Source organism: Corallococcus terminator (assembly GCF_049194865.1).
GTDB lineage: Bacteria > Myxococcota > Myxococcia > Myxococcales > Myxococcaceae > Myxococcus > Myxococcus terminator_A.
Genome location: NZ_JBLZWL010000011.1, coordinates 1 through 55,564, shown reverse-complemented (window position 1 = coordinate 55,564; position 55,564 = coordinate 1). Strand labels below are relative to the sequence as shown.

At 69.1% G+C, this 55,564-nt stretch carries 45 protein-coding genes; 23 read left to right on the top strand and 22 right to left on the bottom strand.

Annotated elements, in window-relative coordinates; translation table 11 throughout:
* The first annotated feature begins 66 nt into the window (after positions 1-66).
* From ACN469_RS07355 to ACN469_RS07345, 3 genes are read left to right on the top strand one after another with little or no spacing between them, the layout of a single operon-like run.
* Positions 67-759 (top strand): response regulator, encoded by a 693-nt coding sequence (locus tag ACN469_RS07355; RefSeq protein WP_498765540.1) that lies wholly within the window; start codon positions 67-69, stop codon positions 757-759.
* Complete coding sequence (locus ACN469_RS07350; protein WP_498765538.1) at positions 756-2,093, top strand: sensor histidine kinase; 1,338 nt, start codon at positions 756-758, stop codon at positions 2,091-2,093. The genes ACN469_RS07355 and ACN469_RS07350 overlap by 4 nt, the downstream gene beginning before the upstream one ends.
* A gap of 30 nt (positions 2,094-2,123) precedes the next feature.
* The gene (locus tag ACN469_RS07345) at positions 2,124-3,359 is read left to right on the top strand and encodes a cytochrome P450 (RefSeq protein WP_498765536.1); all 1,236 of its coding nucleotides are present in this window, start codon (positions 2,124-2,126) and stop codon (positions 3,357-3,359) included.
* Between the two features lie 33 nt (positions 3,360-3,392).
* On the opposite strand, the gene ACN469_RS07340 is transcribed toward ACN469_RS07345, so the two are convergent.
* Positions 3,393-4,040: a DsbA family protein gene (locus ACN469_RS07340; protein ID WP_498765534.1), complete on the bottom strand. Its 648-nt coding sequence runs from the start codon at positions 4,038-4,040 to the stop codon at positions 3,393-3,395.
* Positions 4,041-4,183: 143 nt separating this feature from the next.
* On the opposite strand from ACN469_RS07340, the gene ACN469_RS07335 reads away from it, so the two are divergent.
* From ACN469_RS07335 to ACN469_RS07320, 4 genes are all read left to right on the top strand, one after another.
* Complete coding sequence (locus ACN469_RS07335) at positions 4,184-5,380, top strand: alanyl-tRNA editing protein (protein ID WP_498765532.1); 1,197 nt, start codon at positions 4,184-4,186, stop codon at positions 5,378-5,380.
* A gap of 107 nt (positions 5,381-5,487) precedes the next feature.
* Positions 5,488-6,081 carry an RNA polymerase sigma factor gene (locus ACN469_RS07330; protein ID WP_498765530.1) on the top strand — a complete coding sequence of 198 codons (594 nt, stop codon included), beginning with the start codon at positions 5,488-5,490 and terminating at the stop codon, positions 6,079-6,081.
* Entirely contained in the window at positions 6,078-9,020 is a 2,943-nt protein-coding gene (locus tag ACN469_RS07325) for a CHAT domain-containing protein (RefSeq protein ID WP_498765528.1), read from the top strand. Before ACN469_RS07330 ends, ACN469_RS07325 begins: the two co-directional genes overlap by 4 nt.
* Positions 9,021-9,053: 33 nt before the next feature.
* Positions 9,054-9,617 (top strand): hypothetical protein, encoded by a 564-nt coding sequence (locus tag ACN469_RS07320; protein ID WP_498765526.1) that lies wholly within the window; start codon positions 9,054-9,056, stop codon positions 9,615-9,617.
* Positions 9,618-9,683: 66 nt separating this feature from the next.
* Here the strand turns inward: ACN469_RS07320 and ACN469_RS07315 are convergent, their stop codons facing one another.
* The 3 genes from ACN469_RS07315 to ACN469_RS07305 form a co-directional block, all read right to left on the bottom strand.
* Positions 9,684-13,277, bottom strand: coding sequence for an AAA family ATPase (locus ACN469_RS07315; RefSeq protein WP_498765524.1), 3,594 nt, complete (start codon positions 13,275-13,277; stop codon positions 9,684-9,686).
* A gap of 101 nt (positions 13,278-13,378) precedes the next feature.
* Positions 13,379-14,074, bottom strand: a complete 696-nt coding sequence (locus ACN469_RS07310; RefSeq protein ID WP_498765522.1) for a type VI immunity family protein — start codon at positions 14,072-14,074, stop codon at positions 13,379-13,381.
* Between the two features lie 310 nt (positions 14,075-14,384).
* On the bottom strand, positions 14,385-14,897 hold the full coding sequence (locus tag ACN469_RS07305) for a hypothetical protein (protein WP_498765520.1): 513 nt from the start codon (positions 14,895-14,897) through the stop codon (positions 14,385-14,387).
* A 483-nt stretch (positions 14,898-15,380) separates the two neighbouring features.
* Between ACN469_RS07305 and ACN469_RS07300 the strand changes: the two genes are divergently transcribed.
* Both ACN469_RS07300 and ACN469_RS07295 read left to right on the top strand, forming a co-directional pair.
* Positions 15,381-17,384 carry a YgiQ family radical SAM protein gene (locus ACN469_RS07300; RefSeq protein ID WP_498765518.1) on the top strand — a complete coding sequence of 668 codons (2,004 nt, stop codon included), beginning with the start codon at positions 15,381-15,383 and terminating at the stop codon, positions 17,382-17,384.
* 27 nt (positions 17,385-17,411) lie between these two features.
* Entirely contained in the window at positions 17,412-18,083 is a 672-nt protein-coding gene (locus ACN469_RS07295) for a hypothetical protein (RefSeq protein ID WP_498765516.1), read from the top strand.
* 6 nt (positions 18,084-18,089) lie between these two features.
* Here the strand turns inward: ACN469_RS07295 and ACN469_RS07290 are convergent, their stop codons facing one another.
* Entirely contained in the window at positions 18,090-18,620 is a 531-nt protein-coding gene (locus ACN469_RS07290; RefSeq protein ID WP_498765514.1) for a hypothetical protein, read from the bottom strand.
* A 147-nt stretch (positions 18,621-18,767) separates the two neighbouring features.
* Between ACN469_RS07290 and ACN469_RS07285 the strand changes: the two genes are divergently transcribed.
* Complete coding sequence (locus ACN469_RS07285) at positions 18,768-19,889, top strand: DUF3142 domain-containing protein (RefSeq protein WP_498765512.1); 1,122 nt, start codon at positions 18,768-18,770, stop codon at positions 19,887-19,889.
* The gene (locus ACN469_RS07280; protein ID WP_498765510.1) at positions 19,876-21,897 is read left to right on the top strand and encodes a hypothetical protein; all 2,022 of its coding nucleotides are present in this window, start codon (positions 19,876-19,878) and stop codon (positions 21,895-21,897) included. The genes ACN469_RS07285 and ACN469_RS07280 overlap by 14 nt, the downstream gene beginning before the upstream one ends.
* 17 nt (positions 21,898-21,914) lie before the next feature.
* On the opposite strand, the gene ACN469_RS07275 is transcribed toward ACN469_RS07280, so the two are convergent.
* On the bottom strand, positions 21,915-22,571 hold the full coding sequence (locus tag ACN469_RS07275; protein ID WP_498765508.1) for a cyclase family protein: 657 nt from the start codon (positions 22,569-22,571) through the stop codon (positions 21,915-21,917).
* Positions 22,572-22,756: 185 nt separating this feature from the next.
* On the opposite strand from ACN469_RS07275, the gene ACN469_RS07270 reads away from it, so the two are divergent.
* Complete coding sequence (locus tag ACN469_RS07270; RefSeq protein WP_498765506.1) at positions 22,757-23,242, top strand: hypothetical protein; 486 nt, start codon at positions 22,757-22,759, stop codon at positions 23,240-23,242.
* A 51-nt stretch (positions 23,243-23,293) separates the two neighbouring features.
* Here the strand turns inward: ACN469_RS07270 and ACN469_RS07265 are convergent, their stop codons facing one another.
* A complete protein-coding gene (locus ACN469_RS07265) occupies positions 23,294-24,211 on the bottom strand; it encodes an RluA family pseudouridine synthase (RefSeq protein WP_498765504.1) in 918 nt (305 codons plus the stop codon).
* 233 nt (positions 24,212-24,444) lie between these two features.
* Here ACN469_RS07265 and ACN469_RS07260 point away from each other — a divergent pair, with 233 nt between their 5' ends.
* Positions 24,445-26,346, top strand: coding sequence for a Hint domain-containing protein (locus tag ACN469_RS07260; protein ID WP_498765502.1), 1,902 nt, complete (start codon positions 24,445-24,447; stop codon positions 26,344-26,346).
* Between the two features lie 55 nt (positions 26,347-26,401).
* Here the strand turns inward: ACN469_RS07260 and ACN469_RS07255 are convergent, their stop codons facing one another.
* Entirely contained in the window at positions 26,402-30,040 is a 3,639-nt protein-coding gene (locus tag ACN469_RS07255; RefSeq protein WP_498765500.1) for a hypothetical protein, read from the bottom strand.
* 234 nt (positions 30,041-30,274) lie between these two features.
* Between ACN469_RS07255 and ACN469_RS07250 the strand changes: the two genes are divergently transcribed.
* Both ACN469_RS07250 and ACN469_RS07245 read left to right on the top strand, forming a co-directional pair.
* Positions 30,275-31,015, top strand: coding sequence for a hypothetical protein (locus tag ACN469_RS07250; RefSeq protein ID WP_498765499.1), 741 nt, complete (start codon positions 30,275-30,277; stop codon positions 31,013-31,015).
* A gap of 126 nt (positions 31,016-31,141) precedes the next feature.
* Complete coding sequence (locus ACN469_RS07245) at positions 31,142-31,882, top strand: hypothetical protein (protein WP_498765497.1); 741 nt, start codon at positions 31,142-31,144, stop codon at positions 31,880-31,882.
* Positions 31,883-31,974: 92 nt separating this feature from the next.
* Here the strand turns inward: ACN469_RS07245 and ACN469_RS07240 are convergent, their stop codons facing one another.
* The 4 genes from ACN469_RS07240 to ACN469_RS07225 form a co-directional block, all read right to left on the bottom strand.
* Positions 31,975-33,588, bottom strand: a complete 1,614-nt coding sequence (locus tag ACN469_RS07240; protein ID WP_498765495.1) for a flavin monoamine oxidase family protein — start codon at positions 33,586-33,588, stop codon at positions 31,975-31,977.
* A gap of 120 nt (positions 33,589-33,708) precedes the next feature.
* Positions 33,709-34,098 carry a hypothetical protein gene (locus ACN469_RS07235; protein ID WP_498765493.1) on the bottom strand — a complete coding sequence of 130 codons (390 nt, stop codon included), beginning with the start codon at positions 34,096-34,098 and terminating at the stop codon, positions 33,709-33,711.
* Positions 34,099-34,252: 154 nt separating this feature from the next.
* Positions 34,253-35,152, bottom strand: coding sequence for a phosphatase PAP2 family protein (locus tag ACN469_RS07230; protein ID WP_498765491.1), 900 nt, complete (start codon positions 35,150-35,152; stop codon positions 34,253-34,255).
* Entirely contained in the window at positions 35,145-36,083 is a 939-nt protein-coding gene (locus ACN469_RS07225) for a fatty acid desaturase family protein (protein ID WP_498765489.1), read from the bottom strand. Before ACN469_RS07225 ends, ACN469_RS07230 begins: the two co-directional genes overlap by 8 nt.
* A gap of 75 nt (positions 36,084-36,158) precedes the next feature.
* Here ACN469_RS07225 and ACN469_RS07220 point away from each other — a divergent pair, with 75 nt between their 5' ends.
* Genes ACN469_RS07220 through ACN469_RS07210 form a run of 3 tightly spaced genes read left to right on the top strand, consistent with a single transcriptional unit; the run spans position 36,159 to position 38,709 of the window.
* Positions 36,159-37,109: a DUF3419 family protein gene (locus tag ACN469_RS07220; RefSeq protein WP_498765487.1), complete on the top strand. Its 951-nt coding sequence runs from the start codon at positions 36,159-36,161 to the stop codon at positions 37,107-37,109.
* Entirely contained in the window at positions 37,106-38,026 is a 921-nt protein-coding gene (locus tag ACN469_RS07215) for a GNAT family N-acetyltransferase (protein ID WP_498765485.1), read from the top strand. Before ACN469_RS07220 ends, ACN469_RS07215 begins: the two co-directional genes overlap by 4 nt.
* On the top strand, positions 37,996-38,709 hold the full coding sequence (locus tag ACN469_RS07210; protein WP_498765483.1) for an iron-containing redox enzyme family protein: 714 nt from the start codon (positions 37,996-37,998) through the stop codon (positions 38,707-38,709). Before ACN469_RS07215 ends, ACN469_RS07210 begins: the two co-directional genes overlap by 31 nt.
* A 20-nt stretch (positions 38,710-38,729) precedes the next feature.
* Here the strand turns inward: ACN469_RS07210 and ACN469_RS07205 are convergent, their stop codons facing one another.
* On the bottom strand, positions 38,730-39,614 hold the full coding sequence (locus ACN469_RS07205; protein WP_498765481.1) for an MBL fold metallo-hydrolase: 885 nt from the start codon (positions 39,612-39,614) through the stop codon (positions 38,730-38,732).
* Positions 39,615-39,697: 83 nt separating this feature from the next.
* On the opposite strand from ACN469_RS07205, the gene ACN469_RS07200 reads away from it, so the two are divergent.
* The 3 genes from ACN469_RS07200 (at position 39,698) to ACN469_RS07190 (ending at position 41,979) form a co-directional block, all read left to right on the top strand.
* Positions 39,698-40,534 carry a helix-turn-helix domain-containing protein gene (locus tag ACN469_RS07200; RefSeq protein ID WP_498765479.1) on the top strand — a complete coding sequence of 279 codons (837 nt, stop codon included), beginning with the start codon at positions 39,698-39,700 and terminating at the stop codon, positions 40,532-40,534.
* Positions 40,535-40,561: 27 nt separating this feature from the next.
* The gene (locus ACN469_RS07195) at positions 40,562-41,170 is read left to right on the top strand and encodes a 2,3-bisphosphoglycerate-dependent phosphoglycerate mutase (protein WP_498765477.1); all 609 of its coding nucleotides are present in this window, start codon (positions 40,562-40,564) and stop codon (positions 41,168-41,170) included.
* Positions 41,171-41,259: 89 nt separating this feature from the next.
* Entirely contained in the window at positions 41,260-41,979 is a 720-nt protein-coding gene (locus ACN469_RS07190; protein WP_498765476.1) for a proline and serine-rich protein 1 family protein, read from the top strand.
* An 82-nt stretch (positions 41,980-42,061) separates the two neighbouring features.
* On the opposite strand, the gene ACN469_RS07185 is transcribed toward ACN469_RS07190, so the two are convergent.
* The 8 genes from ACN469_RS07185 to ACN469_RS07150 form a co-directional block, all read right to left on the bottom strand.
* Entirely contained in the window at positions 42,062-42,604 is a 543-nt protein-coding gene (locus ACN469_RS07185) for a hypothetical protein (RefSeq protein ID WP_498765474.1), read from the bottom strand.
* 107 nt (positions 42,605-42,711) lie between these two features.
* Positions 42,712-44,082, bottom strand: coding sequence for an oxygen-independent coproporphyrinogen III oxidase (gene hemN, locus ACN469_RS07180; RefSeq protein ID WP_498765472.1), 1,371 nt, complete (start codon positions 44,080-44,082; stop codon positions 42,712-42,714).
* 116 nt (positions 44,083-44,198) lie between these two features.
* Positions 44,199-45,617 carry a cytochrome c oxidase accessory protein CcoG gene (gene ccoG / locus ACN469_RS07175; RefSeq protein ID WP_498765470.1) on the bottom strand — a complete coding sequence of 473 codons (1,419 nt, stop codon included), beginning with the start codon at positions 45,615-45,617 and terminating at the stop codon, positions 44,199-44,201.
* Between the two features lie 24 nt (positions 45,618-45,641).
* Complete coding sequence (locus ACN469_RS07170) at positions 45,642-46,190, bottom strand: cbb3-type cytochrome c oxidase N-terminal domain-containing protein (protein WP_498765468.1); 549 nt, start codon at positions 46,188-46,190, stop codon at positions 45,642-45,644.
* Positions 46,183-46,362, bottom strand: coding sequence for a cbb3-type cytochrome oxidase subunit 3 (locus ACN469_RS07165; protein ID WP_498765466.1), 180 nt, complete (start codon positions 46,360-46,362; stop codon positions 46,183-46,185). The genes ACN469_RS07170 and ACN469_RS07165 overlap by 8 nt, the downstream gene beginning before the upstream one ends.
* Positions 46,362-48,731 (bottom strand): cytochrome-c oxidase, cbb3-type subunit I, encoded by a 2,370-nt coding sequence (gene ccoN, locus ACN469_RS07160; RefSeq protein WP_498765464.1) that lies wholly within the window; start codon positions 48,729-48,731, stop codon positions 46,362-46,364. The genes ACN469_RS07165 and ccoN overlap by 1 nt, the downstream gene beginning before the upstream one ends.
* Before the next feature lie 4 nt (positions 48,732-48,735).
* Positions 48,736-48,930, bottom strand: a complete 195-nt coding sequence (locus ACN469_RS07155; protein ID WP_498765462.1) for a cytochrome oxidase — start codon at positions 48,928-48,930, stop codon at positions 48,736-48,738.
* Positions 48,927-51,386 (bottom strand): heavy metal translocating P-type ATPase, encoded by a 2,460-nt coding sequence (locus tag ACN469_RS07150; protein WP_498765460.1) that lies wholly within the window; start codon positions 51,384-51,386, stop codon positions 48,927-48,929. The genes ACN469_RS07155 and ACN469_RS07150 overlap by 4 nt, the downstream gene beginning before the upstream one ends.
* Positions 51,387-51,410: 24 nt before the next feature.
* Here ACN469_RS07150 and ACN469_RS07145 point away from each other — a divergent pair, with 24 nt between their 5' ends.
* A complete protein-coding gene (locus ACN469_RS07145) occupies positions 51,411-52,136 on the top strand; it encodes a sulfite exporter TauE/SafE family protein (RefSeq protein ID WP_498765458.1) in 726 nt (241 codons plus the stop codon).
* An 896-nt stretch (positions 52,137-53,032) separates the two neighbouring features.
* Here ACN469_RS07145 and ACN469_RS07140 read toward each other — a convergent pair.
* Positions 53,033-53,317, bottom strand: a complete 285-nt coding sequence (locus tag ACN469_RS07140) for a hypothetical protein (RefSeq protein ID WP_498765456.1) — start codon at positions 53,315-53,317, stop codon at positions 53,033-53,035.
* Positions 53,318-54,176: 859 nt separating this feature from the next.
* Here ACN469_RS07140 and ACN469_RS07135 point away from each other — a divergent pair.
* Positions 54,177-55,564 (top strand): DUF885 domain-containing protein (locus tag ACN469_RS07135; RefSeq protein ID WP_498765454.1); only part of this gene is annotated, 1,388 nt, incomplete at its 3' end.

Genomic DNA, 55,564 nt, shown 5'->3' with positions numbered 1-55,564 from the left:
TATTCAGGTCCTGACACTTTCTCCGGGACCCCGTACTAGAGTGCCGCGTCAGAGGAGCAAGGCGTCATGGAAGCATACAAGGTGCTGGTGGTGGACGACGAGCCGCAGGTGGCGCACGCCTTGAGGCGGCTGCTGCGGCGAGAGGGCTTCGACGTCCAGCTCGCGTTCAACGGAGAAGAAGCGCTCGAGCGGCTCAAGACCTTCAGCCCGGACATCGTCCTGACGGACTTCCGGATGCCGGGGATGACGGGCAGCGAGCTGTTGCAGCGAATCAAGCGCAGCCACCCGCTCGCGCTGCGGCTCATCATCTCCGGCTACGCCGACTTCAAGTCGGTGGTGGCCTCGGTGAACGAAGGCGAAATCTGTCGCTTCATCAGCAAGCCGTGGGACGACGCGGAGCTGGTGACGTACCTGTCCGGCCTGTTGCGCCACCGCGAGACGCTCGCCCAGCTCTACGCTCCGTTCCGCGCCGCGCACCAGGGCGTCAGCGCGGAGGTGAGCCCGACGGACGCGGCGCTCGTGCTGAAGGTGCAGGTGGCGGACCCGGCGTTCCCCGCGGAGCAGGCCGTCTCCATCATCGAGCGCTTCGCGGGCCTGCTGGCCGATGACAGCCTGAAGGTCGTCGGGGGCCTGCTGGAGCGCTTCGGAGGACGGCTGTCCTTCGTGGCGGAGGTGGGCGGGCCCCAGCGCCTGCGGCTGGAGCTGCCCGTGCGCGCGGAGCCGACGCCCGTCGTCAGACAGGGGCTGGGCGAGGCATGACTCCGGAGGCGGAGATCGACGCGGACTGGGTGAACAGCCGACTCAAGCGCTTCACCCTCCTCGCATGTCTCCTCATCCACGGCCTGCTGGTCTCCAGCCTCTGGGGACAGTGGGGCACCATCGCCATGGTGACGGTCGGCTTCGTCGCGGTGACGTCGGCCAACCAGGTGCTCGCGGGGAGCTTCTTCTCGCGCCACACCCGCCTCGTGGAGTCCTCGCGCTTCACGATGAACATGCTGGCCACCGTCTTCTACGGCATGGCGAGCGACTGGGCCCTGCCCGTGTGGCTGTACCTGCCGCTCAACGCGCTGTGGGTGGACTACTTCGCGGACTCGAAGGCGCGACTGCGGCTGGGGTTGCTGCTGGTGCTCGTGGCGGGCGCGGCGCTCCTGGACGGGTGTCCGCCGTTCCTCCCCGCCTGCTTCGTGCTGTTGTCGCTGCTCACGTACTTCATCTCCGAGGGCCGGGTGTTCCTCACGCACCACGCCCTGCGGGGACTGGCGCGTCAGCACGAGCAGCTGGAGCAGGCCCACGCGCAGCTGGAGCTGGCCCACCGCCGCGCGCGCGAGCAGGAGCGCCTGTCCAGCCTGGGCATGCTGGCGGCGGGCGTGGCGCACGAAATCAACAACCCCATGAGCTACGTGAAGAGCAACGTGAACGCGCTGCTCATGGACCTGCGCGCCTTGCATCAATTGCCGCCGGAGCTGCGGGAGTACGTGGACGACGTGCTGCCCGCCACCGCGGATGGCATCCGCCGCGTCGTCGCCATCGTCGCGGACCTGCGGCGCTTCGCGCGCGGAGACCCGGGGGCGCTGGAGGAGTACGACCTCAACGAGGAGATCGCCGTCGCGCTGCGCATCACCCGCACCCAGGTGCAGTCACGCTGCGAGGTGGAGGTGGCCCTGGCGGACCTGCCGCGCCTCCTGGGGCGCCCCGGCCAGCTCGCACAGGTGGTGGTGAACCTGCTCATGAACGCGGCGCAGGCCATGCCCGAAGGGGGCCGCATCCACCTGTCCACGCGCATGGAGGCCGACGATGCGGTGCTGTGCGTGCGCGACTCGGGCATCGGCATGACGCCCGAGGTGCAGGCCAAGCTGTTCGAGCCCTTCTTCACCACCAAGCCCGCGGGAGAAGGCACGGGCATGGGGCTGGCCGTGGTGCACGGCATCATCACCTCGCACCAGGGCCGCATCGACGTGGAGAGCTCTCCTTCGGGCGGCACCTGCTTCACCGTCCGCCTGCCGCGAATCCCGCCGCTGGGCCTGGACATCCCCAACCTCTCCGGGGGCCCGCTGACGCCCCCCTCGACGAAGTCCCGTCCGGACGCGGCCTGAAGCGCCACGCCGGAGAATCGAGTCCGCCGCATGTCCTCGTCCTCGCCGCCCACGTTCGTCAGCCGCTTCGAGCCGCACCACGTGGAGGACCCGTACCCGCTCTACGCCCGGCTGCGCCAGGAGGCGCCCGTCCACTTCAGCCAGGAGATGCACCTGTGGGTCGTCTCCCGGCATGAGGACGTGAAGGCGGTGGTGCTCAACCCGGAGGACTTCCTCTCCGCCAACGCCTTCAAGAACCCCGTGCCGCCCGCGCCCGAGGTCCTCGCCGCGCTGGCGGAGGGCTACCCCCAGGTCCCCGCGCTGGTGGACGACGACCCGCCCAACCACACGCGCATGCGCGTCATCGTCACCAAGGCGCTGGCCCCGCACCGCCTCAGCGCGATGGAGCCCCGGATTCGCGCCATCGCCACGGAGCTGCTGGACGGCTTCGCGCGCGACGGCCGCGCGGACCTGGTGGAGAAGCTGGGCTATCCGCTCCCCGCGCGCGTCATCGGCGCCATCCTCGGCCTGCCGGACTCCGACTTGGAGCGGCTGAAGCGGTGGACGGAGGACCTGTCGCTGTTGTCCGCGGGCAACGCGCCCGTGGCCCGGCAGGTGGAGTGCGCGCACGGGCTCGTCTCCATCCAGAAGTACCTGGCGGGCCACATCGCCGAGCGACGGCTCGCGCCGAGGGACGACCTCATCAGCGCGCTCATCGAGGCGCGCCACGAGGACACTCCGCCCCTGAGCGACGTGGAGCTCATCAGCCTGCTCGCCATGCTGCACTTCGCCGGCCACGAGACGACGGCGAACTGGCTGGGCAACCTGCTGGCGTGGGTGCTGCGGGAGCCGGAGCGGCTCGCCGAGCTGCAAGCGGACCCCAGCCGCATCCCCCGGGCCATGGAAGAGACGCTGCGCCTGGACGCGCCGGTGCAGGGGATGATGCGCACCACGCGGCGCGCGGTGACGCTGGGCGGCGTGGAGCTGCCCGAGGGCGCGCGCGTGCTCGTCCTCTACGCCTCCGCCAACCGCGACGGCGCCGCGTTCCATGCGCCCGAGCGGGGAGACCCGCTGCGCTCCGACCTGGGCAAGCACCTGGGCTTCGGCCTGGGCATCCACTACTGCATTGGCGCGCCCCTGGCCCGGCTGGAGGTGCGCCTGGCCATGGAGCTGCTCCTGAAGCGGTTGCCCGGCCTGCGGCTGGCACCGGGCAACGCCATCACCTACGTGCCCAACTTCCTGCACCGGGGCCCGCGACAGCTCCTCGTCGAGTGGGACCCGGCCTGAGCCGACGTTGAAGCCCGGAAGGCTCCGCCGGGCTCAGCGCTTCAGCGCGGCGTCGATGTGCCCGGCGAAGACGTCCAGCGACTGGGCGCCCGTCACGCCGGTGCCGTTGATGAAGAAGGTGGGCGTGCCGGCGATGCGTCGGCGCTGCGCCTCCACGAGGTCCGCCTCCACGTAGTTGTCCCAAGCCTTCGTGTCGAGCGCCTTGCGGAAGCGCGCCACGTCGAGCCCCAGCCCCTGGGCGTACTTCTCCAGCGAGGCCCGGTCCAACGCGCCCTGGTTGTCGAAGAGCACGTCGTGCATCTCCCAGAACTTGCCCTGCTCGTGCGCCGCCATGGTGGCGACCGCCGCCAGCTTCGCGCCCGAGTGGGTGGGCAGCGGCATATGCCGGAAGACGATGCGAATCTTGTCGCCGTACCGCTCGCGCAGGCCCTCCACGACGGACGCGCCCCGCGCACAGAAGGGGCACTCGAAGTCGGACCACACCTCCACCGTCACGGAGGCCTTCTGGGGCCCCAGCGCGGGGGCCTCCGCGCGCGGCGTGGCGGCGATGGGCTTGTGTGTGACTTGGGAGACCTTCGGCTCCTTGTCGCAGTCGGGCGTGGGCTCGTCACCGGCGAGGGCGGGATGGAACGAAGACAACGCGACAGCGGCCGCCAGGATGGCGGAGACCCGGAACTTCATGGGAGGACCTCGTTGTGTGTGGATGGATGGGAACGCCGGGCCTCCTGCTCGGAGACCGGGCGTCGCGGGGCTCGTCACCCTCGCGAACGGGTAGTGACGGCGGCGCCGCGCGAGTTTCAGCGGCGTGTTATTTCCCGCCCATCATGTCCACCGAGCGCCTCTACTTCGACGACCCGTTCCTCCACCGCTTCACCGCTCGTGTCGTGGCCCACGGCACGTGGAACGGGGCGCCCTCCGTGGTGCTGGACCGCACCGCCTTCTATCCGGAGGCCGGCGGGCAGATGGCCGACCATGGCGTGCTCGGAGGCCGGGCCGTGAGCGACGTGCAGGTGGACGACGCGGGCACGGTGCACCACCTGCTGGACGCCACGGACACACGCCCCCTACCCACCCCGGGCGAGGAGCTCGCGGGCCTGGTGGACGCGGAGCGGCGCCGCGCTCACATGTCGCTGCACACCGGCCAGCACATGCTGTCGCGCGCGCTGCTGGATATCGCGGGCGCGGCCACCGTGTCCTCGCGACTGGGCGCCATGTGCACCATCGACACGGACCAGGACACGCTGGACGAGCAGCGCGTGGCCCAGGCCGAGGCACACGTCAACGCCATCATCGACGCCGACCTCCCCATCCGCGCCTTCTTCCCCACGCCCGAGGAGCTGGCCGCGCTGCCCCTGCGCCGCGCGCCCAAGGTGACGGACAACATCCGCGTCATCCAGATGGGCGACTTCGACGTGTCCCCCTGCGGTGGCACCCACTGCACGCGCACCGGACAGGTGGGGATGGTGCGGGTGCTGGGCGTGGAGCGCTACAAGGGCAAGGGCCGCGTCCTCTTCTCCGCGGGCCCGCGCGCGCGGCGCGAGCTGTGGGAAGAAGCGGGCACGCTGCGCGCCATGGGACGGGCCTTCACGTGCGGCCCCTCGGAAGTGCCCACCGTGGTGGAGAAGCTGCGCCGCGAGCTGACCGAAGCCCGCGAGGCCCTGGGCGTCGCCCGCGCGCGCCTGGCCGAGCACACCGCCGTGGAGCTCGCCGCGCAGCTCGACGCCTCCACCGACAAACACGTCGTCGCCGTGCTGGACGGCGCCGGCCCCGAGCAGCTGCGCGCCGTGGCCACCCGCCTCACCTCCCGCCCCGACGCGGTGGTGTTCCTCGCCGGCCGCATGGCCGACGGCCTCTCCGTGCTCATCTCCCGGGGCACCGCCTCCTCCTTCGGCTGCGGCGCCTTCCTCAAGCGGGCCGCCGAGGCCGCCGGAGGCCGGGGCGGCGGACGCCCTGAACACGCCGAGGGCCGCCTCCCTCCCACCACCGACTGGGCCGCAATCGTCGCGTCCTGTCGGAATTGACCCAGGTAAGACCTACCCGCACCCACCATTAACGCGGCGCATCACAGCAGGGCCACCGAAGGGAAATCCGCCGCCGCGTTCAATCGAGCGGAGGGGGCGCTCCACTGGTGCAACGACATGAGAAGATGGGTGTAGGGGTTCGCGCCACGATGGACGACGGGCAGCACCGACAGTTCGATGCGTTCGCTCGTTCTCGACGGCCGGGACTGCTGCGTCTTGCTCGGCGCCTGTGCTCCGGGGGTGGAATCGACCCGGAAGACCTGGTGCAGGAGACCCTCGAGCGCGCCTACCGGAATTTCGACCGGTTGGTGGCGGAGAACCCGGGCGCGGTGAGCGTGTGGCTGAGCACCACGCTGAGCAACCGCTTCCTGGACCACTGTCGGCGCAGACGCACGGAGGTGCTGGGGGCACCGTCGCTGCGCGTGGTGCAGGACCAGGAGGTGTCCGGGGAGCCGGTGCCGCTGGAGCAATGGGAGCAAGTCACTCGGGACGACTTCCAGCGCGCCATCGAGCAGCTCCGGCCACCGCAGTTGCGGGAAGCGTACCGGTTGCACGTGGCCGGACTTCGGTACCGGGCCATCGCGCGGCAGTTGGATGCACCCGAGGGAACAGTGGGTCGGTGGCTCAGCGAGGCGCGGCAGGCTCTGCGGGGGCTGCTGGCCCCTGGCGCCGGCTCGAGTGAGGGCAGGGCCAGACCATGAATGAGCTGTGCGACAGATTGGAGACCTTCATCGACGGCGAGCTGGCGCCGGTGGACGCGGAGAACTTCCGCCACCACCTGACCCGCTGCCACCCGTGCGAGGCACGGATGAAGGAACTGCTCGCCCTGGAGCTGCTCGCGGACGATGCGCTGCACGACGCGTCCGGTGACACCCTCGCCTTCGTTCCGCCCGTCGCGCTCAAGCGGCGAAGGGCCTGGATGATGGTCGTGCCGCTGGCGCTGGCCGCGGGCCTGGCGGCATGGGTGCTCGTGACGCGGTCGGCTTCGTCAGCGGACCCTTCCGAGCTGTGGCTGGGCCAGACGCCCGGGCGCACGCTGGAAGCCCGGTTGACCCATCCCAGCGCGGATCGGCACCGTCCCTACGAGGTGATGCGCAGCGGTGGCGACAAGCCCCGCGCGCTGTCGCTGAGGGAGCTGGCGAAGCTGGAGGAGGCAGGAGACGAGCGGGGTATCGCCTCCGCGTACCTGCTGCGCGGCGACCCGGCCCAGGCGGGGGCCTTCCTGGACAAGCTGGAGGCGTCGCCGGACCTGGACTCGGACCGCGCCGCGCTCGCGCTCCAGCGCGGTGCCCCGGAAGAGGCCCTGGCTCTCTCGGACCGCGCGCTGAAGCAGCGGCCCCAGCATGCGCAGGCCCTGTGGAACCGGGGGCTGGCGCTCAAGGCCCTGGGCCTGTCGCTGCAAGCCGCGGAGACCTTCGAGCAGGTGGCCGCGCTGAAGGAGCCGGGCTGGAGCGAGGAGGCCTCTCAGCGCGCCGCGGAGCTGCGGAACCTGGAGGGAGAACAGCGCAAGGGCTGGAAGGGCGCGAAGCAGCGCTGCGATGGCATGGTGGCCGGGGGTGACATGCTCTCCTCCGCCGAGGTGGAGCGCTACCCGGGCCTGTCCCGCCTGTGCTTCTACGATGCCGTGCGCACCGCCTCCTCCGCCGAGCGCGTGGAGACGCTTCGCCCGCTCGCCGTCCAGTTGGACCGCCTGGACGGGGGCACGCACCTGGAGGACACCCTGCGCCGCGCCGCGCGGGTGGACTTCAACGTGCGCGGGCCGCTGGCGAAGGAGTACGTCCTGCTGACGCGCGGCGAGCTGGCACCGCCCGCGCTGGACCCCTTGATTGAGAAGCTGCGCGCGGCACGGCAGGACGACCTGCTGCTGGGCGCCCTCCTCTTCTTGAAGGACTCGCGTCAGCACGAAGCCGAGTACCGCGCGCTCGCGCTGGCCACGAAGGACCCCTGGTTCGCACTGCTTGCCGAGGAGCGGCAGGCTCGGGGGGATCTTCAACACGGCCAGGCGCCTAAAGCCCGAACCCGTCTGACGCAGGCGCTCGGCGCGTCCTGTGGTGGCTCGACGCGGCGGCTCAACTATCGCTGCCTGGAGCTGCGGCGCACCCTGGCCCTGGTGGAGACGGACCAGCACCGTCCCGTGGAGGCGCGCTCGCAGGCCCTGGCGGCGCTCGACAGCGCCCGCTCCGGCCGGGAGTGGACCAAGGAGCTGCGGCTCATCCAGGAGCTGGGACAGGTGGCCCGCTTCCATGGGGACCTGTCGCTGGCCCGCGCGTACATGGAAGAAGCCATCCTGCGCAACCCGGAGCGCTGCCAGGACCACGAGCTCGCCTATACGAACCTCGCGCTCTCGTATTACCGCACCCTGGACTTCGTCGGCGCCCGCGAGCAGCTGGACCGCGCGGCGAAGTGCGGCCAGCCGCCGTCGCTGGTGCGCGCCTTCGTCATCGCCGACCTGGCCCACACCCACGTGCGTCGCGACGACGATGGCGCCCTGCTGACGCGAGGCCTGGAGGCGCTGCGCGCGTCCCCTTCGCGCGAAGCAACGGGGGATGGCTCGCTGCTGCGCCACATCGAGGGCCGCTTCGTCATCGAGCAGGACCGCCGTCGGGGACAGGCGCTGTTGCGTCAGGCCATCGACGAGGCGACGCCCAGGCTGGGCTCGGACGTCAACGCTCGCAAGGCGCGCATCTACAGCTTCACGTCGCTCATCCTGGATGCCGTGCGCTACGGCGAGCAGGAGCGTGCGCTCGCCCTGTTCGCGGAGGAGCGCGCGCTGCCCCTCCCCGAGCGCTGCGCGCTGGGCGTCACCGTGGACGACGAGCGCACGGCCCTGGTGGCCCGGGACTCGACGGGTCGGCTCCTGAGTCACTACGACGCGGACCGCCGCCAGCGCCTGGAGGGTGTGGATGGCCTGGTGCCGGAGAAGTTCGTGGAGGCGCTGCGGCCCTGCGGCAGCGTGGACGTCCTGGCGCGCCCGCCCGTGCTGGGCAAGCCGGGCTTGCTGCCGCCGGAGCTGGCCTGGGCCTACCGGGTGGCCCCACCGCCTCCGGAGCAGCCCACCCGGTCCCCGTCGCGGCTGGTGGTGGCGGACGTGAATGCTCCGGGCGAGCTGCACCTGCCCTCGCTTCGCGCGTGGAGTCCGCCGGCGGTCGAGGACGCGAGCCTCTCCACCTTGCGCGGCGCCCTGGCCACTCCGTCGCACGTCCTCCAGGCGATGCAGGAGGCCACCGAGGTGCAGATTCACGCGCACGGCATCGTCGACCCGAGCGTGGCGGATGGCTCGCTGCTGGTGCTGTCACCCGAGGAGCAGAGCGGTCGCTACGCGCTGACGGCCACCGACATCCAGGGCGAGAAGCTCCTGGGGCGGCCCGTCGTGTTGCTCGCCGCCTGCCACGCCGCGCACAGCACGGCGTACTTCCATGAAACGTTTGGCCTGCCCGTGGCGTTCGTCGAAGCCGGCGCGCGGGCCGTGCTCGCCGCCACGCAGGAGATTCCCGACAGCGAGGCGTCGGCCTTCTTCGAGCCCGTGCTGGCGCGCATTCGCGAGGGCCTTCCCGCCGCGCTCGTGCTGCGTGACGCGCGTCAGGACTGGCTTCGCAGTCGCGGGAGTGCCTGGGTCCGCCAGGTGCTCCTCTTCGAGTAGTCCGTCTCACTCAGACCCGAGTTCCCAACCACCATGAAGAAAAGTGTCCTGCTGGTTTCCCTCCTGCTGGGTGTCGTGGCCTGTCGCCGTGTCGACACGATTCCCACCACTCAGCAGATTCAGAGCAAGGCGCCTCCAGGCGCGCTCGTCCGCGTCATCCTGAGGGACCGCGCCAATCCCCAGCGCGTCACCACCTATACGGTGGACGTGAACCGCAACGAAATCGTCGACATCCAGGACCGGGCGCCCTCCGCGACGCGCGGCGCGCAGGAGACCTCCTCGTCCGAGGAAGGGACGACGTCGGCGATGCAGCAGAGCCAGGCGCCCGCGCCCAAGCTGACCGCCACCGCCGAGCTCCTCACGGACTGCAAGCCGTTGGTCGACAAGGAGGGCTGCCGGAACGTGGCGGACCTCAACGATGGCGACCCGCGCGGCTCGTCGGGCGGTGGCGGAGACCCCACCGGCCACCAGGGCTTCCGTGAGCGCATCCTGAGAGTCGCCGCGCTGATCTACTGGTCCACGCTCGAGGTGGGCATCCCCACCTACAACCTCAAGACGCTGCAGGCGCCGCCCGTCGACGGGCCCGTCCAGCGTTAGGCCCGAGCCCGTAGGGTTCAGAAGGCCCTGGCACCGCGAGGAGGCGGTGTCGGGGCCTTCTCCGTTTCAGGCCGGCTTGCCGCCTGCGTCTCCGGTGGGCGACAGCCCGCCGAGCGTCTCCACGTACGAGGTGGCCACGCGCAGGAAGCGCGCGCCGCGGACGCCGGTGAGGTACTGGCGCTTCATCGCGCGCGTGGCGCCCACGTAGAACATGGCGCGGCGGATGCGCTCGTTCTCCCGGGCGTTGCGCTCCTTGGCGCCGGCCATCCAGTGCTCCACGGTGTCCAGCGCATCCAGGCCCGCGAAGAAGACGATGGGGCACTCGTGGCCCTTGCAGGAGAACACGGTGGTGGCGCGCACGTGGTCCACGCCACTCACGCGGAAGTCCGTCACGTCGCGCCCCCCCTTGCCACCGTAGGCGTGCGCGGGAACACCGGCGCGATTGAGTGCCTCCGTGTACTGCGACGGCATGACGGGCGCGACGACGAGGATGTCGCCAGGGTGGACGCCCTCCTCGCGAATGAGGCGGGCCACTTCCTTCGCCACCTGTCGGGCTTCACTGGCACCGGAGGCGAAGCCGCGCACCTGGGGCAGCACGCCGCCGCGCTCGGTGGACTGCACGCGGTACAGGCCCTCCAGCGTCTCCTCGGGCAGCCACAGGAGCCCCTCGCGGGCCAGCTCCCCCGCCTTCATGTACTCGCGCATGCCAGGGTCGCTGGTGGCGTGCTGGCGCAGCGGGTCCAGCACCACGTTGAAGGCCACATCGAGGATGTCGCGGGTGGCGCGGAAGGTCTCCTTGAGGACGCGGGTGCGGCCTCGGAAGGACAGCCCCTCGGGGAGCTGCTCCTTGAGGGAGTCGATGGGCACCTGGCCGTAGACGTTCTGCGAGTCGTCCATGAACAACTGGAGACAGCGCACCTCTCGGCCATCCGCCAGCGTGTGTGGACGCACCAGCGCGTGGAGCATCGCCAGCGCGCGAGCGTCCATGTCCTGCGCCTCGTCCACGAAGACGCCGTCGAAGGATGCGGGCTCCTCGCGGCGCAGCGCGCCCACGTGCTTCACCGTCACCCGGGCCCGCAGCTCGCGCGCGCGCTGACGGCCGGCGCGGTGGACAATCGCCTCCACCAGCAGCTTGTCCACCAGCGGCGCGAGCGCGCGGTTGAAGAAGGACACGAGCACCCGCGTGTCCTCGTGTTCGAGCAGGTAGCGCGCCACCCAGTGGGCCAGGACGTACGTCTTGCCGCTGCCGGCCACGCCGCGCACCAGGTGGTGGCCGTCGTCGAAGCGGCGCTCGAAGAGGGACACCTGCTCCTGGGTGAAGAGGGGCCGCGTGGGACGCGCGCCTTCGATTTCACCGCCCAGGGTGGTGGGTGCGCTCGGCGGCGGGGGCGGAGGTTGCGCCGGCTGCTGCGGCATGGGCAGCGGCTCCAGTCGGAGCGGCGTGCCGGGGGTGACCTTGAGACGCGGCAGCAGCGACAGGAAGCGCTGGGGGATGGTGGCGCCCCGGGCCTCGTCGCGAGAGGCGAGCACGAGCAGGTAGTCGCGCGCGCGACTGGCGGCCACGTTGAGCATGGGCACCAGCGTGTGCGGTGGGAAGGGCCGGCCTCCGGCCACGGTGTCCACGAGCACGACGTCGTACTGGGTGCCCTGCTGACGGTGGATGGTGGACGCGCTGAAGGCGTCACCGCGAAACCCGGCGGAGGTGCCCAGCCGGCGAAGGAGCGCGGCCTGGGCGCGGTAGGGCGTGACACACAGGACGCTGAGGCCCGCGCGCACGGCCTCGCGGGCGAGCGACACGGCCAGCTCGGCGGACAGCTCGCGCTGGTAGCCGGAGCCTGTCTCGCCGCGTCCGTGGGTGAGGCGCTTCGCGTCGCGGCTGAGGCCATCGAGCACCACCCAGCCGGCGCGCGTCTCCGCGAAGGCGGGCACGGGTGGCGGCTTCTGCGCGCGGGCCTTGACGATGTCGCCGTCCTCCAGCGCGCCGCCGTAGCAGAAGTGGCTCACGACACGGGCGATGTCCGGGTGCATGCGGTGCTGGGTGCGCAGCAGCAGGACGTCCGGGCGCGCGGCGTCCTTCACCGCGTCCTCCAGGTGGGACAGGCCGCTGGCGCGCAGCCACTTCTGCGTGCCACGTCCGGCGCCCTCGGCGGCGCGCGACACGGGGCCAATCTGCTTGGGGTCTCCGGCGAGCGTCACCCGCTCGGCCAGCGGCGCCATCAACGCGGTGGCGGCGCGAGTCACCATGCCGGCCTCGTCGACCACGAGTCGCGCGAAGGTGCTCTTGCCTTCCAGCTCCGACACCAGGCGCAGGGCGCGGTGCACGGTGAGGACCATGAGCGGGCAGTCGCCCTTCTCCGCTTCCTTGAGCGTGGGGTCCTTCATCTTCCCGCGCAGGCCGCGCAGCTCCGCCTGGAGCTTGGCCAGTTCTGGCGCGGGGCCGCCTCGCACGCGCTGGAGGTACAGCTCGCGCTCGCGCTCCTCGATGCTCGCGCGCAGCTTGCCACCCTTGGTGTCCTCGAGGGTGACGGTGGGCAGCTTCGCCAGCGCGTCACCAGCGCCGGTGCCACCCCGGAAGATGCTGCGCGCCAGGGGGCGCAGGGGGATGGGCTCGCGCTCCAGGAGCGCGCTGACCCGCAGCACCAGCTCGTCCGCGGCGCGGTTGGTGGGAGCCACGGCGAGGATGCGCTCACCGGGGAAGGAGCGCAGGGCACGGGCGATGAGGTCCGCGATGGCCGTCGTCTTGCCGGTACCGGGAGGGCCCCAGATGCAGCCCCAGGGCTGGGCCCACAGGCGGTCCGCGGGCAGGAGCTGCGCGTGCTGGGGGCGAGCCTCGGCGGCGGGCTCCTCACCGCTGGCGCGCCGCAGGGCCTGGGTGAGCGCGGGCTGTCGTTCCTCGTAGGCCGAAGCGGCCGTGCAGAGGGCTTCCGCGAAGTCATAGGGCCGGTAGCACCAGCGGTCGGCGGAGAGGGCGCGGCGGTCCACGTCGTCGCCGTGCTCGGGTGCGGCGAAGACTCGGCCGGACTCGAAGTCGAGGTGGACGACGTCTCCGCCGAAGACGCACTCCTCGCCGAGGAAGCCGAGCATCGAGCCACCGGACCAGTCCGGATCGGCGGCGGGCACGGGGACCAGGGAGAGGACGCTGGGGCCCTGGAGGCTGACCTGGCGGACGTCCTGGAGCAGCTTCGCGCGGTACTGGCTGCGCTCGGAGAGGAGCGCGTCGCTCAGGTCATCGGGGAGATAGGCAGGTGGACGCCAGGCCTCGCGGCGTTTGCCGGTCGCCACTGCGGCCTGCATGACCTCGCGCTCGGACGTGGTGACATCGGTGGGCGCGGCCACGTCGCGGGTGGTCGGCTCATCGGGTGTCGCGGACCCGGCGCGAGGCGCGGCGGGCTTCGGGCTCCGGCCTTTCGAGCGGGAGAGGGCCAGAAGTGGGTTCGGCGACCGGGGGATGTCCTCCGTCGGGTCTGGGGCGGTGGAGGGAGTGACGGGTGCGTCCTCGGACAAGTCCGCATGGGCGGGCGTGCGCGAGGAGGCGCTGGAGCGCGAGGACGGTGGCGGAACGGGAGCATCGTCGTACTCGACGTGAAGCTCTCGGACGGAGTCTCCCTGTTGCGACGCGGGGCGCCCTTCGGAGACTTCATTGTGCGTCCGGTGCGTCATGGCGGCGGGCCCGGGCCCTTCGGCCAGGCCGGGTACGGGCGCGCGAAGGTAGGGGACAGGTGGATCCCCGTCAACGCGCCCACGCCCCCACATCCCTGGGGTCAGTCGAGGAAGCGCCGCCACCAGCGACGGACTTCCTCCTCGGAGTACGCCGGTTCGGAGTCATGCCCGCTCCAGACCGTTGCATGCCTCGGATGGAACTCCTCCAGCCAGGGCTCCAGGACTCGCGCCAGTTCACGGTAGGCGGGGAGGTTGTCGCCGCGAGAGAGGTCTCCGGCTTCGGGCCACGCACCGAGCGTCACCACGGCATTACCCGAAGTGCCCACGTCTTGAACGGTGGTCCCCGGTGAATGGAGTCGGGCTCGCAAGCTCGCCTGGCCCCCCAGGGATTCGAGCAGCGAGGGGCCCAGGAAGTTCAGCCAGTGGACGCCATCAACCCGATTGCCCAAGTGCCAGTGAGTCAGGACTCCGGGCACGTCCACGCCGGGGTAGCGGGCGAGTTCCTCCTTCAGTCGGGGAAGGGCATGCCAGCCGGCCGTATGGAGAGCCAGCGCAATCCCCGCATGGCCGGAGGAGAGCGGCAATCCAGAGGCCATCTCCATGGCCACCTCTCGCACGTGCCCGGGGCCATGGGCCTCGACGTACTCGGTAGGAAACGTGGCCCGCAGGAGACTGGCGCCTGTCCTGGAAGGCTCTCGCGAGGGAAGGCGCGACTGATACCAGAACAGATACCCGTTGTCGTCAGACAGGTCTCCGCCAGTCAGGAGCACGGAACGGTCTGTTTGTGTCTTGGACATCTGTCGGTAGAACACATCGGTCTCGGGGACGTCTTCGAAAAACCACTTCGAAGGGCTCGGACGTAGCGAGGCCCGAACGAGTTCCCACTCCTCTGAATTGAGGCGACTGGCTTCACCATCCTCCCATGAATGGGTCAGTCCTTCGGGCCCCTCCCCCACAGCTCGCCGATAGACTCCGAGAGCGTGGTCGACCCCAGCAGCGAGTTCCTGATGGTCATGTGGCATGTAATACACGATGCGCAGCACATCCCGAACCACCAGTCGCTCGCCATCAGGCCGTTGGGAGAAACGGCGGATGCGAGGGAAGCGCTCATTCTGGGCTGACATGGCTGACCCCAAGTTGAGGTGTAACGATGGACGGAGAGCAAGGCCGACCTAGCTTCTTGTACTGTCTCAATTGCTCCTGGGTGCCGTCGTTCGCAAGCGGATTGCTCTTGCTGGCAGCCAAGCACGGGAACTTGAAGTCGTAGACACACTGGACCCGGTTGGGGTCTTTCGAGAAGTGAACCACGATGTCTGGCTTGAGCGACTGCTCCCGAACCTGGGTGAGGACATACCGTCCCGTCTCTGGGTCGAGCCCGTAGCGCGGCTCTATTGAGACGTTGTCGGGGAAGAGCCGCACCAGCTCTCGCCTCACGCATGCAAAAGCCACCTCGTGCTTCAGTATTCCCAATTCCATGCGGCGCCTGACCTTATTGCCCTTTCCATCGTATCGGACCACGCGTTCACACTCCGCATCATCAGGCCTCTTCCCAAGCCCGTACTCGCGTTCATTGACCTCCCGGTCCGCCGCCCTCGCACACTGGACCAGAAGCTGTTCCACGCGCGTCAGCTCGGCGGACTCCAGCACTCGAAACGCGGCGCTGACGCCCCGAGCCACCCCCCACCGCACGCGGGAGCGCAGGCAGAATGGCCTCACTCCCTCGTTGCGTGTAGCAGGCGGGGTTCCTCCCACAAGCGTTCGTGGCTGAATCCACGGTCTGCTCGTAACGAGAGGGAGTCCCTGGACTCGACCCACCCGGACTGGAGCGGGGCACCGCCGTCGTCGCACAGGCCACCGGCAGCAGAAACCCCAGGACCCACCCCCGCGCCACCGCCGCCAGGAAGCCCATCCACTTTGACGGCATATCCATGAATTCCAGGATACCGCTTCCAGCCACCCTTCCGGCCGGCCCGCCGCCCGCCGCCCAGGAAGGCGAGGTGGGCACGAGGCCCCGCTGGGTGTACACCCCCGCTCCGCCCTGTTTGCTTCGTGGCTCGGGGGGTGTTTAGGAGAGACGCCCCCCGAAGCAACCGCCCCACCGCTATGGCCCTTCCGACCCGTTACGCCCATCCGTTCCTGCCCATGACCCGCGCCGACATGCAGGCTCGTGGCTGGGAGCAGTGCGACATCATCATCGTGACGGGAGACGCGTACGTGGACCACGCGGCCTTCGGCCCGGTGCTCATCGCCCGCTTCCTGGAGGGCCGAGGCTTCAAGGTGGGCATCATCCCCCAGCCTGACTGGCACTCGGCCGAGCCCTTCAAGGTCCTGGGGCCTCCGCGCATGTTCTTCGGGGTCGCCGCCGGCAACCTCGACTCCATGCTCAACCGGCTCACGGCGCAGAAGAAGAACCGCTCCGAGGACCAGTACAGCCCCGGCGGGCGCACCAACTGCCGCCCGGACCGCGCCACCATCGTCTACGCCCAGCGCTGCCGCGAGGCCTACCCCGAGGTCCCCGTCATCCTCGGCGGAATCGAGGCCAGCCTCCGCCGCATCGCCCACTTCGACTACTGGAGCGAGAAGGTCCGCCGCTCCATCCTCTTCGACGCCAAGGCGGACCTGCTCGTCTTCGGCATGGGCGAGCGCCCCATCATGGAAGTCGCCGACCGCATGCGGAACGGCGAGCGCATCGAGGACATCCGCGACGTGCGCGGCACCGCGTACCTCATCAACGACGAGCAGATGCGCGTCCACGAGGCCGACCCGGCGAAGCGCGCCGCGGACCGCAAGACGGTCGTCCTGCCGCCCTACGAGTCCGTCGTCGCCGACAAGCAGGCCTTCGCGGTCATGAGCCGCGACTTCCAGATGGAGACCAACCCGGGCAACGCGCGCCCCCTCGCGCAGCGCCACGGCAACCGCGCCATCTTCATGAACGCGCCCGCGCTCCCACTGGAGGACGGCGTGGGCAACCCCGCCACCGGTGAGAAGACCGTGGCCATGGACGAGCTGTACGACCTGCCCTTCAACCGCGTCCCCCACCCCATCTACAAGGACGAGGGCATCCCCGCGTACGAGACGGTGAAACACTCCATCGTCCTCATGCGCGGCTGCTTCGGCGGCTGCACCTTCTGCTCCATCACCGAGCACGAAGGCCGCGTCATCCAGAGCCGCTCGGCGGAGAGCGTGCTGCGCGAGGTCCGCTCGCTGCGGCGAATGGGCGACTTCCGAGGAACCATCACCGACCTCGGCGGCCCCACCGCCAACATGTACAAGCTCAAGTGCAAGAGCGAGGACATCGAGAAGCGCTGCCGCAAGCTGTCCTGCGTGCACCCGGGCGTCTGCGAGAATCTCCAGACGGACCACGGCCCGCTCATCAGCTTGATGAAGGACGTGCGCGAGGAGGCAGGCGTCAAGCACGTCTTCATCGCCAGCGGCGTCCGCTACGACCTGGCCGAGCGCTCACCCGAGTACGTGAAGGAGCTGGCGGCGCACCACGTCGGCGGACAGCTCTCCGTGGCGCCCGAGCACGTGTCCCCGCGCGTGCTGGAGAAGATGAAGAAGCCCGGCATCGAGAGCTTCGAGCGCTTCCAGGCCATGTTCGCCTGCGCCAGCGAGGAGGCCGGCAAGGAGCAGTACGACATCCCCTACTTCATCAGCGGTCACCCCGGCTCCACGCTGGAAGACATGGTGGAGCTGGCGCTGTGGCTGAAGAAGAACGGGAAGCGGCCTCGTCAGGTGCAGGACTTCATCCCCACCCCCATGGCCATGGCCACCGCCATGTACTTCACCGGAATCGACCCGCTGAAGATGGAGCCCGTCTACACGGCCCAGGGCCTGCGCGAGAAGCGGCTCCAGAAGGCGCTGCTGCTCTACTGGAACCCCGAGCACTGGCCCCTGGCGCGCGAGGCGCTGAAGCAGGCCGGACGCGCGGACCTCATCGGCCGCGGCCCGCAGGCGCTCGTGCCGCCGGAGACGCCCGCCGAGGCCGCTCGACGTCAGCGCACCGAGGAGCGCGACTCGGACGACGCACCGCGCGAGACACAGGCCCCCACCTCCTCCCAGCCTCGTCCCCGGGGCCCGGGGCGTCAGGGCTCGCGACCGCGCTGAGCTTCAAGCCAGGAATCGCGCGGCGCCTTGAATAAACCGCGCGGCGCCACGTCGGGGGGCGACATGCTCCCCATCCTCGCCCTGCTGCTGCTGGCCTCCGCGCCCCCCGAGCCCCGCGTCGAGCTGCCACCGCCACCCCAGCCCACCCCTGAATGCATCAGCTCCCAGGGGCGCACGGTGTGCGGCTTTCAATGCAAGACGAGCGGCTCCGACCTCGACTGCGCCCAGACGCCCTACGGGACGTGCGAGGTCACCAACGGGGGCGTCTACTGTTGGGACCCGCCACGGGTGGCCATCCAACACCCGCCCTTCACCAGCGTGAAGCCCGAGTGCAAGTCCGTCCGGGGCAAGGTGGCCTGCGGCTTCAACTGCCGCCTGTTCAACGGCGAGGTGGCCTGCAACGACACCCCCTACGGTGTCTGCAACACCCACTTCGGGAAGCTCGTCTGCTGGGATCCGCCGGACAGCGTCATCCACGAGTACGCAGCCGAGACGCCCAGGCCCCGCTGCCTCAATGCCTCGGAGTCGGTGGCCTGCGGCTTCGACTGCAAGGCCACCCGCACGGAGGTGCGCTGCGCCAGCACGCCTCGAGGAGTGTGCAAGCTGGTCGACCAGCGCTTCACCTGCTTCGACCCACCGTCGCTCTTGCACTGCGACCACAGCAGGCCACCCGAGCCCGCACGAGCCCGCGCACGCTGAGGCCCCTCACTCCACGACGAAGTCAGCCTCCAGGTCCACCGTGCCCGTGGCGTCCGTGGACTCCAGGGGGAGCAGGTGCGCGCGCACGGTGCCCCGGAAGCGGTACGTCGTGTAGTTGGGCGTCGTGCCGAGGACCTCCACCTTGGTGAGGGTGAGGGTGCAGCGCCCCTCCAGGACCTTCCCCGTGACTTCATCCAAGTCATAGGGACTCCAGTCCTTCGAGCCCTCCCGGACCAGGCCGCCGCAACGGACCTCCCGCGTGGGGCCCGTGTAGGTGCCCACCGACGGCATTCCAATCCCCTCCATGTACAGCGCCTTGAAAACCGGCGTCCCCTCCGGAGTGGACATGGAGAAGGTGAAGTTGCCGTGCCGGGTGGCATAGGTGAGCGCGGGCATCCCACACAGGTCGCTCCCCTTCACCGCGCCCGTGACACGGGAGACACAGGGGCCCTCGGGCTCGTCGCCATCGTCTCCGTCGCACCCCAGCCCCAGGAGCGAAGCCCCCAAGGCCACCAGCAAACCCAGATGTCTCTTCATGCGGGGCTCCTCCTGAAGCTCGAAAGTTGGGAAGCCTAGCATCCACGCATCACGCGGCCGTGAAGCCCGTGTCGTGCCGATGTGGCACCATGTCGATGCGTAGGCTCACGCAACCGTCAAGCCGCGCGAGCCCGTCAGCATCTCCGCATGAGCACCCCGCCTCCGTCCTGGACCCAAGTCCTCGTGAGCCTCGCGAGCGTGGCGCTATGCCTGCTGCTCGGCTGCACCCGCGCCCCCTCGCCGCCCTTGGGGCACGAGGTCTACGTGTGGCAGCGCGACTGGAGCCCGGAGCTCGGCCACGCGCTCACGCAGCTGCCCTCGGAGCTGGGCGCCCTGCGTGTCCTGGCGAGAGAGCGCTCGGGCGTCACGCGAGTCCCCGTGAATGTGGGGGTGGACGTGCCTGCCCTCGCGAAGACGGGGCGCGAGGTGGTGGCCGTCCTGCGCGTGGAGGGAACGGCGCCGCTGGACGGCGTGTCGCTCCAGGAGGTGGCCACCCTCGCCCGTGACTGGAGGGCTCGCGGCGTGCGCGTCCGGGGCGTGGAGGTGGACCACGACTGCGCCACGGCGTCCCTGCCCGCCTACGCGGCTTGGCTCGCACGTGAGCGCGGCGGGCTCGGAGACCTGACGCTGTCCATCACCGCGCTGCCCACGTGGGCCACCTCCCCCGCGCTGGCGCGACTGACGTCCATCCCCGACGACATCGTGCTCCAGGTGCACGCGGTGCGCGCCCCCACCCTCTTCACGCCCGAGGAGGCTCGCGCCTTCATCGACGCATGGGCGAAGGCCACGCCCCATCCCTTCCGGGTCGCCCTGCCCACGTACCGCGCGCACTTGAAGGACGGCACGCTCCTCAGCTCCGAACCCCACGAGGTCTCCCGCCTCCTCGCGTCCCTGCGGGAGCAGCCGGTGAAGGGGGTGAAGGGCTTCGTCTGGTTCCGGCTCGGGCACGCGGGTGACGCGGAGTCGTGGAGCCTGTCCACGCTGTCGACGGTGGTGCGCGGCGAGCCGCTGACGCCGCGACTGGAGCCCCGGCTGGTGGACGCGGGGGGCGGCACGCTGGACATCGTCCTCGAGAACACCGGCCACGTGGACACCCAGGCGCCCGCGCGCCTCACCCTTTCTGGAAACCTGGAGGTCCTCGACGGCGTGGGCGGCTACGCCCCGCGCGGGACTTCCCTCGTGGCGCGCATGCCCCCCCGCCTGCGCGCTGGCGAGCGACGTGTCGTCGGCTTCGTGCGGGGAACCGAGGTGTCACTTGTGGCTCCGTAGTCTGCTGGCCTCCTTGCTCGTCCTCCTGTTGCTGGCACCGGTGCGCGACGCCGACGCGTGCGGACCGGACTTTCCCCACCGGCTCCTCGTCGACCGCGCGGGCACCCTCGGCGAGCTGCCGGATGGCGCCTTCTCAATCGAGGCCACGCGGCTGGTCCCCAAGCCCGTGGACTCCTTCCGGGTGCTGGAGGACCATGACGAGCCCGTCGACGCGCGCACGGGCGGCGGGGCTCGCGAGACAGAACTGTACGAGGCGGGCGCCCGGGCCTTCACCAGCGGCGACGCGGTGGCCGCCCGCGCCAGATTCATGGAGGTGCTCGCGCTGCCCGCCTCGGAGCGTCGCCACTACTCCACCTTCGCCGCGTTCATGCTGGGACGAAACGCGGGCGCGGGCTTCGAGCAGGACGCGAAGCAGGGCTTCGAGCTCACGCGGCAGCTCGCGCGCGAGGGCTTCGATGATCCCCTCGGGCTCGCCGTCTCCAGCTTCGGAGAGCAGGCGCGCCGACTGCTCCACGCGGGAGACGACGCGGGCGCCATCCGGCTCTACGCGGAGCAGGCGGCGCATGGCAGTGGCGACGCGGTGGCGTCGTTGCTGCTGGTCGCTCGGGCCGTCTCTCGCGATGCCGCGCGACTCCAGGCCGCGCTGAAGGACCCGGTGGCACAGCGGCTCATGGCCGCCTTCGTGTGGACTCGCGGCCAGGAAGCGTACTGGTCCGAGGACGTGTCGGAGGGCGGAGTCACCGTCACGCTGGAGGCGCTCGCGTCGGTGGAGGACCTGGCGGGGGCGGACCGACTGGCGGCCGGTGCGTGGCGCGCGGGCCGCTTCGACCTGGCCGAGCGCTTCGCGGCGCGGGAGCAGACCCCGCTGGCGGCGTGGGTGAAGGGCAAGCTGGCGCTGCGTCGAGGCGACCTCGCGTCGGCGGAGACGTACCTGGCCGAGGCAGCACGCGGCATCCCCGCGTCGGAGGACTGGATGGGCGAGGGAATGGTGCCGCGCCGTCCCCTGTGTCGCGTGGAGGGTGAGCGCGGGGTGCTCGCGCTCGCGCGCAATGACTTCGTCCAGGCCGCCGAGCTGCTCCTGGCGAGCTGCTCCTGGCCGGACCTCGCCTACGTCGCGGAGCGGGTGCTGTCCGTGGACGAACTCCAGCGCTTCGTCGCGGCCCACCCGCCCTCGGGAGACGCTCGCTGCAAGCCCGAGACAAGGCAGCTCTGGTACGACGATGACGTCGGCGAGGAGGCCGACCTGCCACAGCGGCTGCGCCTGCTGCTCGCGCGGCGCCTGCTGCGCACCGGACGCAACACCGAGGCCCTGGAGCACTTCCGAGGCACGCCGTGGGAAGGGGACGCGCGCAAGTACACAGAGTCGCTCCAGCAGAGCGCCCACGCCGGCGACGCCGTGAGCCAGGCGGAGGCGCTGTACACGGCGGCGCGGCTCGCGCGCCGACTGGGCCTGGAGTTGATGGGGACGGAGGTGGCTCCGGACTGGGGCTGGGTGGATGGCAACTACGACCTGGGCGACTACGACAGCCAGGAGGAGCTCTCGCCCCAGACGGAGCCGTTCCGGGAGTTCATGAGCCGACTCCCGCTCCTCGGCGGGTCGGAACAGCAGCGCGCGGAGTCCCATGCACCGCCGCACCCATGGCGCTTCCACTACCGCTCCACGGCGGCGGACCTCGCCCAGCGCGGCGCGGCGCTCCTGCCTCCGCGCAGTCAGGCGTACGCGATGATGCTCTGCCATGCGGCGCGGTTCGTCTCGCGCACCGAGCCGGAGCGGGCCCGTCGACTGGGGCAGACGTACTTGAAGACGGGCGCGCGCATCGACGAGCCCTGGTGGTCCTTCGGCGAGTCCTGTCTCGAGCCCGACTTCCAGAAGGTCCGCGCACAGCAGGAGCAGAGCGCCCTGGTCAAACGACGACGCCTGATGCTGCTGGGAGGCGCGCTGTTCATTCCCCTGATGCTGGGCGCGGTCTTCTACGTGCGCCACAGGCGCCGGGTGGCGGAGTCCTAGAGACGCGTGCTCGAGCCTCAGCGCCGCCGGAGGATGGCGCGCGCCGGGGCTCCGTCCCCGCCCGCGATTCGCAGCGGCAGACAGACGAGGTCATAGGTGCCCGCGTCCACCGCGGACAGGTCCAGCCCCTCGATGATGCAGACGTCCGCCCCCAGCAAGGCCTGGTGGGTGGGCACGCCCTCCTCCGGACTGCCGATGGAGAGGTAGTCGATGCCCACCGTGCGCACCTTGCGCTCCGCCAGATAGCGCGCGCCCTCCACGGACAGGTACACGAAGTCCGGCAGGAACGCCTTCGAGGCCCACGCGCGCGCCGAGTTGGCCGTCTTGAAGAGGATGCGCTCCCCGGGCTGAATCCCGTGCCCCTTCAGCTCCTCCACGCGGATGGCGCGCGCGTCGCGAATCTCCAGCACGCGCGCCACGCCCAGGAGGCTGTCGAAGGCCAGCGCGTCCACGCCCGTGGCGCCCTGGACGAAGTGCACGGGCGCGTCGACGTGGGTCCCCGTGTGCGCGCCCAGGGACAGGTTGGAGACGGTGGCGTCGTCACCGCGCTCCAAGTCCTGCACCCGGGTGATGCGCACCTCGGGGTTGTCCGGCCAGCGCACCATCCCGTCGCGCAGCGGCACGGAGATGTCCACCCACGCGGGGCCCCCGTTCGTCTCGGCAGCGGTCTCCATGACGCTTCAGGTTGGGCACGATGCGTCTTGCTGGCGCCCAGGAGCGGGCAGGCACACGGGCTGTCTCGCTCGCCGAGGGACCAGGAGAGTCACCGCCCTCCCCGCCCACCCCCCACCTTTCCTCCCGGAACCGCGTCGGCTAGGTTGCGCCGCCTTTCATTTCCAGGGCTGAAGGAGTTTTGACGATGCCGAGGACCTCCCAGGAGCAGACCCAGGAGCGCCATGCGTTCCTGCTCACCCTCTTCCGCCAGCAACCGGACATCAGCAGCAAGGATGCGCTGGAGTCCTTCAAGGGGAAGTTCGGGTCGACCATCAACCTGAAGACCTTCAACCAGCTCCGCGCGGAGGCCGAGGAGGAGGTTGCCGCCGCTCCCGCCACCGAGGAGCCGGAGGCCGAGGTCGAGAGCGCGCCGGAGACCGCGGTGGAGGACGCCGCCACGCAGCTCAAGGCCGCCGCCACCGCGACGTCGGATGCGCTCAACGGCGCCCAACCCGCGAAGAAGCCCAAGGCCAAGGGCACCGGCTCCAAGAACGTCTTCGTGGACGCGCCCAAGGAGCACCTGTCCTTCCTGGAGAGCATCGTGCAGCAGCTCCAGGAGGCCGGTGCCGCCAACGTGCGCATCGACCACTCCACGGACCGCTGGATGGTCCTCGTCGTCGACCCGAAGTAGTCCGCCGCGCCCGCCGGACTCCACCGCCTCGAGTGGAGTCCGGTCCCGCGCTCAGCGGCGCAGCAGGGCCAGCGCGCGTTGGAAGTCCTCGGGCAGCTCCGCCTGGACTCGCACGGGCTGACCCGTCAGCAGACTCGGCAGCTCCAGCCGGAACGCATGGAGCGCCTGACGTCCCAGGGCCTTCGCCGCGGGGTGTTCGCGCGCCGCCTCCGTCCCGTAGAGCGAGTCCCCCAACACCGGGAAGCCCGCCTCGGAGAGCTGCACGCGAATCTGGTGCGTGCGCCCCGTGTCCAGCTCCACCTCCAGCAGCGCCGCCCCGTCCAGCCGCTCGCGCACCTCGAATGACAGCGCCGCCCGGCGCGCGGAGGGCACCTTCGTGGTGAAGCGGCGCGAGTCACTCGGATTGCGAGCGTAGGGGCCCTCCAGCCGCCCGTGCTCGGGAGGCTGGCCCAGCACGAGCGTCCAGTAGCGCTTGTCCACCTGCTTCTCCTGGAAGGCGCGCAAGAGCGCCGCGGCGGCCGTGTCGGTGCGGGCGAAGGCCAGACAGCCGCTCGTCTCCCGATCCAACCGGTGCACCACTCCTGGCAGCGCCTGGCCCTCCACGTCGAACGGAGGGCGCTGCGCGGCGAGCAGGTCGACGACGGAGGCCGCCCTCCCCTCCGGCTCCACGACGAGGCCCGGCGGCTTGTCCACGATGACCAGCGCCGCGTCATCGTGGAGCACCGTCAGCGCGGGACCCTCCACGGTGGGGCGCGGCGAGGCGCGCGGCTCCGGCCGCTCGATTTCAAGCTCCTCGCCTCCCCACAGCTTCCGCGTGGGCTGACACTTCTTGCCCCGGATGCGCACCCCGCCCGCCTCGATGAGTGCCCGGGCGCGCTCCAGCGAGAAGCCGGGGACGTGCTTGGAGACGAACCTGTCCAGCCGCTCTCCGGCGACCTCATGGGGAACTGGGACTTTCTGCTGCGCCATGTCCGCACCCGTCCCTCATGCGGCGCACGGAGTCAATGTGCGCATGACGCGGGACACCCGGCCAGCTCACCTCCGAGACACAATCCTTCACATGCGGAGCCTGCATCACGATGTCACAGGATGGGTCGAGCAAGACCAGCGGACAACACCATATGCCAAACGTTGACTTTTCAACACGGAGCGTATGACAGTGCTTATCCGGGCTCACTGAGGGCCCTCGCAGAGGGGGAGTCATGAACTTTACTCACGGTCGTCGCACGCGACGTCTCGCCATTCTCGCTACATGCCTGTCTTTGCTCCCTGGGTGCCCCTGGGTTATCAAACCGCAGCCCAAGCCCAAGACGGTCGAGGAGCAGCGGGAGGTCGTCGTCGCGCACTTCAACAAGCGCAAGCCCCATGAGGACTTCGTCCAGTTGGACCTGGCGAACGACGACCAGTACGCGTACGCCAAGCACCGGCTCGAGGAAGCCATCGCCGCGCAGGTGAGCGTCGGGGCCCAGGGTGTGCCGCAGCAGCAGGTGCCGCCCAAGGACTTCGCGCGCGCGCTGAGGACGCTGGAGGTCGCCCGCGAGAAGGCCGTGCGCGGCGGTCCGCAGCCGAAGCCCACCGAGTGGGACTGCGACCACTTCTTCCACGTGAGCGACTCGCGCGAGCTGACGGGCGCGCAGCAGGCCAACAAGGCCCAGCAGGCTCCGGACCCCCAGGCGACGCTCCAGGTCAAGCCCTACGCCACCTGCGCGGGCGGGGCGACCCACGTCTTCACGGACGTCAACGCGCATGAAAGCGACCTGGCGGGCAAGAACCGGGTGGTGCTGGCCAAGAGCGCGAACGAGGAGCACAACGACGGCAAGACTTTCGACGACACCACCGTGACGGTGCGGCCGTCGATGGAGGCCAACCGCAAGGTCACCGTCGACTCGCTGATGGTCGCCCACAACGACAAGACGGGCGAAGAGCACGTCTCCTTCGCCAGCATGGAGACGGCGCTGGGGGACGCGTCACTGGCGGCCACGCCCGCGTCGTTCACCCTGACCCATCCGCAGTTCGCGAGCTCGGAGCCGCGCCCGAGCAACAACCTCACCACGTGTCAGCTTCGCGGCGGCGCGGACTGCGACTACGCGATGGTGCTCAACGCCAACGGCACCCTGGCCCCCTACCCGAGCACGCCCACGGGGCTCGCGCTGCGCAAGACGGGGGCGCCGTGGACGGGCGACCCCACGGCCTACTTCGCCTTCAAGGCAGGCTCCGCCTTCGACATCACGAACATCTACATTCCCCTCCAGCTCACCTTCGACGCGGGGTCGTCGGCGACGGCGGACTGCATCATCCAGGCGATGAGCAACGGCCCGAGCGTCACGCGGCTGCGCCTCATCAAGACGGAGTCGGGCGGTACCTGCACCACGCTCGCGGACCTCTCGGGTGCCTTCCCCGTGGGTGCGCGCACCACCTCGATTCAGCAGCTGGTCAACGTCTCGGAGAACACCCAGGCGTCCGGCGGCAATGGCTGCACCATGGAGCGAATCGTCAACGAGCCCGTGGTGCTGTCCATGACGCTCTACGCGATGGCGTCGTGTGACGGCGGCACCACGACGGTTCCCCGGCAGAAGACCTTCACCAGCGCGGCGCTGCCGACCAACCCCTTCAACCTCAACGTCCTCAACAGCTGCATGGCGGAGGGCACGCGCATCACGATGGCGGACGGGGCGCTGAAGCCCATCGAGACGCTGCGCGTGGGCGACAAGGTCCGCGCGAACGCGGCCGGCCGGGTGCTGACGGTGCAGGACTTCATCTTCGGGCGCGAGCCCAAGCCGCTGGTCCGGCTGCGCGACGACCAGGGCCATGACGTGCGGCTGACGGAGAAGCACCCGGTGCTGCTGTCCTCGGGCCTGGTGATTGCCGCGGAGAAGGTCCAGGTGAAGGACACCGTGCGCACGCAGACGGGCACGGCGACCATCACCGCCACCGAGCGCGTGCCGTACGACGGCAAGGTCTACAACCTCAAGCTGGGCACGCCCGCGGAGCTGGAGTCGCTCAGCCCCAACGAGCGGACGATGTTCGCCGACGGGCTGCTCGTGGGCGACGACACCATGCAGCGCGAGCTGGACTCGCCGCGCCGCGCCGCCGTCACGCCGTGAGGTGAAGCGCGGACCTCCGCTGGAGCTGTCACCAGCGGAGGTCTTCGCGCGCGGCTCAGAACACGAACTTCTTCGAGGCCCCGCCCCCTGAGCCCCCCTTGGGCGGCGGCTTCTTGTGGGTTCCGCCGGTGGACTTGGAGGACGAGGGAGGCGGCGAGTCTTCCTCTTCCTCTTCGTCCATCTGGACGGGTCCCTTCCGGGCCTTCTTCGGGTCGCCCTTTCCCGTGCCAGTGGGGTCCACCGAGTTGACCTTGCGCTTGTGCTGCGGCGCCGTCGTGCCGCTGGGTTGCTGCTGCGGGGGAGCGAGCGGGAGCGCCGCGTAGTAGTGCGCCACGTTCTCGGGGATGCCCATGTAGGAGGTCAGCACCGCGTACACGATGGGGTCTCCATTCTGGGCGTCTTCAGACAACCCGAGATGGAACGACCGGTTGAGGTCCTCGACCGCGCCGTTGGGGTAGATGATCCGGATCCTCAGTCGCAGTCGCTTCGCGAGCGCCGGCAGGACGATGTCTCCGTGTGAGCCGAAGAACAGGTGTCGCGCGCTCACCTTCTTCTTGAGGTCATCCAGGGACTGACCCGGCTCCAGGAACGGTGTCGCGAACACGGGAGACTGGGTGATCTCCGTCACGACCTCTTGTTTCAGCTCCTTCACGGAAGGCGCCCCTGTCAGCCCCAGGCGCTTCCACAAGAGGTCGTACGCCTGCAACCAGACACGCGCGGTGTTGTAGGCGCAATCCCCGTCCGCGGTGACCCGCCTGACCTTGAGATTCAACTTCTGGAGACGGCCGCGGTGCTCCCGGGACAGCAGATACCCCTCCACCGTCTCATGAGAGGTGCCCGTCTGCGGCCCCTTGGGCCGCGTCCCTTGCATGCGTGACGCGGTCCTCGGAATCGCTTGGATGCCCCCGAACTCCGGGAGGTAGAGGGCCAGCGGCATCCGGTCATGGAGAATGGTCGAGTGCTGCTTCCAGGTGTGCCCGCCTCGCTTGGCGTCCCGCGTCCCGTTCGCGAACTCCAACAGGTCCGGGAAGTGCAGCCGGGAGGTGATGCGGATGTTGAACCGCCCTCGGGGATTCTTCTCATCGAAGTGGCTCGGGTCGAAGAGGCTCTGGATGATGACGCCATGGACCTTCACGGTGCTCTGGGCGTCGAACATGGCGTTCATCACCTTCTTCGCCAGGGACTTCAAGCGCGCGCTGTCGTCCTGAGCCAGCTCCAGCAGCTTCTTGAAGACCCAGGCGGGAGACATCTGGGTCTCCCGGACGTTCTGTCCCAGCTCCGCGTGCTTGCTGCCCTTGCACTCGACGAGGAAGTACTCCTCCACCACCCCGCTCGGCTCGTCGCGCCTGGCCCAGATCTGGTCGATGCCGTGAGAGCCCTTCTTCTCCCCATGCCCCATCTTCAGTTGAAGCTTGTCCTGCCCGAAGATGACCGACATGGCGCGCGCGCCCAGGAACTCCCCGCTCGCCTCCGTCACGGCGGTGGCGGCGTTGCTCGTGTCGATGAGTTTTTCGAGCGACTGATAGTGCTTGTCCAATCGCCCGAGCGACTTCGCCTCGTGATGGAGGAATTGCCCCCCCTCCATGTTGAGCCGCAGGATCAACTTCCACAGGAGGGACTGCTTGCCGCCCACGGTGGCCGGCTTCTCGATGAGCGCCACGCCAGAACTCAGGCTCGCGAAGGCCAGCTTGAGGGCATGGGCCCTCGGGCCGGGCTGAGGGATGGTCGTCATGATGCGATTGAGCTCCTCCCGGGCTCGGGGGCGCATGGCGAAGAAGATGAGGACCTCCGCCACGGAGGTGGAGGGGGACACCTTCCGAAGCTCGCCCACCCAGACAGGCTCGGGGATGGAGTTGGGGGCCTTCAGGTTCTTGCGCTTCCAGTCGAGGATCCGCTGCGCATCCTCCGGTTCATCCGTCTCGATGAGGAGCGGCCCCGGATAGAGCGGGTTCTGGTCCGAGGGGTCCACCAGGGTGTCAATCTTCAGGTGCTCGTGCCCCCCCTTGCCGTAGCCGGTGGTGGCGAACGCGGAGAAGAACCGGAGCTTGCCATCCGTGCCCACCTTCACCTTCTGGGGATCCACCCCGAAGTAGTCCTGAACGCTCAGGATGGACGCGGAATGGGCGGCCAGGAGCAAGAGGAGCTGGGTGTTGCGCGGGTGCTCCGGGTGGTACCCGTTCACGACGTCGAAGCTGCCCTTCGGCCTGTTGATGGCTTCGGTGTCCACTTCCCTGAAGCGAAGGTCCGGCGACACCTTCGAGAGGTCCACGCTGGTGTCTGGGACGCTCGCGAGGAGGCCCACGCTCTTCGCCGGGACGGAGGTGAAGGCATCCGTGCCGAAGAGCTCGCCTTCCGAGTCGACCTCCAACGACCTGGCGTTAGCGACTTTCAGCTCCGCGGGGAAGCAGAGCGGCTTGGAGATCTGCAGGTTGAAGAGGGAGGCCGTTGCGGACGCATGGTCCTTGTCGAAGATGGCCTTGAAGGTCATTCCGAAGACAGGCACCGTGCTGCCTTCGTCGAACATGGCCCGCAGAATCTTCTGAGCGAGCAGGAGGAGCCGCTCGTCCTCGTTGGGTGAGGACGCCTGTTCCACCAGCTTCTTGAAGACCCAGCCCGGCGACATCTGGGTCTCTTCCTTGTTCTGGCCGTGCTTGGCGCCCTTGGAGCCCTTCGCCTCGACGATGAAGTACGCGTCGACCTCCTGGGTGGTGGGGTGGCGGCGGGCCCAGATCTGGTCGATGCCCTGCGCCTTCTTCTTGTCTCCGAAACCCATCTTCAGCTCGAAGCGCTCGCCCGCGAACACCATGGCCATCACCTTCGCGGCCAGGTACTCGCCTCGCGCTTCGGTGAGCGGCCGGGTGTTCTTCTTCTTGGTCTCACCGACGCGGGTGTCGAGCGCGGCGTAGTGCTTGTCCAGGCGGACGTGGGACTTGTGCAGGTGATGGTTCCTGCGCGCCTCGGACGCGCCATAGTCCCGCCAGGCGGGGTACGCATCCGGGGCGTTGTTGAACGCCACGAGGTGGCCGAGCTGGGTGCTCTTCACGAGGTTGAACGTGAACTCCACGGCGCTGAGGTCCTGGATGGCCGATTCATCCAGGTAGGTGTCCGCCAGGAGCTCCTCCGTGGCCGTGCTCAGCACGCCGGCAGTGGCCTCGGTCGGAGGAACCTTCGTGAGCATCTCCGCGAGCACGAGGGGGTTCTTGATGAAGTAGCGGAAGGCGGGCGAGTTGAGCGGCGCGTAGTCCTGCTCGAACGAGTCCTGGACGAAGGGGCCGCGGCTCATGCGCCCCCGGTCCAAGCGGAGCATGGCTCGCGCCTGCTCGGCGCTGCCCACCATGAGCAGGGGCTGTGCGCTGTTCCAGTCGCGCTCGGAGAGGTGCACGTCGTCCTGAACGCGCTGGTAGGGGTTGCGCAGGTAGGGCGCCTCGAAGAACTCACGCTTCGTGGGCGCGTTGACCTTGAGGCGGAACCCGCCATGGACCTGGACCTTCGCGGGCGGGGCCCCCTCGACCGTCAGCGTGACGGCGTCCGTGGCGGTGAACTCGAGCGTGCTCGCGACAATCGTCCCGTGACGCGCCAGCAGCCTGAACAGGAGGCGGTTGCGCAGCGTGCTCCAGAGATACGGGTCGAACTGCCCCGGCGGAGTCAGCGGATCGTCCGCCAGCTCGGGATCGTCCTCAAATCGAAGCGGCATGTATCAGGGCCTTCGGCGGGAGGCCCGGAGACCTCGCTCAGTGCATCGAGTTGGAGTCACGCGATACCCAGAGCACCATCCGTGCCATGACACGAGCACACCGGGCCATCGGCCCATGGCCGCGCGAGCTGCGTGGAACCCGGACGCACGAAGCGCCGCGTGCGTGCTCCGCGGACGCACCGGGCGAGCCCGCCCCACGCGACATGTCCGGCCGGTCGTGTAGGGTGTGCGCCCATGAGCTCCATCCCACTCGCCGGCCCCTATCGCTACACGCGCAAGGGGATGGGGGTGTTCCACCTGTCCTTGAGCCGGCCGTGGACGTGGGCGCTCACGCACCACGGAATGTGGAGCGTCTTCGTCCACGACGTGGAGCCCGCACGGCCCGGGTTCCCCGAGCGACGCCACCCGCTCCATCCACCGGAGGCCGTGCTCGGCTGCTGGCTCGCCCTCTACGCCACGCGCGAGTACGACGAGGAGGCCGTGGAGTGGCTGCGTCGGGCACACGGCGTGGAATCCCCCACCCGCGACGTGCTGCCCTCGGGCGCGTATGTCGCCATGGCGCGGCTCGCGGAGGTGTCCACCGTGGGCAACGACTCACGGGCCTTTGGCCGTGACGCCTGGTGGTGGCCTCCGGGGGCGTCCTGTCGCGGCACCGTGGCGTGGTGGTTGGAAGAGGTGCAGGTCTTCGAGCCGCTCGTCTCGGCCCCCGCCCAGCGCCTCGCCCCCATGGACCCGGAGCTGTTGCCGGAGCTGCGTGAGCGCGTGCGGCTGGCCCGCGACGGCATCTGGCGTCCCGAGGTGTACGCGACGCCCGCCCCTCCACCGCCGCCTCCGGTGCCACGAGAGCCCGAGCCGCCCGTGAGCGCCACACCTGCCCCCCCAGCGCCCGCGCGCCGGGAGCTGCCCGCCGACGACAGCCCCGTCGCGCCCATGGGCAGCGTCGAGCAGCTCGGCCTGTTCGGTGGCGGCTCGTGAGCCCGCGGCGCTGAACAGGCATGTCCACGAATGGGCGCCGCGCCACATGCCTTCGTTTTGACGCGTGTCCCGCCTTCCCGCTTCATCTACACTCAGTGTTTTCCCCCTTCTTACGGAGATGACCTGATGTTCAGCGCTTTCTCGCGCCCCCTGCGGTGCTTCGCGGCGACCGCCGCGCTCCTGTCCCTCGCCGCGTGCGGTGACGATAAGGAAGACCCTGCCCCCGTACCGCTCTCGTGCGACGCACAGACCTATTCGGAGGCCGTCCGCCATGCCGCGGAGCCCACGAGCGCGGACGTCTCCACGCAGCTGTGGGCCATCAGCCCGTCCAACTCGAACCTTGTCTGGAATGCTGACAAGACGGCCGTGCGCATGGCCATCTGGACCACCTTTCAAGGCTACACGCTGGGCCAGAACACGCTCTCGCGTGAGGTCTGGGTCACGCCCGCCCCGCAACTCCAGACGTTTTGCAAGACGGTGTCCTCGGAGAAGCTGGTCTCACGCGTCAATCAGTATCTGGGATTGCCCCCGGCGACCACGAACGACGACGCGCGCTACATCGTCGAGCTGTGGGTGAAGCCCGGAGACATGTTCCGGCCCTGCCCGGACTCGGAGATCGACGACGGCTCGTGCGGCCTTCAGTTCCCCACCACGGCGACCGCCGAGCACAAGAACTGGATCAACGCGAACTACGCCTACAGCTACGGGTTCTGGCAGAACACGCAGTACCCGTGGACGGGGCTGGGCTACACGTATGACTGGTGCAATGCCGACACGCGCGTCGGGGCCAGCGAATACGTGGTTCGCGCCACGTCCATCGTCGAGGTGACGGGCAAGTTCGAGCGCGCCGTCTACTGCGCTCAGTAGTCTGCCCCCACCTGTTCACTTCGGGAATGCGCGAGGGCAGGTCCACTCCACGGGGAGACACTCCGCGGAGTGGTGAGCCTCGCGCAAGCCCGTCACCAGGACGCTGGCGCCACGCTCACCGACGTCAGGATGGCCGCCGCGGTGCGCTTCCCCGTCGCCGCCGCGCCCTCCATGTAGCCCTGGGCCTCGTAGAACGAGCTGGTGTGCTCGCCCGCGAAGTAGAGGTTGCCCACGGGCGTCCCCTCGGTGCCCGCCAGCGAGGTGAACTGCCCGGGTCGATATGCCGTGTAGCTGCCCAGCGCATTCGGGTTGCTCGGCCAGTGCTCCAGGTGCGCGACGATGCGCTGGTCCACGCCCCGCTTCACCGCGCCCGCCGTCCCTGGCACCACCCGGTTCATCGCCGCCACGAAGCGCTCCGCCTCGCCCGCCACGTTGTTCGGGTCCATGCCCGCCCCGCGCGGCCCGTTGGCGAAGTCCGTCAGCACCGCGTCGCTCGCCGTCGCGCGCGTGGGGTTCGTCTCCCACGTGGCCTGATGGCTCATCAGGTCCGAGTAGCTCGCGCCACTGCACCCGCTCGCCCGCCAGACTGGCCCGCGATACCCCACCATCAGCTTCGCGTTGGTGCCGTAGCCCAGCTCGCGGATGACGCGCGTCTTCCACGCCGGCAGGCCGAGTGACGCCTCCAGCTCCACCCGTCGCAGGACGGTGAACGGCACCGCGAGCACCACGGCGTCATACGTGGCCGTATACGACGTGCTCCCGCGCCGCAGCGTGAGCGCCAGCGCCCCCGCCGGAGTCTTCCGGACCGACTCCAGCCGCTCGCCCTGTCGAACCTGCCCCGGCAACCGCGCCGCCAGCTCGCGAGGAATCTGCTGATTGCCGCCGAGCAGGCGATAGCGCTCATCACTCTCGCCATACGGCTCGAAGCGTCGACACTGCTCCGCGCGAATCAGGAAGAGCAGGTTGAGACAGCTCAGCTCGTCCGCCGCCAGGCCATACTCGGCCTCATACGCGGCGATGATGGCGGCCTTCACCAGGGGCCCCGTGTTCCGAGCCTCCAGGTATGTCACCAGGTCCATCAAGTCGAACCGACGGTCCAGCGCCGTGTGCTCGGCCGCCGTGGGCGCATCCGAGAGCCGGCTCAAGTCCTGGGCGATGGCCGCGATGAGCGGACAGTACTCCGCCAGGATGGCCGCCTCGGAACGAAGCTGCCCGCCGAAGAAGTAGAACACCTCCCCCGCCAGTTGCTGGAGGTCTTCCTTCTCCAGGTGGAACTCGCGCGCATAGCCCAGCATCGTCGAGTGATTCGAGTCGATGAACTCTCCACCGCGCTCCACCACCTGCCCCGGGAAGATGACCGGTCCGCCGAAGGCACCTCCCATGGAGAACACCCGCCCGCCGACGCGCTCACGGGACTCATGCACCGTGGCCTGCACGCCAGCGCGCCGGAGCTCATAGGCACACGCCAGTCCCGCCAGTCCCGCCCCGATGATGCCCACCCGCAGCGAGGTCGGCGGACGTGCCTCCTGCGCCCGCGCCGCTCCCACCGCCCACCCCACGCCCAGCGCCGCCCCGCCCTTCAACACGGAGCGACGGTCCACCCGAACCTCGCGCCGGACTTCGAGCGGAGGTGTTCCCACGGATGCGGCGGCGAGCGCGCGTCGGGTGGTCTGCTTGAACAGGTCGAAGAGCGGGGTGCGGGCCATGCGGGACTCCAGAAAGCGAGGTGGACAGCCACCTCCTCACCTTCCGAAAACCCGCTCCGCCCGCAGCGCCAGAAACCACGCTGCCAGTCATTGAACACAGCGACTGTGAAGCAGTGCGCCCTACCCGGCCCTATAGCCCGTGGACTGTCTGTCACGCGCGCGACGGGTCCTCGTGTTCGGGTGCGGCCGTCCGCCATGGAGGCGATGCTTGGGCTTGCGTCGGATGAAGCCGTTTGCGTCCTGCCGCCGATAGCAGGTGAGCAGCCGCTCATCATCACTGACCAGGACAATCCAGCCTCGCGCCTGTCGCGCCAGCGACGAGCCATGAAGATGTGCGGGCAGGTCGCGCTCCAGCACGGTGACGTGTGTCACGCCCGCGGCGCGGGTCCGAATTCCGAAGTCGAGGATGAGCTCGAGGACTTCCTGTCGAAGCACCCCGAGAGCGCTGCGCTCGAGGAACGTGAGGGTGGCGGGAGAGGAGCGGGAGATGGACTGACGGCACCGGGCCATGGCGGATTCCTCCTGTTGGCCTCCTGCCTTTTCACGCGCCGTTCCAAGCCGCCTCACACGACATTCCAAGGGGTTGCGGGGCCATCCGACGCCGTCCGCGCGACAATTCGTCAACGCCTCGCCAGGCGTGTGACAGCGCGACGCAAGCGGCGACTCAGGGACGAGGCTGGAGCGCGGGACTGGAGCCCGAAGCAAGTCCACGCCGCCAGGACGCCCACCGTGCCTGGAGGCGGGGAAACACCGCGCTGAACGCGACGAACCACACGACACCTGCGAGCAGGTCGACCGCGTAGTGGTAGCGCAGCACCAGGGTGGAGAGGATGAGCGCCGCCGCCACGGGGAGCAGTGCCCGGAAGCGCCGGGGATGCGCGCGCACGTCATGCCCCAGCAACACCAGGGTGATGAACACGTGCAGGCTCGGGAAGAGGTCGTAGGTGGACGAGCCGCTCGCGACGACGGCCGCGTTCAACTGTGTCAGCCACCCTCCGTCGAGTGGCACGGTGAACAGCTCGGGATACGCCGCCACCGGGCCCATGGCGGGCACCAGGTAGTAGCCCGCGATACCCGGCACGTAGGCCGAGAAGACATGGGTGAAGAAGCGCTCCGCTCGCTCCCGGGGCCCCACCACCGCCCAGGCCATCGCGAGGTGCAGGTACACGTGGAACGCGAGGTAGCTCGCGCTGAACACGTCGTGCACCCACGGCGCGCTCCAACGCTGGAACCAGACGGACGGCGTGCCGCCACCGAACACCCACGCGTCCAGGCTGAACAGCCACGCGTCCCGCGTCTCGAGCCCCAGCGCGGGGATGGTCGTCTTCACCGACGCGTAGAAGAAGAACGTCGCGACATAGGCCAGCAGCAGCCTCACCCGAAAGACATGGGCCTGTCCGTCCAGCCGCGCGAGCACCGCCACCGCGAGGATGAACAGGGCCGTGGCACCGGACACCTGGAGGAAGCTCTCGGACCGGGCTCCCGCCACGAGCAGGAGCGCGCATGACAGCGTCACCCCGAAGGTCGCCAGCAGCGCTTCGTGGAGATAGGGACGCTCAGGCATCCGCGGAGGGGACCCGCCGGGCCTCTCGCATCAGGGCACCACTGAAGACACCCCGGACGAAGAAGAAATAAGACGGGATGAAGGGCGCGCCTTGCGCGAGCAACTCGGAGCGCAGGGACTGGTGCAGCGTCGGCAGGTTGTACCAGGGCACTCGCGGGTACAGGTGGTGCTCCAGGTGGTAGTTCTCATTGCACATGAAGAACCGCGTCACCGGATTGGAGAGGATGGTCCGCGAGCCGCGCACGGGGTGACTGCTGTGCGTGAGGAACGTGTGCTGACTCATCCCCCGGATGTTGACCAGGGTGTTGATGATGACCATGGGGATGACCCAGGCATGCAGCAGCACCGGCCACGGCACGAGGACGCCCACGAGCACCGCCCCCGCGAGGACCATGGCCACCTCGAAGCCAATCCACCGCTTCTCGGACGCCGTCCCGTGCTTCCAGCCCAGGATGGGAATCATGGTGATGTACGCGGGATACCCGAGCAGCAACCGGCCCACGTGCATCGCCAGCTCCAGCCAGCGTCGGCCCGTGTAGTTGGCATAGTGGTCGGGATCCAACCCACCGCCCAAGTCCCGGTGATGGCGCAGGTGCAGCACCTTGTAGGCCGCGAAGTTCTGGAGCACGGGCCACGCGCACACCATCCCGCCCAGCCGGTTCAGCCACGGCCGAGAGGAGAGCCCACCATGCACCGCCTCATGGGTGAACAGGCTGAGGCCATGGAGCGAGGCCGCCGCGACGACGTAGAGCAGCCCGCGCGCGAGCCAGACCTGGGGGGACGCCAGGGCCTCCAACGAGAGCACCGTGGCCCCCCACGCAGCCACGCCGTAGAGCGCGAGGAACACCCCGAATCGAGGCAGATGGCGGGCGTCGACCTGTTCCAGCTCATGCAACCGCTGGGGAGTGAGGGACGATGAGAGCGTCGGCATGGGCTGTTCCTGTGGGTGCCATCATGCCCTACAATCCGCCCCCTCGCAGAAGCAACCCTTGCCCCCGTCGACGACTTGAGCGCCACGCCCCACCGTCTGAAATTCGCCGTCGTCCGTGAAGACCCGGAGCTGGAGCAGGACCTCATCGGCCGCACCCGGGCCCGCGCGCTCCTCACCGTCGCATCCGGAGGCTGCACGCTGCTGACGCTGGCTCGGCAGAACCCCTCGCTGGAGCTGGTGGGCTTCGACTTCAACCCGCGACAGCTCGCCCACGTGAGGGAGAAGGCCGCGAGCCTCGGCACCGCGCGCATGGAGGAGCTCGGGCTGAACCAGTGCGGCGAATTCGAGGGCCTGTTCCGCACGCTGCGCCACTTCATCGAGGAGTTCGCGGCCCCACCGCGCGAGCTGACGGCCTTCTTCCAGCCGACGACCTCCGCCGCTGAGCGGGCCTCACTGCGCGACGGCTGGTTCGCCTCGCCCTATTGGCCGGTCGCCTTCCAGCTCGCGTTCGCGGACCCGTTCCTCCACGCCATGTTCGGCCCGGCGGCGACGCAGCACGCGACGCCCGGCTCCTATCCCGGCTACTTCCAGGCGACATTCGAGCGAGGGCTGCGGCGCGAGGACGCCCACCGCAATCCCTACCTGCAACACGTCCTGCTCGGCGCCTATCGCCCGGAGGACCGGCCCGCGTACCTGCGCGCGGAGACGCCGCTCCCCGTCACACTGGTGCAGGGCTCGCTCCCCGACGTGCCCGACCTGAGACGCTTCGACGTCGTCTCGCTGTCCAACATCTTCGACTGGTCGGACGACTCGCTCGTCGCCGAGTGGGCCGCGCTGCTGTCTCGCGAGGCCCGCCCCGGCTGCGCCGTGTTGCTGCGACAGCTCAACAACCAGCGAGACCTCCGCCGCTTCTTCAGCCCGGCCTTCGTGTTCGACGACGCGCTCGGCAGGCAACTCCAGGCCCGGGACCGCAGCCTGTTCTACGAGCGCATCGAGGTCGGCTTCCGGCGGACGGCGTCTCCGTGAGCGGCGTGCGCTACGTGGTGTGCCGGCCAGACACGCTCGGCCCTTACGTCGAGCGACTGCGGCGGCTCGAGCAGGGCATCGAGTACCCCATCGCCGACGGCGCCGACCACTTCTTCATCGACCACGGTCCCGAGTACCACCCCTTCTTCTCCTCCCTGGGGGACGCGTACTTCCTGCTGGCCCTGCGCGGTGAGGAGCTGCTCGGCTCCGTGACGGGAATCTCGCGGCAGGTCCTGCGAGGCGACACGGCGTGCCAGGGGTTCTACATCTGCGACCTCAAGGTGGCCTCACACGCGCGCGGCACGGGACTGGCGCGCAGGCTCATCTTCCAGGGGCTCACGCACCTGTTCCGCATCCCCGCGCTGCGTCGCACCCGGTTCCTGTACGGCGCCGCCATGCGCGGCTCGCGCGGCGACGTCATGCACACGGTCCGAGGCTGGAATCCGCTGCGCGTGGCTCGGCCCGAGAGCCGGCTCGCGCTCTACTTCGTTCCCCTGGCCCGGCTCGCGGCGTTGGACCTCGCGGGGGCACCCGCCCACATCCCGGGTGACGGGCTGCGGCTCGGGCCCTCGCCCGCCCGGAAGCTCGAAGGTGCGGGCTGGTGCACCACCGCGGGGAGCAAGGACCTCCAGCTCCGCTCGACCCAGCGCCCCTGGCCGCTCATCCACCTCGCGGCGCCTCCCACCGCGTGGACTCGGGGCTGGGGACATTACCTGCGGGAGTGCGGGCAAGAACTCGCCGCGGGCAACCCGGACGCGCTGGCCTGCTTCACTCTCGACGAACGCTTGAAAGCGCAGCTCGACTGGCTGCGGGGCACCGGCATTTCCCCCGACACGGTGTGCACCGTCTATTCTCTCGATCTGACCCGCCTCAAGGGAGCGCCTTCATGGGTGCACCTTCCCTCGTCCGAAATCTGAACCTGCGTCAGCACATCGCCGGCCTGAAGGCCGAATGGAACGTGCTGGAGACTTCGCCCTATCTGCGCGCGCTGATGGACGGCTCGTTCGAGCGGGACGACTTCCTGGAGACACAGCAGCAGTTCTTCGCGGCGGTGGCGCACTTCTCGCGGCCCATGGCCCTGCTCGCCAGCCGCCTTCCCCGCCCCGAGCTTCGTCTGCCGCTGGTGGAGAACGTCTTCGATGAGCACGGGCGCGGCGCGCTCTCCCACGGCCACGAGCACACGTTCCAGCTGCTGCTGGAGCGGCTCGGTGCCTCCGGAGAGCGAATCCAGGAGGGTGTCTTCGGGCCGGAGGTGCGCAAGTTCAACGTCGCGCTGACGGGCATCGCCGCCTTCGAGACGCCGCACACCGGCCTCGCCGTGTTCGGCATCATCGAGGACCTGTTCAGCGGAATCTCCCTGGAGCTGGGACGCGGCATCGTCGCGCGAGGCTGGCTGGCCGCGGACCAGGTGGTGCACTACCCCACGCACGCCACGCTCGACGAGGAGCACGCGGACGGCTTCTACCGTCAGCTCGACGCGCCATACGACGCGTCACCTTCCGCCGCGCGCGACATCGAGCAGGGCCTCCTCCTGGGTGGCCACCTCTTCCTCGGCCTCTACGAAGACCTCTACCGGGCCCGTCGACGCCGACAGGCCTGACGCACGTCCCCGCACGGCCCTCAGGCGGCGTGACTCCCCCGCTGGGCCGCGACGGCGCTTCGCTCCACCGTCTCGGGCCGCCCCACCGCGTAGCGCTCCAGCTCGACAGCGCAGTGCGCGGAGAAGACACTCACCTCCGCCGAGTGCTCGCGCACGAGGGTCCGCAGTCGCTCCTGGTTGGCGAGGCGCGCCGCGTTGTCCGTCGAGCGCAGTCGCTGGAAGAGCCCCAGTCCCAGCGGACTGCGAGGCGCCACGAGGTTCAGCTCCTTGTGGTCGAAGTAGGCGTCTCCCGCGTGCAGCAGCCACTTCCCCTCTGTCTTCACGGCGACTCCACAATGCCCTGGCGTGTGGCCCACGAGCGGCACCAGCAACACCTCCGTGGACAGGCCCGGAATCACGCGCACCGCCTCGAAGCCGAACCAGCGCTCCCCCTCCACCGCGTAGTGCCTCCACGACGGCTGGTGTGCCCACTGCGCGGGCCGGTAGCCGAACTTCGCGTTCTTCGGCGTCGGCACCATGGCCGCTGCGTGCTCGTCACGGAAGACATGCACCTGCGCACCAGGGAAGTCCGCGAGCCCGCCGATGTGGTCCAGGTCGAAGTGCGTGGGGATGATGTGGCGCACGTCCTCGCGCCGGAAGCCGAGCCGCTCCACCTGGGCGACCGCCGTCTCGCGAGGGTCCAACCGGGGCGCGTTGCGACGCAGGAAGCGCGAGCCCAGCCGCGTCGTGTCCTCGATGTCCTTGAGCCCCAGCCCCGTGTCGACGAGGACGAGGCCATCATTCGTTTCGATGAGCAGGCAGTGGCAGACCATCCGGGCCCGCGAGAAGAAGCCGCCTTCGCCCAGGACGAAGCGCGCGCCGCCAGCGGGGCAAAGGGTGCCACAGTTGAGGTGATGGACTCGCATGAGGGTTCCTCGGGGGGGAAGCAGGGGTGTCGTGTCCTCCCAAGGTAGAAACGCGGGCGCCGAGCCGATTGGAGAAATCGGCCATGGCGCCGCTCCCTGACATGCCCTCGATTGAACCCGGGCCTCGCGTGCCGCATGCTTCCTTGGTGACTTCCAGGTCGCTCCAGGTCGCATCCCAGGGCGCGCTCGCGGGCTTCGTGCGGGGCTTTCGCGCCGTCACCCGGGACGAGGACAGTGGCCCCGGCTACGTCCGCCTCCCCGACGGAGAGGCCGAGCTCATCGTCCGCCTCTCCGACACGCGGGGCGATGCGTATGTCATCGGCACGCGCCTGCATGTGCTCCAGAAAGGCGGGACGGACGTACCGCCCCTGGCCATCGCCGTGCGCTTCAAGGCCGGAGGCGCCTATCCCTTCTTCGGCGTGCCCATGGCGGAGCTCACCGACCGCGTCGTCAACCTCGACACCCTGTGGGGCGTGGAGGGGGCCCGGCTCCGGGAGCGCATGCACGACACCCTGCCCCTGGAAGCGAAGGTGAGGGTGCTGGAGACGGCGCTCACCGAGCGCCTGCGTCGCGGTGACGTGTTCGAGCCCGCCTCCGCGCACGTCGTCCGCCGCGCGGTCCGCGCCATCTCCCTGTCACCGGAGCTGCCCCGCGTCAGCGCGCTGGCCCGGGGACTGGGCGTCAGCGAGCGACAGCTCCGGCGGGCCTTCGACGACGTGGTGGGCCTCGGCCCCAAGGTCTACGCGCGGGTCGTCCGCTTCCAGCGCGCCATGCGGGCGTCCACTCGCTCGGCCACGCCGGACTGGGGCGCCATCGCCGCCGCCACCGGCTACTACGACCAGGCCCACCTCATCTCGGACTTCCGGAGTTTGACGGGCGTCACCCCCGTCGCGCTCCTGCGCGCCGCCCCTTGGCCGTGAGGCCTTGCTTGCGCTAGCAGGGGGCCCATGCCCCTCCTCGCCCTCGTCCGTCATGGTCAGTCGCTCTGGAACCACGAGAACCGCTTCACGGGCCTCGTGGACGTGCCCCTCACCGACAAGGGCCGCGATGAGGCCCGCCTCGCCGCGCACGCGCTCCAGGGCATCACCTTCGACGTCGCCTACACCTCCGTGCTCACCCGCGCGCAGGAGACGCTCGCCATCATCCTGGAGTCGCTCGGCCAGCGCCCGCCCATCATCCGCGACGCCGCCCTCAACGAGCGCCACTACGGCGACCTCCAGGGCCTCAACAAGGCGGACGCCGCCCAGCGCTTCGGCGAGGCCCAGGTGAAGCTGTGGCGCCGCTCGTACGACGTGCCGCCCCCCAACGGAGAGTCGCTGGAGATGACCGCCCGGCGCGTGCTCCCCTTCTACGAGCGCGCCATCTCCGGCGACGTCCGCCTGGGAAAGAACGTCCTCGTCGTCGCCCACGGCAACTCGAACCGCTCCCTCGTGATGAAGCTGGACCAGCTCACCGGCGAGCAGGTGGTGGCGCTGGAGCTGGCGACCGGCGTTCCGCTCGTCTACGAGCTGTCGGCCGAGGGGTCCGTGCTGTCCAAACGAACTCCCTCCCCCTGAGCCGGGGGCCCCCCTTGTCGCGCGGGGGCTTTGAATGCCATGAGACTCGGCCCGTCAGAACTGTCGAGTACACAAACAAGGACGCCCCGATGAAGGCCCTCGCAATCGCCGTCGCACTGCTGACCTCCGCCACCTCCTTCGCGCAGACTTCCCCCCAGGTCGAGAAGCAGCCGGCGCCCGACGCGACGATGGAGAAGTTCCGCCCGCCCCCGCCGGGCCGGCCGATGCCGTCGCAGCCGCAGCAGCCGTCTCAGCCGCCGCGGCACAACAACTCGGGTCCCTTCGTCCCGCCGAACAGCACCGGCACCCTGGTGGTGGTCAGCCGTGAGGACCTGGCCCAGCGCCTGGAGCGCCTGGAGCGGCTGATGGAGGACATCGAGGACCGCGCGGACCGGGACACCCGCGGCAAGGTGCGCAAGGCCCAGGAGCTGCTGGAGTCCGTGAGGCGCCAGGTCACCGATGCCCCGCTGCTCGCCACGGTGATGCCGCGTCCGCCGCCCCCGCCGCCGGAGCCGATGATTCGCCCGATGGCGGATGGCTCCTTCCAGCGCTGGCATGACGCCATCAACCGGGAGAACTTCACCGACGACAAGCTCCGCGTCCTCAACACGGGCCTCCAGGACAACTACCTCCTCGTCTCCCAGGTGATGCGGCTGATGGAGCGCTTCTCCTTCAACGACGACAAGATCAACGTCCTGCGCGCCGTGAAGTCGCGCATCCTCGACACGGAGAACAACTACCAGCTCTACAACGCCTTCACGTTCTCCGCCGACAAGAAGCGCGCCCAGGACATCCTGTCCAGCCGCTGAGCACTGACGGGCTGACACGCTGAAACCGGGGCGTCGCGGGAGTCCACCCGCGGCGCCCTTCGTGTTTCCGGTGCCGGAAGACTCACGGGCCGGACAGCTTCTTCATCAGCGCCTTCGCCTCGGGCGAGTTTGCGTCGCCGTGCACGACGGCCAGCACCTGGCCCTCCTCGTCGAGCGCGATGGCATAGGGCTCGCGACTGGAGGCAAGCCCCAGCGACTTGCCCAGGCCGCCGCTCTTGTCGAGCCAGGTGTCCGTCCAGAACGCCTCGGGCACCTTCTGTTTGGCTCGCTCCCTCGCGGAGTCGGCGCTGACGAAGAAGGGGACCTTGAAGGTGAGCACGGAGGCCCGGTGCACGGAGTCCGGCACCTGGGTGGCGGCCGTGTCGAACCAGCGGCGCATCTCCTCGCCGCCATCCTTGTCGGTGAGCACCACCAGGAGCGTGCGCTTTCCCTTCCACTCCTCACTGCGGTGGGTCTTGCCCTCCAGGTCCTGAGAGGACAGCTCCGGCAACGCCTCACCCGGCTTGGGCGCGGCGCCCGCCAGCGAGGCCACCAGGAGCGAGGCGAGCAGGCAGGAGGCCCCCAGCCCTCGTCGAACAGCGCCCTTCGACTGTCGCGTCTCCATGACCACCTCCGTCGCCCGAGGGCATGCGGGTGAAGTGGTCATCGCCTCGGGCGGAGGCCAGGGAAGCGGCCTCGCGAAGGGGCCTGCCTGCTCGGTGGCCCGGGTGGCTACACCGTGCGGGAGAAGCGAGGCTTCTCGGCGCGCGCCAGGTGGGCGTCGAACACCATGGCAACGTTGCGCACGAACAGCCGGCCCAGGGCCGTCAGCTCCAGCTGCGTGTCCGAGCGGACCACGAGCCCGTCCTCCTCGAAGCGCCGCAGCCGCTCCAGCTCGGGCGCGAAGTCGCGGACGCCGTCGTCACCCAGGTCCACCCACGCGTTGCACATGAGCTGGGTGATGACCGCGCGGCGCCGCCTGTCATCCTCGGTGAGCAGCAGGCCGCGCTCGGTGGCCAGTCGTCCCTGTGAGACGCGCTCGTAGTAGGCGGGCAGCGCCCGGACATTCTGCGCATAGGCCCCGGCGACATCGCTGATGCCCGTGCTGCCCAGCGCCACCACGTCCGAGGCCGCCTTCACCGTATAGCCCTGGAAGTTGCGGCCCAGCCGTCGCTCGGACAGCGCGCGCGACAGCTCGTCCTCCGGCACCGCGAAGTGGTCCATGCCGATGGCCCGATAGCCCGCGCCCACGAACGCGGCACAAGCCGAGCGGAACAACTCCAGCTTCACCTGCGTGGTGGGGAGCGCCTCCGCGGGCATCCGCCGCTGGTGCTTGAGCACCTCCGGCATGAAGGCGAAGGAATAGACGGCCAGCCGGTCCGGCCGCATCTCCAGCACCGTCTCCAGCGTCCGGGCCCAGGTCTCCGGCTGCTGGTGCGGCAGGCCGTAGATGAGGTCGAAGTTCACGCCGGTGAAGCCGAGCGCGCGCGCGTGCTCCAGCAAGGCCCGCGTCCGCTCGGGCGACTGAAGCCGGTTCGTCACCTCCTGCACGCGCGGGTCGAAGTCCTGCAACCCCATGGACAGTCGGTTGAAGCCCAGTCGCCGCAGCAGCGTGAGCTGTCCCTCCGTCGTCACGGAAGGGTGCACCTCGATGGCGACCTCCGCGTCCGGCAACGGCACGAAGCGCCGCGTGAGCTCGGTCCACAGTCGCTCAAGCTGCGCCTCCGTGAGGAACGTCGGCGTCCCGCCACCCCAGTGGATTTGCGAGAGCGAGCGGCGCGCCCCGAGCCGCTCCGTCACCAGGTCCAGCTCCATGACGAGGTGGTCGAGGTACCGGTCCGCCGCGCGCGAGTCCTTGCTGATGACCACGTTGCAGCCGCAGTACCAGCAGAGGCTGTGACAGAACGGAAGGTGGACATAGAGCGACAGCGGCTCGGCGGAGTCACGGGTCCCCGCGCTGCTCAGCCGCTCCGCGAGCGCCTCCGGCCCGAAGTCCCGACGCCACTCCGGCGCGGTGGGATAGCTCGTGTAGCGAGGTCCGGAGACGTCGTACCGACTCAGCAACTCCGGCGTGGGCCGAGGGACACCTGGCAGCGCTTCCATGCCTCACGTCTCATTCCAAGCCGCGTGCCACATTCATCCCCTGAGCCCGATGAACGCCCCCGCAGAATTCGCGGGGACCTCCAGGACCTGCGCAGGACTTTCGCGAGCCTGCTCCCTCAGCGGCGCGGCGACGGCGGGCCAAGGAAGCGGGCGTCCATCCGCACCACCTCACCGGAAGCCGAGTCCGCCACCTCGACGAGGAAGGTGAAGGGGAGCTCCGTGCTCCCCTGCGGGACGAGGATGAACAGCGGCACCCGGAAGCTCTCCAGCGAGGCGAGCCGCACCTGGGCCTGCGGTATCACCACCCGCGCGGAGTCCGGAGCCCGCGCGGAGATGGAGAAGGTGGACGCCTCCGGGTTCTTGTTCACCAGGTGCAGCTCGAACTGGTTGCGCACCGTCCCCGCCTCGATGAGGTACGGCGTGCCCTGGAAGCGCAGCAGGTTCGCCTCGAACGGGATGCGCCGCGCCACGCTCCACACGAACCCACCGACGGAGGCGAACACCAGCACCCCATACAACACCAGTCGGGGCCGCCACGTGCGGCGAGGCTGGCCCGCGAGCCCGTTGAGTGAGTCGTAGCGGATGAGACCGCGCGGGCGCCCCACCCGGTCCATCACCTCGTCACAGGCGTCGATGCACTGCGCGCAGGCCAGACACTCCATCTGCAAGCCGTTGCGGATGTCGATGCCCGTGGGGCACGCGGTGACACACTTGAAGCAGTCCACGCAGTCGCCCTTCGGCGGCGCGGGCTGCGTGGGGAGGGCCTTCAGCAACCGCCCCCGAGGTTCGCCCCGTCGCGCGTCGTACCCGACGATGAGCGAGTCCCCGTCCTGCATCGCCGACTGGAGCCGCCCATAGGGGCACACCACCACGCAGAGCTGCTCCCTGAACCACGCGAAGTTGAAATACAGCGCGCCCGTGACGGCCATGGCCCAGGTGAACGCCACCGGAGCCGCCCTCGGCCCCTCGGCCACCATGGACAACAACCCTCCGGCGGACACGAAGAGGCTGAGCGCGGCATGGGCGATGAGCAACGACACGCCCAGGTAGGCCCCATGCTTCACCACCGAGCGCGCCACCCGGCCCGCCGTCCATGACGTCCCTTCCTGGCGCAGCCGCCGCTCGCGAGGCCCGTCGATGAGCCGCTCCAGCGGCCGATAGAGTCCCTCCAGGAACACCGTCTGCGGACAGGCCCAGCCGCACCACACCCGGCCCAGCCACGCGGTGACGAACAGCAGACCGAACCCCAGCGCGGTGCACAGGAAGAGGACCCGCCAGAAGTCCTGCGCATTGTACGTGGCGCCGAAGAGGAAGAAGCGGCGCGCCGCCACGTCCAGGTGCACGGCGGGATGTCCGCCCACGTCTATCAGCGGCAGGGCCACGTAGATGGCGATGAGCACCGCGAACGCCACGCGGCGCCAGGTGATGAAGCGGCCCCGCACGTCCGATGGGTGCAGCGCCCGGCGCGAGCCATCCGCGTGGATGGATGAGAGCTGGTCGATGCGGGGGCCTTCCTGCCGCGGAGCTGTCGCCATGTCCGAGTCCTCGTGGCCCGAGCGCTACGGCTGCTCGAGCTCGCCCTGAGGCGCCTTTCCGCCAGTGGCGTTCGTCCCCTTGAGCGTCAGGACGTACGCGGTGACGGCCTTGACGCGCTCGGCGCCCAGCGTCCGCTCCCAGGCGGGCATGCCCTTGGCCACGGCGCCATCGGCCACCACCTTGTGGATGGCCATGGGTGCGCCACCGTGCAGCCAGAAGCCGTCCGTGAGGTTGGGGCCGATGAGGCCCTGCCCCTGCGCACCGTGACAGGCCGCGCAGTTGGCCTGGAACACGGCCTTGCCACCCTCCAGTGATGTCGGGTCGTTCACCAGCTTGAGCAGCAGGTCATCCGACGCGGGCGTGTTGCTGGCCATGCGCTGGGCATGCTCGGCGGACTCCGCGGCATACTCGCCCAGTTGCCCGGGCCACGCCTCCGCGACGTGGTACCAGAACCAGTAGCCCGCGCTGAAGACAATCGTCGTCCACAGGAGGAGCAACCACCAGTTCGGCAGGTTGTTGTCGTGCTCCTCGATGCCGTCATAGATGTGTTTGACCAGCGACTTCTCACTCATGACCGCCCTCCCCGCGCTCCGACAATGGCAGCCGCGAGAGCGCGTCGAAGTCCTGACTCCTGCGCGCTCCGAACCCCCAGGCGCAGACGCCCAGGAAGATGGCGACGAACAGGACGAGCGCGAAGAGTGGAAGCTCCTCCAGCGTCATCCCTTGATAGAATTGCTTGTACATCAGCGGCCTCCTCCTTCCTGGACTCCCGCCGCCGACGCGGAGGGCGCGACCTCGGACGGCGGCGCGGGCACGTCCTGCGGACCTCGGCCCAGGCGCTGGAGGTAGGCGACCAGGGCCACCATCTCCGAGTCCCACGCCACCTGGACACCTTGCGTCGCCAGGTCCGCGGCGATGGCCTCACCCTGGGACTTCTGCCGTGCCTCGGCCGAGTCCACGTCCGTGTTGGTGTACGGCACGCCCAGCTTCTGCATCAGCGACAGCTTCTTCGGCGCGTCCTTCACGCGGATGCGGTTCTCCGCCAGCCACGGATAGGGCGGCATGTTCGAGCCGGGGCTCGTGGCTCGCGGGTCCATCATGTGCGTGTAGTGCCAGAGGTTCGGATACCGGCCACCCACGCGGTGCAGGTCCGGCCCGGTGCGCTTGCTGCCCCACTGGAACGGATGGTCGTAGATGAACTCCTCCGCGCGAGACACGTCGCCGTAGCGCTGCGTCTCCGCCACGAAGGGCCGGATCATCTGCGAGTGGCACGTGTAGCAACCCTCACGCACGTAGAGGTCTCGGCCCTGCAGCTCCAGCGGCGAGTAGGGCTTCTGCGCCTCGCCATGCGCGGGCACCGCCTGCTGGATGAGGATGGTGGGCAGCAGCTCCGCCACGCCGCCAATCAGGATGGCCACCAGCGTCAGCACGGTGAAGGCCAGCGGGCGCCCCTCGATGAGCGCGAACCACGACGGCCGCCCCGCCTCGCGGTCCTTGCGCGTGACAATCCAGGCCAGCTCGCCCAGCGCGACGATGGCACCCATCAGCACCAGCGCGCGCACCGGCTTCGCCCAGCCCAGGAACATCGTCACCGTGATGATGGCGATGGCGAACACCAGCGGGCGGCCGGTGACGACCTGCACCCAACCCGGCGCGGGCGTCGTCGTCGCGGTGGGCACGGGAGCCGGCGCATCTTCCACGACGACGGTGGTCTCTCCGTCGACGGCCTTGCCCGCGCGCGCCGTCTTCCAGAGGTTCCACGCCATCATGCAGAAGCCCACCAGGTACATGGAGCCGCCGACGAAGCGGACGATGTACATGGGCCGGATGGCGAGCAGCGTCTCCACGAAGTTCGGATACAGCAGCGTCCCGTCCGCGTGGGTGGCGCGCCACATCAACCCCTGGTTGATGCCGCTGATCCACATGGACACGATGTAGAGGAGGATGCCCACCGTCCCCAGCCAGAAGTGCGCGTCCGCCGAGCGGGTGGAGTGCAGCTTCGTGCCGTACAGCCTGGGCACCAGCCAGTAGAACATGCCGGCCGCCATGAAGCCGTTCCAGCCCAGCGCGCCGCCGTGCACGTGGCCGACAATCCAGTCCGTGTAGTGCGCCAGCCCGCTCACCGTCTTGATGGACAGGAGCGGCCCCTCGAACGTCGCCATGCCGTAGAACGTCACACCGGCGATGAAGAACTTGAGGACCGGGTCATCGCGCAGCTTGTGCCACGCGCCCTTCAGCGTGAGCAGGCCATTGAGCATGCCGCCCCACGACGGCGCCCACAGCATGACGCTGAACACCATGCCCAGGGACTGCGCCCAGTCGGGCAGCGCCGTGTAGAGCAGGTGGTGGGGACCGGCCCAGATGTAGATGAAGACCAGGGCCCAGAAGTGGATGATGGAGAGCCGATACGAATACACCGGCCGCTCCGCCGCCTTGGGCAGGAAGTAATACATGATGCCGAGAATCGGCGTGGTCAGGAAGAAGGCGACGGCGTTGTGGCCGTACCACCACTGCACCAGCGCGTCCTGCACTCCTGAGAAGACGGAGTAGCTCTTGAGTCCATCCAGCGGCAGCGCCAGGCTGTTGACGATGTGCAGCACCGCCACGGTGATGATGGTCGCGATGTAGAACCAGATGGCGACGTAGAGGTTCTTCTCGTTGCGCTTCGCCAGGGTCCAGAAGAAGTTGATGGCGAAGACCACCCAGATGACGGTGATGGCCAGGTCGATGGGCCACTCCAGCTCCGCGTATTCCTTGGAGGTGGTGATGCCCAGGGGCAGGCTGATGGCCGCCGCGACGATGATGAGCTGCCAGCCCCAGAAGTGGATGTTCGAGAGCAGGTCGGACGCCATGCGCGCCTTCAAGAGGCGCTGCGTGGAGTAGTAGACGCCGGCGAACATCATGTTGCCCACGAACGCGAAGATGACCGCGTTGGTGTGCAGGGGCCGCAGGCGGGAGTACGTCAGATAAGGGATGCCCAGATTGGCCTGCCACCACGCGAGCTGGCTGGCCACCAGCGCACCCACCGCCATGCCCACGATGCCGAAGACCACCGCCGCGAAGATGAAGCGGCGGACCGTGGTGTCGTCGTAGACGATTCGCTGTTGTTGCACGGAGTCACTCCTGGGAAGCCGAAGACGACGGCCCGTCGGAGGACGCGGCGGGGCGAGCCACGCTGTCCTCCTCGAGCGGAAAGAGCGCGAGCCGGTCCGCCTGCTCATGGTCCCGGTGACGCATGCTGTAGATGAACAGCAGCACCGAGCTGGCCACGAGCATCAGGCTCACGAAGACCTGGAGCACCAGGACGTTCATGCGGGCACCTCCGTGGGACGCGCCAGGGGCGCCGAGCCGCTGCGCGGAGCACGAGGCGCGGACAGGCTCCACAGCGTGAAGAGGACGGTGGCGAGGCTGGTGGCCGGCATCGCCACGGCGGCGCGCAGCGGCGTCATCCAGCCCGCGAGGCACACGGCGACAGCGACCACGTTGTAGCCGATGGCCAGCGTCAACAGCCGACGCACCACCTGGTGCAGGCGCTGCGACAGCTTCAGCGCCTCGCGCAACGAGGAGAGCCCCTCCCCCACCAGGAAGAAGTCGCTCTTGCCCGGCATCACCGGTCGGTCAATCGCGGGAGTCCCAGCGCACAGCGCCCGCTCGAAGGCGAGGCTGTCGTTGACGCCATCGCCCAGATAGAGCGAGTCCGTGGCGCCGATGCGCGAGACGGTACAGGCCTTGTCCTCGGGACGGAGGCCGCCCAGGGCACGCTCCAGTGGCACGCCCAGGGAGCCCGCCAGCTCGCGCACTCGCGCGGGAGCATCGCCCGAGATGAGCCACACGGCATGTCCCTCTGCCTGGAGCGCGGCGACCTCCCGGCGCGCGTCCGGACGGAGGGCCTCTCGCAACGGGAACGCGGCGAGGGGGACGCCGTCACGAAAGAGCACCGTGCCGCGAGGCCCATCGGCGCTCGACAGGTGCGAGCCATCAGTCCCCACGGCAATCGGCGCTACGCCGAGGTGCCAGTCCGAGCGACCCAGACGCCACGACACGCCGTCTCGCATCCACTCCAGTCCCTGCCCGGGATGCTCCGTCACCCGTGCCTCCGGAACGAAGCGGGCACCCGTTCGCGAGAGCGCGTCCGAGAGACACCGGCTCACCGGATGGTTGCTGCGCGAGGCCAGGTTGAAGGCCACGTCGCGCGCCTCTTCCGTGAGCACATCCAGCGAGGCCCGGTCCGCCAGCTCCATCCGCCCGAGCGTCAGCGTCCCCGTCTTGTCGAACAGCACCTGACGCACGCGCGGAAGACGGTCCAACAGGTCCGTCGCGCGGATGAAGAAGCCCTCGCGACGCAAGCGGGCCTGCACCAGCTCGTAGGCCAGCGGTGTGGCGATGCCGATGGCGCACGGGCACGTCACCACCAAGAGGGCCACCGCCACCTCCAGCGCCTTGTCGGGCCCCGACGGCCACCACAGCACGAGCCCCAGCGCCGACACCGCCAGCACCGTCACCACCCACCGCCGCGACACGGCCTCCCAGAAGCGCGTGTGCCCCGCGCTTCGACCCGCGCCATCCGGTGCGCGGCGCAGCAACGCCACGAGCGGCGAGTCTTGAAACGCCTGTCGAGCCCTCGCGCGCACCGCCTCACGTCCGGCATTGAAGGCGCCCGCGGGCAGTGCCTCCCCCGTGGACATCTCGCGCTCATCCGGCTCGCCCGTCATCCAGTCCGTGGAGACGCGCGCGCGCGCATCGAGCAACTCCGCCTCCACGGGCACCAGGTCTCCCGGAGTGATGACGAGCAGGTCCCCCTCGGCCACCTGGGTGACTCGCACGGTGGCGAGCCGCTCGCCCTCCTGCCGACGAACGAAGAGTCCCTCCGCGCCGTCGTCCTCCAGCAGGAAGCGTCGGTTGCGCTCCAGGACGCGCTGCTGGAGCCAGCGCCCCACCAGCATCAACGTGACGAAGGTGTTGAGGGTATCGAAGTAGGCGAGGTCACCGCGCCCACCCCGGGCCTGCACCAGCGAGGTGCCAAACACCAGGAGGATGCCCAGCGCGATGGGAAGGTCCAGGTGCGGCACGCCTCGACGAAGCCCCTGCCACGCCGAGCGGAAGAACGGCCATCCACCCACCATGACGACGAGCGTGGACAGCGCCAGGCTCAGCCGCGTGAAGAGCTGGAAGACCTCCGCATCCTCCGGCGTGAGCCCCACGTAGAAGCTCACCGAGAACAACATCACGTTCATCGAGAGCGCCACGCAGATGCCCAGGCGGATGGGCAAATCGAGGCTCGCGGGCGCGGGCCGCTTGCGGCTGGGACCGAAGAGGTAGCCGAAGCCCTCCACCGTGCGCAGGAAGTCGCCCACATCGAAGGCCCCGCGCTGCCACTGCATGCGCGCCTTGCCCAGCGCGGGGTCCACCGTGAGCCCCGCGCCTCCGGGCTGACGACGGAACAGCTCGTTCATCAGCCAGACACATGCTGCGCAGTGGATGCCCTGGACGTCCAGCTCCAGCGAGCACAGCGTGCCCGGCGCGGTCTCCGCGCGAGCCACCAGCGGCTCCAGCCACGCAAGGCCGCGTCCTCGCGCGGGCTCCGCCGCGGGCGCCGTCTTCCCACCCGTGAGCTGGTAGTAGCGAGTCAGCCCCTGCGACACCAGCAGGCCATGCACCGCCTCGCAGCCCGCGCAGCAGAACTCGCGCGAGGCAGTGCCCTCCGGCACGCGGCTGCCACAGTGGAGGCAGGAGGCCACGTCGGGCCGGGTTTGCGCGGAGTCGGGCATGCGAGCTGTCACCTTGCGAACGGCATGCCTGTTGCGAAGGACCTGCTCATGCCCATCGACGCTCCGCTACTGCTGGCCTCGCTGACGCCGACTCCGACACTGGTCGCGGGCGCGCTCGGTGCACTCACCGTGGGGCTCACGGGCAGCGTGCACTGCTTCCTCATGTGTGGGCCGCTCGCCTGCGCGGGGCTGCCCGCGCTGCGCGGGCCCGAGCGCCACCGCGCGCTGCTCGCCTATCAGGGCGCGCGCCTCGGGGCCTACGCGCTGGTGGGCGGAGCGCTGGGCGCACTCGGCGGCGGAGTGACTCGCGCGCTCGCCGTGTCCACGCGTCCCTATCTTCCGTGGCTGATGGCGGCGGCGCTGGTGGCATCCGCGCTGGAGCTGGGAAAACGCCTGCCTCCCCTGCCTGGGCTCGCGCGGCTGGCGAGCGCCCTGGCGCGCTGGAGCGCAAAGTTTTCGTGGGTGGGCCGCGCGGGCGCAATGGGTGCGGTGACGCCCTTGCTGCCCTGTGGCTTGCTCTACGGCGTGCTCACCGTGGCGCTCGCGAGCGGCTCGTTCGGCGGCGGCGCGCTGGTGATGGGAGCCTTCGCGCTGGGAGGTCTCCCGGCGCTGCTCGGCGCACAACTTCAAGCAGGGCTGTGGAGCAAGCGACCCCGGCTCTCGGATTTCCTGCTTCGTCGGGCAATGCCGCTCGCTGCGGCGGCGGTGCTGGTCTTCCGCGCGGTCGACACCTCGCCTCACTGCCACTGAGGGTCCCCCTGTGCCAGGGAAGAAGTCGCCTCGGCTGACCTGTCGAGTTGACCACCCGAAGGGGGCGAGCGCAGGCGGTTACGGCGCACTACACAGACACATTCAAGGAGCAGATGGTGAAGCGAATGATGGGCCCGAGCGCGGTAAGTGCCGCGACACTGGCCCAGTGAGTGGGAGTGTACCAGCCGAAGTTGTCGCAGTGGGATGAAACCAGCCCCTGCGCGGGGACCGCACGGCAGGAGATTAGCGCATCGGCTGATGCCCTCTCGCGACAACCATCTGGACGGTCACAAGATTGTACTCCGCCCCCTACGACCTTTTCCTGAATCGCTCATGTGGAGCAATCAGCCCGCGTCGTCACAAATCCAGACACGGAGGGGGCTCATGCCGCAGACACAAATAACAGTAACACATGACTGTCTCCCCATTTGCGAGACGGGAAGCCACGTCGTGGCGATGTTCCGTCATGAACTCTTCGTTGGAAACAGGCTCTGTGCCTTTCTGGTGGTCACCCTGACCATTGCGTTCGACCGCTTGCGACTCCATTTCAGACAGGCCACCACACCCACCCAAGGAGACAGAGAGACCCACAGCGCCAATCCAGTGCCCAAGCATTCCAGTATTCATAGAAGCCCCCGTCACCTTCAGTTCAACTGGAGTCCCAGCCCTTGCATCTGAGACCAGCCTCGCCAACATCCGCCAACGTCGTCCAGATATGACTTTAGAGCACTGAGAGTCACGACCTCCCGATTCTTGCCAATGGAACGGGAAGCACATTGAAGCACCAGGGAGAGGTACGGCGAAGAACCTTCCGACCTCTCTCTGGAAACAGAGTGTCAGAGATACACACGCATGGGGGAGCCTACCCTTATCACTGACGCCATGCGCCGCCAGCCCTACACGCAGTGCGGGGCGTGATGGACCTTGCAGTAACTGCAGTAACAGTCTTCGCCACCGGGCACTTCGGATGACGGCGACTCAGAGATCTTGGCGGACACCTCATGCTTATGGTTGGCCAGGAACTCCTCGCGTGCCGCCCCGTCCAAATGAGAGATATCCAGGTAATGAGCCGAATCCTTCGAAGAGTCGTCAGCCGACTCCTCTGACACGCCTCCGCAGCCAAACAGAGCAGCATTGAGGAGGGCGACCGGAATCAAGACCGCGATCTTGGCAAGCTTCATGTAATTCTCCCTTGATAGTGCGCAACTGGCTCTCCGAGTGGCACCCACCACTCAGACATCCTCCCGCAGGCCCATTCAGTTTTCGCAGGAGACCTCAACATAATCCACACATCCTCATCCTTTATCAATATGCATGGAATACTATTTTGGCGGGTGCTTTCTGACTTCGATTCATGGAACTCATTTGCAAGCAATGGCGAATACCGTGACCAACCTGCCTCCCCAGAGTGAAAACCAGGCCCGTTCCTCTGACCATCCCATTGCTTGGCAAGCAGAAAGTGCGCCTGACGGGTACAACTACACCCAGCGTTTACCCCGTACGCAAACCCTCTCCTAAACCGCCCAATCCGATGTCGTGGGGTATTGCGCACCTACTGCGTGGGGGAGGCAAGGTCGGCCGTATAGGTGGGCGTACCGGTGGAAACGGTCGCGCCCCACCAATCCTCCTGTATGTCTGTCCGCCATGAGATTGGCCGTTACCCGCCGCATCGCTGCTCGGCGCGCAACGTGGCTTCGAGGCGTGGTTTCACGACGTCGACGCGGGAGCGTTCACACTGAGTCAGGATGGAGGGTCCCCGTGGGTCGCGCGTTGGTAAGAGTGAGCGGTCGAAGGTCCGTTCGCGAAGTACTTTCATCCAGATACCGCGATCCGCCTTGCGCTCGCGTCGATGGTCAGCAAGTCACTGCATGCCGAACTGGTGCGTCTGACGATGTACCTCTGGAGCAACTACGTCACGCTGAACGGCGGACAAGTACGCTTCTTGTCGCACGCAGTGGCATCGGCGAGGCTCCCGGCACCTTCTCTTTCGCCCGCCGAGGAATGATGACCGCGCCGCGCACTCCGAGCACTCTCGCCGCGTTGCTTCTGCTAACCGCGAACTGCACCACCTCGCGCCCACCATCACAGAGCGAAGCCGCGTCCGAGGCCGTCACCCAGGCCGCGCCCACGCTCACGCCCGCACAGGTGGCGCTCCGCGCTTTCGTGGACGCGCACTTCGACGAGCAGTTCCGTCGCTTCCCGCTGTCCGCCACCTCCGCGGGCGTCCATACGTATGACGGTGAGCTGCGCGGCTTCACCGCCGAGGAGCGTGCCTCACACCTCGCGTACCTCAAGGGCCGGCTCGCCGCGCTGCCGACGGCGGTGGACCGGAGCGCGCTGCCGCCCCTGGACCGGGCCGACTACGACATCCTCGAGAACAACTTCCGCGCGCGCATCCTGGAGCACGAAGAGGTGCGCTCGTGGGAGCGCAATCCCAACACGTACCTGAGCCAGGCCTCCATCGCGGTGTTCCAGCTGATCAACCGGGACTTCGCGCCGCTGGAGCAGCGCATGCGCTCGGCCGTGAGTCGCATGACGAAGGTGCCGGACCTGTTCGCCGCCGCGCGGACATCCCTCAAGAATCCCCCGAAGCTGTGGACGGAGATTGCGCTCCAGCAGGCCCAGGGCACCCGGTCGCTGTATGCGCAGACGCTGCCCCAGGCCTTCTCGCCAGTGAAGGACGCCGCGCTGAACGAGGCGTTCCAGAAGGAGCAGGCGCGCTGCCTCGCGGCCATCGACGGCTACATCCAGTTCCTGAAGGAGGACCTGCTGCCCCGCTCGCAGGGGAAGTTCGCGATTGGCGAGGAGACCTACCGCAAGAAGCTGCTCTACGAGGAGGGCGTGACGGAGAGCATCGACTCGCTGCTCACGTGGGGGCTGGCGGAGATGAAGCGCACGCAGGCCCAGTTCAAGGAGGTCGCCGGACGGCTGGGGCCGGGCAAGGCGCCCATGGACGTGTACCGGGAGCTGAGCAAGGAGCACCCGACGCCCGCGGAGCTGGTGTCCAGCACCACGGCGACGCTGGAGGAGATTCGAGCGTTCCTCATCCGTGAGCGCATCATCACCGTGCCCAGCGAGGTGCGCGCGCAGGTGGCGGAGACGCCGTCGTTCAATCGCTCGTTGTCCTTCGCGAGCATGAGCACGCCCGGCCCGTTCGAGAAGCAGGCCACGGAGGCGTACTACTACGTGACGCCGCCGGACCCGACGTGGACCGCCGAGCAGACCGACCAGCACATGAGCTTCTACAACCACCATGCGCTGCCGCTCGTCTCCATCCACGAGGCGTATCCCGGCCATTACGTTCAGTTCCTCTGGACGAACCGGGTGGAGTCCAAGGTGCGGCGGCTCCTGGGCTCGGGCTCGTTCTCCGAGGGCTGGGGCCTGTACACGGAGCAGATGATGCTGGACGAGGGCTACGGCGGACGTTC

What these genes read in the sequence shown, in the direction of transcription:
- ACN469_RS07145 (WP_498765458.1), top strand. Translation starts at nt 51,411, where the DNA reads ATGCCTGTTGCGAAGGACCTGCTCATGCCCATCGACGCTCCGCTACTG.
- ACN469_RS07310 (WP_498765522.1), bottom strand. Translation starts at nt 14,074, where the DNA reads ATGTCCAAGACACAAACAGACCGTTCCGTGCTCCTGACTGGCGGAGAC.
- ACN469_RS07155 (WP_498765462.1), bottom strand. Translation starts at nt 48,930, where the DNA reads ATGAACGTCCTGGTGCTCCAGGTCTTCGTGAGCCTGATGCTCGTGGCC.
- ACN469_RS07320 (WP_498765526.1), top strand. Translation starts at nt 9,054, where the DNA reads ATGAAGAAAAGTGTCCTGCTGGTTTCCCTCCTGCTGGGTGTCGTGGCC.
- ACN469_RS07185 (WP_498765474.1), bottom strand. Translation starts at nt 42,604, where the DNA reads ATGGAGACGCGACAGTCGAAGGGCGCTGTTCGACGAGGGCTGGGGGCC.
- ACN469_RS07315 (WP_498765524.1), bottom strand. Translation starts at nt 13,277, where the DNA reads ATGACGCACCGGACGCACAATGAAGTCTCCGAAGGGCGCCCCGCGTCG.
- ACN469_RS07200 (WP_498765479.1), top strand. Translation starts at nt 39,698, where the DNA reads ATGGCGCCGCTCCCTGACATGCCCTCGATTGAACCCGGGCCTCGCGTG.
- ACN469_RS07190 (WP_498765476.1), top strand. Translation starts at nt 41,260, where the DNA reads ATGAAGGCCCTCGCAATCGCCGTCGCACTGCTGACCTCCGCCACCTCC.
- ACN469_RS07355 (WP_498765540.1), top strand. Translation starts at nt 67, where the DNA reads ATGGAAGCATACAAGGTGCTGGTGGTGGACGACGAGCCGCAGGTGGCG.
- ACN469_RS07300 (WP_498765518.1), top strand. Translation starts at nt 15,381, where the DNA reads ATGGCCCTTCCGACCCGTTACGCCCATCCGTTCCTGCCCATGACCCGC.
- ACN469_RS07265 (WP_498765504.1), bottom strand. Translation starts at nt 24,211, where the DNA reads ATGGCGCAGCAGAAAGTCCCAGTTCCCCATGAGGTCGCCGGAGAGCGG.
- ACN469_RS07345 (WP_498765536.1), top strand. Translation starts at nt 2,124, where the DNA reads ATGTCCTCGTCCTCGCCGCCCACGTTCGTCAGCCGCTTCGAGCCGCAC.
- ACN469_RS07260 (WP_498765502.1), top strand. Translation starts at nt 24,445, where the DNA reads ATGAACTTTACTCACGGTCGTCGCACGCGACGTCTCGCCATTCTCGCT.
- ACN469_RS07340 (WP_498765534.1), bottom strand. Translation starts at nt 4,040, where the DNA reads ATGAAGTTCCGGGTCTCCGCCATCCTGGCGGCCGCTGTCGCGTTGTCT.
- ACN469_RS07245 (WP_498765497.1), top strand. Translation starts at nt 31,142, where the DNA reads ATGTTCAGCGCTTTCTCGCGCCCCCTGCGGTGCTTCGCGGCGACCGCC.
- ACN469_RS07140 (WP_498765456.1), bottom strand. Translation starts at nt 53,317, where the DNA reads ATGAAGCTTGCCAAGATCGCGGTCTTGATTCCGGTCGCCCTCCTCAAT.
- ccoG (WP_498765470.1), bottom strand. Translation starts at nt 45,617, where the DNA reads ATGGCGACAGCTCCGCGGCAGGAAGGCCCCCGCATCGACCAGCTCTCA.
- ACN469_RS07335 (WP_498765532.1), top strand. Translation starts at nt 4,184, where the DNA reads ATGTCCACCGAGCGCCTCTACTTCGACGACCCGTTCCTCCACCGCTTC.
- ACN469_RS07255 (WP_498765500.1), bottom strand. Translation starts at nt 30,040, where the DNA reads ATGCCGCTTCGATTTGAGGACGATCCCGAGCTGGCGGACGATCCGCTG.
- ACN469_RS07250 (WP_498765499.1), top strand. Translation starts at nt 30,275, where the DNA reads ATGAGCTCCATCCCACTCGCCGGCCCCTATCGCTACACGCGCAAGGGG.
- ACN469_RS07230 (WP_498765491.1), bottom strand. Translation starts at nt 35,152, where the DNA reads ATGCCTGAGCGTCCCTATCTCCACGAAGCGCTGCTGGCGACCTTCGGG.
- ACN469_RS07325 (WP_498765528.1), top strand. Translation starts at nt 6,078, where the DNA reads ATGAATGAGCTGTGCGACAGATTGGAGACCTTCATCGACGGCGAGCTG.
- ACN469_RS07150 (WP_498765460.1), bottom strand. Translation starts at nt 51,386, where the DNA reads ATGCCCGACTCCGCGCAAACCCGGCCCGACGTGGCCTCCTGCCTCCAC.
- ACN469_RS07350 (WP_498765538.1), top strand. Translation starts at nt 756, where the DNA reads ATGACTCCGGAGGCGGAGATCGACGCGGACTGGGTGAACAGCCGACTC.
- ACN469_RS07195 (WP_498765477.1), top strand. Translation starts at nt 40,562, where the DNA reads ATGCCCCTCCTCGCCCTCGTCCGTCATGGTCAGTCGCTCTGGAACCAC.
- ACN469_RS07235 (WP_498765493.1), bottom strand. Translation starts at nt 34,098, where the DNA reads ATGGCCCGGTGCCGTCAGTCCATCTCCCGCTCCTCTCCCGCCACCCTC.
- ACN469_RS07270 (WP_498765506.1), top strand. Translation starts at nt 22,757, where the DNA reads ATGCCGAGGACCTCCCAGGAGCAGACCCAGGAGCGCCATGCGTTCCTG.
- ACN469_RS07275 (WP_498765508.1), bottom strand. Translation starts at nt 22,571, where the DNA reads ATGGAGACCGCTGCCGAGACGAACGGGGGCCCCGCGTGGGTGGACATC.
- ACN469_RS07205 (WP_498765481.1), bottom strand. Translation starts at nt 39,614, where the DNA reads ATGCGAGTCCATCACCTCAACTGTGGCACCCTTTGCCCCGCTGGCGGC.
- ACN469_RS07165 (WP_498765466.1), bottom strand. Translation starts at nt 46,362, where the DNA reads ATGTACAAGCAATTCTATCAAGGGATGACGCTGGAGGAGCTTCCACTC.
- ACN469_RS07210 (WP_498765483.1), top strand. Translation starts at nt 37,996, where the DNA reads ATGGGTGCACCTTCCCTCGTCCGAAATCTGAACCTGCGTCAGCACATC.
- ACN469_RS07225 (WP_498765489.1), bottom strand. Translation starts at nt 36,083, where the DNA reads ATGCCGACGCTCTCATCGTCCCTCACTCCCCAGCGGTTGCATGAGCTG.
- ACN469_RS07285 (WP_498765512.1), top strand. Translation starts at nt 18,768, where the DNA reads ATGAGCACCCCGCCTCCGTCCTGGACCCAAGTCCTCGTGAGCCTCGCG.
- ACN469_RS07170 (WP_498765468.1), bottom strand. Translation starts at nt 46,190, where the DNA reads ATGAGTGAGAAGTCGCTGGTCAAACACATCTATGACGGCATCGAGGAG.
- ACN469_RS07240 (WP_498765495.1), bottom strand. Translation starts at nt 33,588, where the DNA reads ATGGCCCGCACCCCGCTCTTCGACCTGTTCAAGCAGACCACCCGACGC.
- ACN469_RS07290 (WP_498765514.1), bottom strand. Translation starts at nt 18,620, where the DNA reads ATGAAGAGACATCTGGGTTTGCTGGTGGCCTTGGGGGCTTCGCTCCTG.
- hemN (WP_498765472.1), bottom strand. Translation starts at nt 44,082, where the DNA reads ATGGAAGCGCTGCCAGGTGTCCCTCGGCCCACGCCGGAGTTGCTGAGT.